Source organism: Dialister sp. i34-0019-2H8 (assembly GCF_042846925.1).
GTDB lineage: Bacteria > Bacillota > Negativicutes > Veillonellales > Dialisteraceae > Dialister.
Window position 1 is genome coordinate 1,890,344 of sequence record NZ_BAABYQ010000001.1, and the last position, 57,671, is coordinate 1,948,014.

45 protein-coding genes and 4 tRNA genes (2 of these 49 running past the window's edge) are annotated in these 57,671 nt (G+C 47.5%); 3 read left to right on the forward strand and 46 right to left on the reverse strand.

The window, feature by feature from the left end; translation table 11 throughout:
* The 15 genes from miaB to ACGG9R_RS08235 all read right to left on the reverse strand — a co-directional run.
* Nucleotides 1-1,279, reverse strand: the 5' portion of a protein-coding gene (miaB, locus tag ACGG9R_RS08165; RefSeq protein WP_390153765.1) for a tRNA (N6-isopentenyl adenosine(37)-C2)-methylthiotransferase MiaB. Its footprint begins 44 nt before the window's first position; only the first 1,279 of its 1,323 coding nucleotides appear in the window; the start codon lies at nt 1,277-1,279; its stop codon lies beyond the left edge, outside the window.
* A gap of 553 nt (nt 1,280-1,832) precedes the next feature.
* Nucleotides 1,833-2,318 (reverse strand): Cys-tRNA(Pro) deacylase, encoded by a 486-nt coding sequence (ybaK, locus tag ACGG9R_RS08170; RefSeq protein ID WP_390153767.1) that lies wholly within the window; start codon nt 2,316-2,318, stop codon nt 1,833-1,835.
* Nucleotides 2,319-2,450: 132 nt separating this feature from the next.
* Nucleotides 2,451-2,539 (reverse strand) — tRNA-Leu (locus tag ACGG9R_RS08175).
* Between the two features lie 30 nt (nt 2,540-2,569).
* Nucleotides 2,570-2,643, reverse strand: a tRNA-Cys gene (locus ACGG9R_RS08180).
* Nucleotides 2,644-2,646: 3 nt separating this feature from the next.
* A tRNA-Gly gene (locus tag ACGG9R_RS08185) sits at nt 2,647-2,721 on the reverse strand.
* A gap of 2 nt (nt 2,722-2,723) precedes the next feature.
* Nucleotides 2,724-2,800, reverse strand: a tRNA-Asp gene (locus ACGG9R_RS08190).
* Nucleotides 2,801-3,157: 357 nt separating this feature from the next.
* On the reverse strand, nt 3,158-3,955 hold the full coding sequence (locus tag ACGG9R_RS08195) for a carbon-nitrogen family hydrolase (RefSeq protein WP_390153769.1): 798 nt from the start codon (nt 3,953-3,955) through the stop codon (nt 3,158-3,160).
* Between the two features lie 188 nt (nt 3,956-4,143).
* Entirely contained in the window at nt 4,144-4,581 is a 438-nt protein-coding gene (locus ACGG9R_RS08200; protein ID WP_022106179.1) for a HutP family protein, read from the reverse strand.
* 1 nt (nt 4,582) lies between these two features.
* On the reverse strand, nt 4,583-6,490 hold the full coding sequence (gene thrS, locus ACGG9R_RS08205; protein ID WP_390153772.1) for a threonine--tRNA ligase: 1,908 nt from the start codon (nt 6,488-6,490) through the stop codon (nt 4,583-4,585).
* 447 nt (nt 6,491-6,937) lie between these two features.
* Entirely contained in the window at nt 6,938-8,161 is a 1,224-nt protein-coding gene (locus tag ACGG9R_RS08210; protein ID WP_390153774.1) for a Fic family protein, read from the reverse strand.
* A 188-nt stretch (nt 8,162-8,349) separates the two neighbouring features.
* The gene (gene rfbC / locus ACGG9R_RS08215; protein WP_390153777.1) at nt 8,350-8,958 is read right to left on the reverse strand and encodes a dTDP-4-dehydrorhamnose 3,5-epimerase; all 609 of its coding nucleotides are present in this window, start codon (nt 8,956-8,958) and stop codon (nt 8,350-8,352) included.
* 71 nt (nt 8,959-9,029) lie between these two features.
* Nucleotides 9,030-9,884 (reverse strand): dTDP-4-dehydrorhamnose reductase, encoded by an 855-nt coding sequence (gene rfbD / locus ACGG9R_RS08220; RefSeq protein WP_390153780.1) that lies wholly within the window; start codon nt 9,882-9,884, stop codon nt 9,030-9,032.
* A gap of 423 nt (nt 9,885-10,307) precedes the next feature.
* A complete protein-coding gene (rfbB, locus tag ACGG9R_RS08225; protein ID WP_390153782.1) occupies nt 10,308-11,330 on the reverse strand; it encodes a dTDP-glucose 4,6-dehydratase in 1,023 nt (340 codons plus the stop codon).
* A 14-nt stretch (nt 11,331-11,344) separates the two neighbouring features.
* Nucleotides 11,345-11,635: a hypothetical protein gene (locus tag ACGG9R_RS08230; protein WP_390153785.1), complete on the reverse strand. Its 291-nt coding sequence runs from the start codon at nt 11,633-11,635 to the stop codon at nt 11,345-11,347.
* A gap of 74 nt (nt 11,636-11,709) precedes the next feature.
* Nucleotides 11,710-12,279, reverse strand: coding sequence for an acyltransferase family protein (locus tag ACGG9R_RS08235; RefSeq protein ID WP_390153788.1), 570 nt, complete (start codon nt 12,277-12,279; stop codon nt 11,710-11,712).
* Between ACGG9R_RS08235 and ACGG9R_RS08240 the strand changes: the two genes are divergently transcribed.
* Entirely contained in the window at nt 12,265-12,426 is a 162-nt protein-coding gene (locus ACGG9R_RS08240; RefSeq protein ID WP_390153791.1) for a hypothetical protein, read from the forward strand. The genes ACGG9R_RS08235 and ACGG9R_RS08240 overlap by 15 nt on opposite strands.
* 90 nt (nt 12,427-12,516) lie before the next feature.
* On the opposite strand, the gene galU is transcribed toward ACGG9R_RS08240, so the two are convergent.
* The 22 genes from galU to wbaP form a co-directional block, all read right to left on the reverse strand.
* The gene (galU, locus tag ACGG9R_RS08245; protein ID WP_390153794.1) at nt 12,517-13,395 is read right to left on the reverse strand and encodes a UTP--glucose-1-phosphate uridylyltransferase GalU; all 879 of its coding nucleotides are present in this window, start codon (nt 13,393-13,395) and stop codon (nt 12,517-12,519) included.
* 69 nt (nt 13,396-13,464) lie between these two features.
* Nucleotides 13,465-14,772, reverse strand: coding sequence for a flippase (locus ACGG9R_RS08250; RefSeq protein ID WP_390153797.1), 1,308 nt, complete (start codon nt 14,770-14,772; stop codon nt 13,465-13,467).
* A 70-nt stretch (nt 14,773-14,842) separates the two neighbouring features.
* The gene (locus ACGG9R_RS08255; RefSeq protein WP_390153800.1) at nt 14,843-16,405 is read right to left on the reverse strand and encodes a hypothetical protein; all 1,563 of its coding nucleotides are present in this window, start codon (nt 16,403-16,405) and stop codon (nt 14,843-14,845) included.
* Nucleotides 16,406-16,531: 126 nt separating this feature from the next.
* A complete protein-coding gene (gene glf, locus ACGG9R_RS08260; protein WP_390153803.1) occupies nt 16,532-17,656 on the reverse strand; it encodes a UDP-galactopyranose mutase in 1,125 nt (374 codons plus the stop codon).
* A 155-nt stretch (nt 17,657-17,811) separates the two neighbouring features.
* A complete protein-coding gene (locus ACGG9R_RS08265; RefSeq protein WP_390153806.1) occupies nt 17,812-17,949 on the reverse strand; it encodes a hypothetical protein in 138 nt (45 codons plus the stop codon).
* 270 nt (nt 17,950-18,219) lie between these two features.
* Nucleotides 18,220-19,767 carry a BCCT family transporter gene (locus ACGG9R_RS08270; protein WP_390153809.1) on the reverse strand — a complete coding sequence of 516 codons (1,548 nt, stop codon included), beginning with the start codon at nt 19,765-19,767 and terminating at the stop codon, nt 18,220-18,222.
* Between the two features lie 11 nt (nt 19,768-19,778).
* Nucleotides 19,779-20,492 (reverse strand): sugar phosphate nucleotidyltransferase, encoded by a 714-nt coding sequence (locus ACGG9R_RS08275; protein ID WP_390153812.1) that lies wholly within the window; start codon nt 20,490-20,492, stop codon nt 19,779-19,781.
* 15 nt (nt 20,493-20,507) lie between these two features.
* Nucleotides 20,508-22,136: an NTP transferase domain-containing protein gene (locus tag ACGG9R_RS08280; RefSeq protein WP_390153815.1), complete on the reverse strand. Its 1,629-nt coding sequence runs from the start codon at nt 22,134-22,136 to the stop codon at nt 20,508-20,510.
* 803 nt (nt 22,137-22,939) lie between these two features.
* Nucleotides 22,940-23,965, reverse strand: coding sequence for a hypothetical protein (locus ACGG9R_RS08285; protein WP_390153818.1), 1,026 nt, complete (start codon nt 23,963-23,965; stop codon nt 22,940-22,942).
* A 25-nt stretch (nt 23,966-23,990) separates the two neighbouring features.
* Complete coding sequence (locus ACGG9R_RS08290; RefSeq protein ID WP_390153820.1) at nt 23,991-24,896, reverse strand: capsular polysaccharide synthesis protein; 906 nt, start codon at nt 24,894-24,896, stop codon at nt 23,991-23,993.
* Nucleotides 24,897-24,936: 40 nt separating this feature from the next.
* A complete protein-coding gene (locus ACGG9R_RS08295) occupies nt 24,937-25,755 on the reverse strand; it encodes a phosphorylcholine transferase LicD (protein ID WP_390153823.1) in 819 nt (272 codons plus the stop codon).
* A gap of 302 nt (nt 25,756-26,057) precedes the next feature.
* Nucleotides 26,058-26,546: a HEPN domain-containing protein gene (locus ACGG9R_RS08300; protein ID WP_390153826.1), complete on the reverse strand. Its 489-nt coding sequence runs from the start codon at nt 26,544-26,546 to the stop codon at nt 26,058-26,060.
* Entirely contained in the window at nt 26,543-26,896 is a 354-nt protein-coding gene (locus ACGG9R_RS08305) for a hypothetical protein (RefSeq protein WP_390153829.1), read from the reverse strand. Before ACGG9R_RS08305 ends, ACGG9R_RS08300 begins: the two co-directional genes overlap by 4 nt.
* A 65-nt stretch (nt 26,897-26,961) precedes the next feature.
* Complete coding sequence (locus tag ACGG9R_RS08310; protein ID WP_390153832.1) at nt 26,962-27,660, reverse strand: DUF262 domain-containing protein; 699 nt, start codon at nt 27,658-27,660, stop codon at nt 26,962-26,964.
* Nucleotides 27,661-27,706: 46 nt separating this feature from the next.
* The gene (locus ACGG9R_RS08315) at nt 27,707-28,105 is read right to left on the reverse strand and encodes a hypothetical protein (RefSeq protein ID WP_390153835.1); all 399 of its coding nucleotides are present in this window, start codon (nt 28,103-28,105) and stop codon (nt 27,707-27,709) included.
* Nucleotides 28,083-29,144 (reverse strand): hypothetical protein, encoded by a 1,062-nt coding sequence (locus tag ACGG9R_RS08320; protein WP_390153838.1) that lies wholly within the window; start codon nt 29,142-29,144, stop codon nt 28,083-28,085. The genes ACGG9R_RS08315 and ACGG9R_RS08320 overlap by 23 nt, the downstream gene beginning before the upstream one ends.
* Nucleotides 29,145-29,290: 146 nt before the next feature.
* Nucleotides 29,291-30,172, reverse strand: coding sequence for a glucose-1-phosphate thymidylyltransferase RfbA (rfbA, locus tag ACGG9R_RS08325; RefSeq protein WP_390153841.1), 882 nt, complete (start codon nt 30,170-30,172; stop codon nt 29,291-29,293).
* Nucleotides 30,173-30,296: 124 nt separating this feature from the next.
* On the reverse strand, nt 30,297-31,151 hold the full coding sequence (locus tag ACGG9R_RS08330; protein WP_390153844.1) for a glycosyltransferase family 2 protein: 855 nt from the start codon (nt 31,149-31,151) through the stop codon (nt 30,297-30,299).
* Nucleotides 31,120-32,508, reverse strand: coding sequence for a glycoside hydrolase family 99-like domain-containing protein (locus ACGG9R_RS08335; RefSeq protein WP_390153847.1), 1,389 nt, complete (start codon nt 32,506-32,508; stop codon nt 31,120-31,122). The genes ACGG9R_RS08330 and ACGG9R_RS08335 overlap by 32 nt, the downstream gene beginning before the upstream one ends.
* A gap of 45 nt (nt 32,509-32,553) precedes the next feature.
* A complete protein-coding gene (locus ACGG9R_RS08340; protein WP_390153850.1) occupies nt 32,554-33,657 on the reverse strand; it encodes a glycosyltransferase in 1,104 nt (367 codons plus the stop codon).
* Nucleotides 33,658-33,666: 9 nt separating this feature from the next.
* Nucleotides 33,667-34,608 carry a glycosyltransferase family 2 protein gene (locus ACGG9R_RS08345; protein ID WP_390153852.1) on the reverse strand — a complete coding sequence of 314 codons (942 nt, stop codon included), beginning with the start codon at nt 34,606-34,608 and terminating at the stop codon, nt 33,667-33,669.
* A 428-nt stretch (nt 34,609-35,036) separates the two neighbouring features.
* On the reverse strand, nt 35,037-36,458 hold the full coding sequence (gene wbaP / locus ACGG9R_RS08350) for an undecaprenyl-phosphate galactose phosphotransferase WbaP (RefSeq protein WP_390153855.1): 1,422 nt from the start codon (nt 36,456-36,458) through the stop codon (nt 35,037-35,039).
* 462 nt (nt 36,459-36,920) lie between these two features.
* Between wbaP and ACGG9R_RS08355 the strand changes: the two genes are divergently transcribed.
* Complete coding sequence (locus ACGG9R_RS08355) at nt 36,921-37,169, forward strand: type II toxin-antitoxin system Phd/YefM family antitoxin (RefSeq protein WP_390153858.1); 249 nt, start codon at nt 36,921-36,923, stop codon at nt 37,167-37,169.
* Entirely contained in the window at nt 37,162-37,425 is a 264-nt protein-coding gene (locus tag ACGG9R_RS08360) for a Txe/YoeB family addiction module toxin (RefSeq protein WP_390153861.1), read from the forward strand. The genes ACGG9R_RS08355 and ACGG9R_RS08360 overlap by 8 nt, the downstream gene beginning before the upstream one ends.
* 490 nt (nt 37,426-37,915) lie before the next feature.
* Here ACGG9R_RS08360 and ACGG9R_RS08365 read toward each other — a convergent pair whose 3' ends face one another.
* The 9 genes from ACGG9R_RS08365 to ACGG9R_RS08405 all read right to left on the reverse strand — a co-directional run.
* Complete coding sequence (locus ACGG9R_RS08365; RefSeq protein WP_390153864.1) at nt 37,916-41,434, reverse strand: SNF2-related protein; 3,519 nt, start codon at nt 41,432-41,434, stop codon at nt 37,916-37,918.
* 1,032 nt (nt 41,435-42,466) lie between these two features.
* On the reverse strand, nt 42,467-44,293 hold the full coding sequence (gene glmS, locus ACGG9R_RS08370) for a glutamine--fructose-6-phosphate transaminase (isomerizing) (protein ID WP_390153867.1): 1,827 nt from the start codon (nt 44,291-44,293) through the stop codon (nt 42,467-42,469).
* Nucleotides 44,294-44,691: 398 nt separating this feature from the next.
* Complete coding sequence (locus ACGG9R_RS08375; protein ID WP_022106142.1) at nt 44,692-45,282, reverse strand: hypothetical protein; 591 nt, start codon at nt 45,280-45,282, stop codon at nt 44,692-44,694.
* 165 nt (nt 45,283-45,447) lie between these two features.
* Nucleotides 45,448-46,398 (reverse strand): signal peptide peptidase SppA, encoded by a 951-nt coding sequence (gene sppA, locus ACGG9R_RS08380; RefSeq protein ID WP_390153871.1) that lies wholly within the window; start codon nt 46,396-46,398, stop codon nt 45,448-45,450.
* A gap of 769 nt (nt 46,399-47,167) precedes the next feature.
* Nucleotides 47,168-48,046, reverse strand: a complete 879-nt coding sequence (locus tag ACGG9R_RS08385; RefSeq protein ID WP_390153874.1) for an aminotransferase class IV — start codon at nt 48,044-48,046, stop codon at nt 47,168-47,170.
* A 366-nt stretch (nt 48,047-48,412) separates the two neighbouring features.
* Nucleotides 48,413-49,417 carry an electron transfer flavoprotein subunit alpha/FixB family protein gene (locus ACGG9R_RS08390; protein WP_390153877.1) on the reverse strand — a complete coding sequence of 335 codons (1,005 nt, stop codon included), beginning with the start codon at nt 49,415-49,417 and terminating at the stop codon, nt 48,413-48,415.
* Nucleotides 49,418-49,428: 11 nt separating this feature from the next.
* Complete coding sequence (locus tag ACGG9R_RS08395; RefSeq protein ID WP_390153880.1) at nt 49,429-50,220, reverse strand: electron transfer flavoprotein subunit beta/FixA family protein; 792 nt, start codon at nt 50,218-50,220, stop codon at nt 49,429-49,431.
* 525 nt (nt 50,221-50,745) lie between these two features.
* Entirely contained in the window at nt 50,746-54,168 is a 3,423-nt protein-coding gene (locus tag ACGG9R_RS08400) for a DNA polymerase III subunit alpha (RefSeq protein ID WP_390153883.1), read from the reverse strand.
* Nucleotides 54,169-54,919: 751 nt separating this feature from the next.
* Nucleotides 54,920-57,671: the 3' portion of an S-layer homology domain-containing protein gene (locus ACGG9R_RS08405; protein ID WP_390153886.1), read on the reverse strand. It continues 65 nt past the right edge of the window; the window shows 2,752 of its 2,817 coding nt (coding positions 66-2,817); its start codon lies beyond the right edge, outside the window — the gene reads right to left on this strand; it ends in the stop codon at nt 54,920-54,922.

Sequence of the window (57,671 nt, forward strand, 5' to 3'; positions counted from 1 at the left end):
CTTTCGCTTCGAGCGTATCACCGACCTTGACGCCTTCCTGATACGGGAAAAGGATCATCTTATTGCCTGATGTACGTCCATACCAGACATTCTCCTGCTTCGACGGGCCTTCGACGATGATGGGATAGGTCTTGCCCTCCATCGCCTGATTCAGAGAAAGGCTCACCTCATTCTCTACATCCATCAGCTCCTGCAGGCGGCGGTGCTTCGTCTCCTCATCGATCTGATCCGTCATGCGCGCTGCCGGCGTGCCATTTCTCGGCGAATAAATGAATGTATATGCCGAATCGAAACGCACCTCTTTCAAAAGCGCGAGCGTCTCCTGATGCATCTCTTCCGTTTCCCCCGGGAAGCCGGTGATGAGATCGGTCGTCAGCACGATGTCCGGCATCTTTTCACGGACGTAGGAAACAAGCTCCTTGAAATGCTCGATCGTATATCCGCGATTCATCTTCTTCAGCATTTCATTCGAGCCATGCTGCATAGGCAGATGCATATGACGCGCCACCTTCGGCGAATCCGCCATCGCATCCACCATATCGAAAGTCATATCTCTCGGATGCGACGTCATATAGCGCACGCGCTCGATGCCATCCACCTTGTCGATCGCGCGGATCAGCGTCCCGAAGTCCGTCCCGTTTCTGAAATCAAGACCATACGAATTCACATTCTGCCCGAGGAGCGTCACCTCTTTATAGCCTTCCTTCGCGAGCCCCTCTATCTCGCGCGAGATATCCTCCACGCTGCGGGACAGCTCACGGCCGCGTACATACGGCACGATGCAGTACGTGCAGAACTTGTTGCACCCCTGCATGATCGGGATCCATGCAAAGACATGGGACTTACGCACCGCACGAAGCTCGCTGTAGTCACTCACGCTGTGCGGATTTCTCTCCGTCTTCACCACATGGCCGCCGCGCGCATCCTCCTTCGAAACGATCTCCTTCAGGTCATGGATATGGTACGGCCCGATGACGAAATCAATGATCGGCATACGCTCGATGAGCTTGCCCTTATTCTCCTGTGCCATACAGCCGGCGATCCCAAGAAGCAGATGCGGATTTTTATCCTTCAGCTTCTTGATCTCCCCGATCTTGCCATAGACCTTCTCCTCCGCATTCTGACGGATGCTGCAGGTATTCATGATGATGATATCTGCCTCTTCCATCGTCTCTGCCGGCGCATATCCCAGCTCCTCCAGCTGTCCATTGATGCGCTCCGTGTCCGATTCATTCATTTGGCAGCCATAGGTCAGGGTGAAGTACTTCTTTTCCATCATAATATATTTCCTTTATATAACAACTCACACGTATCCAAAATATCACTTTATTATAGCATACGCAGCATGAAAAATAAAAAATCCCGATGTCCGGAAATGGTATCCGGTCATCGGGATCAGGTTCGTCCACGGGGCATGCTGCCCTTTGATGGCATGCCAAAGAGGTTCAGCAGGTTCTATGGGTGCAAGAGGTTCGAAGGGGTTGGTGCGGCGCATCAAGTCAGAAGCGCCGCGCAGTTTTCTATGGAAACACTGATTAAATCGTTGTCAGATTGAATCAGCGTTTCCATAATATGCGATATTCACGAAAGATGAGGCGTTTGAAAGCAGGGATGAGGAGGAGAGTGACTTGTGACTAGCGACTCTCTCGTATCATCGTTTCGAGCGCAAGCGAGAAATCTTTGTCATCCGCGGCCATGCGGTCGATGTTTAGAGATCCGAAGCAGAAAACTTTCGGGCATCGCCCTATTGATAAGGCAAAGCCGCCACCTTCATGCCTCTTATTGAGAAAAGTCCGCACGCAGCATCATGAGACCATCCAGCTTCCGCCGCTCTACTTCGCCGTCAGGTCCGCCATCTTCGCACCGATGAGGGAGATCAGATCATCCGGCGAGAGCACCACCTGACGGCCGCGCTGGCCCGCACTGATGCTGATCGCCGCATGATGATGGCAGCTCTCATCAATGAAGGTCGGGAAAGCCTTCTTCATCCCGATCGGCGAGCAGCCGCCGCGCAGATACCCTGTGAGCCCGGGAAGCTCCTTCACATGGATCATCTCTACGCTCTTGTTCCCGCTCACACGCGCCGCCGCTTTGAGATCGATCTCCTTCTCCGAAGGCAGGCAGAAGACCACAGGGCCCGTCTTATCGCCATGCGTGACGATGGTCTTGAAAACCATGTCCGGATCATAGCCGAGCTCTGCCGCCGCATGCACGCCTGAGAGATCGTCCTCATCATAATCATAGGACTTCGTCTCGTAGGAGATCTTCTCTTTGTCCAGAATGCGCATGACATTCGTTTTCTTTTCTTTCTTTGCCATAGTTTGCCTCGATTCATTGGGCAGCCTGGGACGCAGCGCCATCAGCTTCCCAATGCCTGACCGCTTCCCAGCGCACACCCATTTTCAAACAACAAAAAGCCGGAGCATCACGCTCCGGCTCATCATTCAAATTGGTGCCGAGGACCGGAATCGAACCGGTACGAATCTCACGATCCGAGGGATTTTAAGTCCCTTGCGTCTGCCAGTTCCGCCACCCCGGCAGGTCTATATGAATGTAATAGAATGTAATATGGAGGCGGCACCCAGAATCGAACTGGGGATAAAGGTTTTGCAGACCTCTGCCTTACCGCTTGGCTATGCCGCCATATGGAGCGGAAAACGGGACTCGAACCCGCGACCCCAACCTTGGCAAGGTTGTGCTCTACCACTGAGCTACTTCCGCGCTGGCGACCCGGATCAGATTTGAACTGACGATCTCCGCCGTGACAGGGCGGCATGTTAGACCACTACACCACCGGGCCGCACGTAAGTTACGCATATTAGTATATCCATCCATGGTACTTTTGTCAAGCACTTTTTGAAAAATGGTTGCCCTTGGGCGATAAGGGTGGCTGGGGACTGCGAACCCTATCGCACCGTCATTTCGAGCGCAAGCGAGAAATCTTTGTCATTCGCGGTCAAAATGGTCAATGTTTGGAAGCCTCAAACGGGAAACCGGCTCTTCAAGAAACCTTCGGGCATCGCCATGATCGATACTCCGCGGCGCTTCTGATTTTTATGCGTCGCCCACCTGAACCTCTTGAACCTCTTGAACCTCTTGAACCCGCTGAACCTCGTTCACGCGCAATCAAAGGGCGAAACGCCTTTCTCCTATTTTTCTACAGATGATACAATTCCGGTCTTCTGTCACGAAATACATTGATGCTCTCTCGGATGCCCTGCAGCACATCCGTATCGATCTCCGCCGTGGCCACCTGCTCCTTTTCTCCCAGATGGAGCAGTTCTTCCCCCAAAGGCGAGAGGAGCATCGAGTTTCCGCCGTACTGCGTGCTGCCGGCACGGCCGCATTCATTCACGGCACAGAAAAACATCTGATTCTCGATCGCTCTGGCTTTAGAAAGCGTGATCCAGTGCTCCTTCCTTACGAGCGGCCAGGCAGCAGGAAGAAAAAACAGATCCACCCCCTGCAATGCCTCTGTCCGGATCAGCTCACAAAAGCGTACGTCATAGCAGATCGCCATCGAGCAGGCGATCCCGTCCAGTGTAAAGTGGACCGTGGAAGAGCCGCCGGTATACGACTTCGTTTCTCCCATCGGGCTGAAGCCGTGGATCTTATCATAAGAGGCAACGACCTCGCCCTTGCGATCAAAGATATAGCTTCGATTGAAAACGCATCCGTTTTCCAAAACGCTGACCGAGCCCGCCACGATATTGACGCCATGCTCCTTGGCAAAGGCTCCGAATACCTTTTTCGTCTGCACGCCATCTGCATCAGAAGCGGCATAGAGTGCGCTGTCCGGCGACGGAAAGAAACCGGTGTTTACCGTTTCCGGCAGGACAAGAATGTCCGGCTTGTCTTCCAGCGCAAGCTCCATCAGCTGCACGGCTTTTTCATAATTTCTTTCCACCTGTCCCAGCTCTACATCCATTTGAATCAGACTGATCTTTTCCTTCATAAAGCCTCCACGCATCCTGTCACTCAAACGAACCATCGAATTTCATTCAATGTACCGCCTTCGGCTTTTCCTGTCAAGAAAAATGGCTCCCTCTTTCCCCCATCAAAAAAGCCGGAGGCAAACGCCCCCGGCTCTTTTCTTATGCAGGACAGGTATGAGATAGTCACTCCCTGCCCCTTATGATTTTCTCAATCAGGCAGATCATTCCGAAGGACACGATGCGCCATGCCCACCGTGACCTCATTGAAATGAAGCACACCCACGCCGACAAAGATCGCAACGCAGAGATGCTCATTCCAGCGGGCGATACCGATCTTGCCGCCGACATTCATGCCGATCGCCATCGGCTTCACCTGCTCGATGGCAGACTCCATGGCTCCGACCACAGAGCCATCCCCCACATGAGTATCAGAGATGACCTTCTGCCTTTGGGCAGCCACGATGGCCGACTCGAAGATCTTCGGCAGGATATCCAGAAATTTCCCGCCAAAGTTCACAGCGACAGCGCGGATGCCATCCTTCGCCAGCCTTTCCTTCAGCGCATTCTCATCTGCCCGCGTCTCGGTCAAAGACATGCGGAGCGCGGCCCGTGCGATATCAGCACTCTGGTATTCTTTGTAAGCCATCTCAGTTTTCCCGTTCTTTGATCTCGCGGATCAGGTTTGCAACGAACATCGGGAGAGACTGGGACCCCAGGTCGCCATTCTTTCTGCTTCTGACAGAAATGGTGTGACTCTTCATTTCCTGATCGCCCACGATGATCATGTACGGTACCTTCTCCATCTGTGCCTTGCGGATCTTGTAGCCCAGTGTTTCATTGGCCTCTTCCACTTCGACACGGATATCAGACTCGGACATAGCCGCTGCGACAGACTTCGCATATTCCAGATTCTTGTCCGTGACAGGGATGATCTTCGCCTGTACCGGAGCGATCCAAGTCGGGAAAGCCCCTGCATAGTGTTCGATCAGGATGCCGATGAAACGTTCCAGAGAGCCGTAGCCTGCGCGGTGCAGCATGACTGCTCTGTGTTTTTCTCCATCTTCACCGATATAGTTCACATCGAAGCGTTCCGGCAGCTGCATATCCATCTGGATGGTGCCGCACTGCCAGGTACGTCCCAGAGAGTCCTGTACATGGAAATCGAGCTTCGGTCCATAGAACGCACCGTCGCCTTCATTGATCTGGTACGGTACACCCGCCGTCTCGATGGCTTCACGGAGCGCATTCGTGGAGATCTCCCACAGCTCATCGCTGCCCATGGAGTTTTCCGGACGGGTAGAAAGTTCGACATGGTATTCCAGACCAAAGACACCATACATCTTCTGATACATCGCCATACACTTGATGACTTCATCCTTCATCTGTTCCTGCGTCATGAAAATGTGCGCATCATCCTGCGTGAAGCAGCGAACGCGGAAGAGGCCGTGCAGCGCGCCCTTCAGCTCATGACGATGAACGAGGCCGAATTCGCCAACACGCATCGGCAGATCTCTGTAAGAACGCTGCTGCGTCTTGAAGAACAGGATTCCGCCGGGGCAGTTCATCGGTTTGATCGCATAGTCTTCGTCATCGATCTGGGTGAAGTACATATTTTCCTTGTAATGATCCCAGTGACCAGACTGCAGCCACAGCTTCTTCGACAGGATGACCGGCGTCATGATCTCCACATAGCCGAATTCCTTGAAGAGCTCACGCTCATAGTCCATCAGTTTATTTCTGAGGATCATGCCCTTCGGATGGAAGAACGGGAAGCCCGGGCCCTCTTCATGGAAGGAGAAAAGATCGAGCTGCTTGCCGAGCTTTCTGTGATCGCGCTTCTCTGCTTCCGCACGGACGAAGAGATAGTGGTCAAGATCCTCCTTGCTGAAGAATGCCGTCGCATAGATACGCTGCAGCATCTTATTCTTGGAGTCGCCGCGCCAGTAAGCGCCAGCGACCGTCATCAGCTTGAATGTCTTCACCTTGCCGGTGGACTTCAGATGCGGGCCTGCGCAGAGATCCGTGAAGTCACCCTGTTCATAGAGAGAAATCGTTTCCTCCTCCGGCAGGTCTTCGATCAGTATAACCTTGTAGTCCTGGCCTTTATCCTTGAAATACTGGAGCGCTTCATCGCGCGGCAGCACCTTCTTCACCAGCGGGATATTTTCCTTCGCGATCTTCGACATCTCCTTCTCGATCGCTGCGAAATCCTCCTGGCTGAAAACATGGTCAGAGTCCAGATCATAGTAGAAGCCATCATCGATCGCCGGTCCGATAGCAAACTTCACGCCAGGAAACAGGTGCTGGATCGCCTGCGCCATCACATGGGACGCCGTATGACGCAGCGTGAAAAGACCTTCCGGATCCTCCTTCGTGAAGAATTCCACCTCTGCACCATCCACGATCGGATCGCGCAGATCCGTCAGCTCGCCATTCACCTTCGCCACCAACGCATTCTTGCCAAGGCTGTTGGAGATCGCCTTCGCCGCATCCGCCAGAGATACCGCGCTCTCGAACTCCTTCTCTTTTCCGTCTTTCAGACGAATCGTAATCATAGTATCTTCCTTTCTAAAAACAGACATTCACTGCTTGGGGACAGTGGCTTCCATTTTTGCTGCTTTCTGCTTGGCTCTGCCATTTCAGCCGCTTCGCAGAAAGCAACATGAAAGCAATAAAAAAACTTCCGTCCCTAAGGGACGAAAGTTGTATTCCGTGGTTCCACCCAAATCAGAGCTAAAGCTCCACTTGTCGGCCCGGTAACGAGGCCACCCGGGAAGATTTCGATCCTCCTGCTCCAGAGCGGTAATCGATCCCCCCACCATCTGCTCCCACCAGCCGCAGACTCTCTTTGCGTGTTACCAAGGATCCATCATGTCTCTATCCTCACATGTATGGTCATACTATAGACTTCTTTTTTGCGTTTGTCAAGGGGAAGGTTGGAGACTATGAGACGGAGAGACATTAGACTTCAAACTTTCCGGCCATCATAAAGCTTGAGTAAATCATTCTTTGCTTCCCAGCAGGATCTTCATATTCAGACGATAATGAAATGGCTTCTCATTTTTATCCACCAAATAATGGGCTTGCGGTATTTTACTCAGCCGGCTTTTGATCGTAACACGAGTCTTATGCGTAGCCTCCATCAGCTGATCCATCGTGATTCCAATACCAGAGAACAAAGAAGCCTGCAGCAGCAGATAATAGATCGTTTTCGTCAACGCATCCTGCCCTGCCACCTTTTCATTCAGCTGCGCGGCAAAGCGTTTCAACTGCTCCTTTTTTCGCGAAAGTAAGGAAATCGTATCATCAAACGCCAGCGATATGAACTCCATAAATTGCAGGATAAATGGCGTCAAATCGCCTCGATTCCACTGACTGCTCGTCTCCTCAAACATTTTGTAATATGCATTTTTCCGTTTGTTGATCTCCACAGATAGCCGCAATGCAATATAAGGACTAAATTCCAGTGACAGATAATACGACACAATAAATCGTCCCGTGCGGCCATTTCCATCATAAAACGGATGTATGTATTCAAAGAAATAGTGAAAAGCCGCCAGCCTGACCAAAAGCGGAATTTCTGCCGCCTGAAGAATAGACAACGCCTGATCCATCGCCTCTATAATCGCCTGCTCCGGCATAAGTCCCTCATGCTTTACCCGATTTGTCTGACTGGTAATTTCCACAGGAGCTTTTCTGAAAATAATCCCATCCGGTACATGCGCTGGATTCTCCTGTACCACCTCTGCCAAAGCAAATGAATCATAGAAATCGCGAACATCACGACAAGTAGAGAAAGAAGCCCCCTCATGATTCAAAATCCGAAGATACTGATCTACTAAGCTTGCCAAATGCCGATATGCAGCAGAGACCGGAATATTTTGGAGGATATCTTTGATTTGTTTGCGAGTACTTCTGACACCCTCGATCTCATTGGTGGCCTGTACCTCTTCGATTAGGCAAGAAACGGCATACTGCCGAAGCATCACAGGAGGACATTCCGCAAGTAACTTCATGAACTGAATATACTTCTGGTACATAGTCTGTATAAGCAGTGAGATTTCCTCATTATAGCAAAGGAAAGAAGGATACGCCTGTTTTCGATTGACCTCTTTGACGGATATCGGAAAATGCTTTGTCGTGCAGGCATAAAAGCGCTCTGCATAGACTTGCTCATACGTATCCGGCGACACGTAGTAAATTTTCCATAACGGCATATATTTCATAGCGATAGCGCACCTCCTATCCCAGTGATAAAACTCCTGCTTTTTATCATATCACATTCCCCATGTGATAAAAGCTGGTTATTTTATCACATACCTTGCTCTCCTATGATAAAATAACCGGTTTTTATCACAACCATGCAAAAGACCGTCCTGCTATCTGATGTCTACCGTCTCTTAGTCTCAACATCTCAAAACTTAAACGTCTCTTTCAGCCCCAGCCACTTCTGATCCTTATCTGACAGAGTAAGAGGCGTGCCATCGGCCATAGTATAGCCTTCTGCCGCAGGAGAGCCATGGTACCCACCCTTGAGCTCTGGCCACTCGATCCCAATATCCGGATCATTCCACGCCATGCCGCCCTCATCATTCGGATGCCAGAAATCATTCACCTTATAGCAGAATTCTGCTACATCCGACAGTACCAGAAAACCGTGGGCGAAGCCCTCCGGGATGAGGAACTGCTTCTTATTTTCTTCTGTCAGCTCGACGCCATACCATTTCCCATAGGTGACAGAATCCGCACGAAGGTCGACGGCTACATCGAAGACCCTTCCTTTGACCGCACGCACGAGCTTGCACTGCGGATAATGCTTCTGAAAATGCAGCCCACGCAGCACACCTTTCGTGCTCATGCTCTGGTTATCCTGAACGAACTGGATGTGAAATCCAGCCTCTTCCATATCTTTCTGGTTATAGGTCTCCATGAAATAGCCACGCGCATCCCCATGAACAGCCGGCTCTATGATGCAGAGGCCTTCGATGCCTCCCACATTTTTTGTGACTTTGATCTGACCCATCGTATTCTTGTCCTTTCATTGACTCCCTATCAAAAAGAGCTGCTGACTATTGCTGCCAACAGCCCGCCTTTTTATTTCTCGCCGATCTCCATCAGGTATCTTTTCAGCGCATCTCGCCAGTCCGGCAGGCGATGAAAACCTGCCGCATCCAGACTCTTCTTGCTAAGGCGGCTGTTTTTCGGCCGCTGGGCTCTGGTCGGATAGGCTTCTGTCGGGATCGGATGCACCTCACAGGAAATTTCCGCTTCCTTGAAAATCACCGCCGCAAAATCAGCCCAGCAGGTGACGCCTTCATTCGTCGCGTGATAGACGCCATACTTTTCCGTCTCGATCATATCACAGATGAGTAGCGCAAGATCCGCCGTGTAGGTCGGAGAGCCCCACTGGTCAGCGACCACATTCAGTTTCTTCCGTTCCTTGCCAAGCCTCAGCATCGTCTTGATGAAATTATTCCCATTCTTGCCGAAGACCCAGGAAATGCGGATGATGAAATACTTCCGAAGAAGCATCTGCACCGCCTGTTCGCCGAAGAGCTTTGTCATCCCATAGATATTGACCGGAAATTTTTCCGCATCTACCTCGAAGGGCAGATTTCCTTCCCCGCCGAACACATAGTCCGTGCTGATGTACACCATCTTCGCATCTATGTCTTTCGCTGCTTTCGCAATAGCCAGTGTCCCATCCGCATTGACCGCCATACATACATCTGACTCGTCTTCCGCCTTATCCACCGCGGTATATGCCGCGCAGTGGACGATCACATCCGGATGATAGGCGTGGACGACCTCCTCCACCTGCTTCGCATCCGTCAGATCCATATCCTTCGAGCCGACACCGCTATGTTCGATACCACGACCACGGCGCGCAAGCTCGGCTGCGACATCATAGCCAAGCTGCCCTGTCACACCTGTAACTAATACCTTCATACTAACCTCTATTTCTTACACTGACCATATTCCAGCAATCAAACATTAGTAATGCCATGACAACGGAGTAACCCCTTAGAAAAGGAGCGCCTCATCGGCGTTGAAGGAATCCTCATAGCGAATTGAAAACCCATATTAGACCGCACCAACCACGTAGGCCCTTGAAGAAGGGCCGCGCCAAAGACGTAGGATAGAGTGCCCCGCAGGGGCACAACTTACAGCAGCGGTATGCACACCTTCTGTTCGAAACGTTTCACCGCCCATTCAACATGTACCGCTTACAGTTCTACCGGATTCTGCCTCTGCGTGGCAGTCTATCCTCTGCCCTGCGGGCATCCCCTTCTCCAAAGGGAGACGCGTCAGCCGCTAGTCCCAGCAATCTGAGGCGCCCCTAAAAAAGAATTACACCTTACGACTTCTCTATCACATTTTTCCGCCATACATTTTTTCATAATACGTCTGGTACTCGCCGCTCACGATCTCTTCCCACCAGTCCTTATGTGTCAGATACCACTCGATCGTCTTTTTGATACCGTCTGCGAATTTTGTCTCCGGCAGCCAGCCCAGCTCCCCGTGGATCTTCGCCGGATCGATGGCATAGCGGCGGTCATGGCCTTTGCGGTCCTGTACATACGTGATGAGGCTCTCCGGTTTTCCCAGCGCTTTGCAGATGAGCTTCACGATATCGATATTTCCCATCTCATTGTGACCGCCGATATTATACACCTCACCCGCACGGCCATGCTGCAGAATGAGATCGATGGCCTTGCAGTGATCCTCTACATACAGCCAGTCACGCACATTCTTTCCATCTCCATAGACCGGAAGCGGCTTATCCGCGAGTGCATTCGCGATCATAAGCGGGATCAGCTTCTCGGGAAACTGATACGGTCCGTAGTTATTGCTGCAGCGGGAGATCGTCACCGGCAGCCCATACGTCCGGTGATACGCCCCCACCAGAAGGTCCGCGCTTGCCTTCGAGCTGCTGTACGGCGAGCTCGTATGGAGCGGCGTCTTCTCCGTGAAGAAGAGATCCGGCCTGTCCAGCGGCAGATCCCCATACACCTCATCCGTCGACACCTGATGATACCGCTCGATGCCATACTTCCGGCACGCATCCATCAGGACTGCTGTACCGATGATATTCGTCTCGAGAAAAATCTCCGGATTTGCGATCGAGCGATCCACATGCGACTCCGCCGCGAAATTCACAACCACATCCGGATGCTCCTCTTCAAAGAGCCCATAAACCGCTTCCCTGTCGCAGATATCCATCTTCACGAAGCGGAAATTCGGAAGATCCATCACGCCCTTCAGCGTCGACAGATTCCCCGCATACGTCAGCTTATCCAGACAGATGATGCGGTCTTCCGGATGCTCTTTCAGCATATGAAAAATAAAATTCGATCCAATAAATCCGGCTCCGCCGGTTACGATGATAGTCATATTTATATTTCTCCTCAGTTTTTTGCATGCCTTTCAAACACATGGCAGGCTGCATTTTTTATTTCATAAAATAAAAGCGAACAGCCAAGTACCATACCCGTACGCACTACATTTCGGATCCACATCCGATGATTCATCCAAGCGTCCACGGCTATCCAGTCTAAACAGTGCATTGAAAAAATCAGCAGCGTATGCCTTCCAATAAATACCATCAAATCCTTAATCTGTTTATTTTCTTCCAATGCCTTGCACAGACTACAGATAGCAAAAGTACCACATACAGCCTCAAGTACGCTGACAGACAAATAAGGGTAGCTTCTCCCTGCCATTTCGATATAAATACCAAGACGCAGACAATATAACCATATACAAGAAACCGCTAAAAAAATGCCCAGCTCATATCTATCAAAAACTTCTGCATGCTCTTTCCAAACCATTCCCAAATAGACGAAGAGGACTGCCACCATCGTGACATCTGCATTTTGTGGCAGCCATTTTCCTCGCCAGCCCAATAAAAGCCCCAGCATGCCAATAACCAAAAAGATAATGCCACTTCTTTTTTCGAAAAACAAAGCGAGATGGCATCCATGCATGTTTTCGCCCAAAATAAAGAAAAAAGAAACCAGACAGCACCTGCCGCCGGATGCTTCGGTAAAGAAACACCGGAAACCCAATAATACGCGTCCGCCGTAGTACGAGTGATCTGCCAAAACGCATCAAGTGAAAGATTTCCGCCTTTCAGCCACTGTGCAAGGATCGATAAGACACCTATGCACAGACATGGGCCAATCAAATGAAGCGCATTCTTACGCAAATGCTTCCTGCACTCCATCAGATCCTTCGCCAGACGAGTCGTGTATCCAGACAACATGAAAAATAATGGCATATGAAAAGAAAAAATGAAATTACGTGTAAGTCCGCCAGACTCCACGGTATGACCAACAATCACCAGAATGATAGCGATCCCCTTCGCAATATCAATCCAGTCAATACGTTCTGTCTGTCTGTCTGTCTGTCTGTCTGTCTGTCTGTCTGTCTGTCTGTCAAAAGCATACTCTGTCTCTCTTCCCTCGCGCAAGCTCTTTTTATTCTATAAAATACACCGCAGCTGAAATCTGACACCTTCCACCTTGTAGCCTACCACCTGATGTCTTAATATCTAACGTCTCCTAGTCTCCAAAGCCTCTTACATCTCTCCGACGATCTCTTTCAGATATGCACGGAAATCAGCTCCCAGATCCTCACGGCGCAGAGCAAATTCCACGACAGCCTTGAGATATCCGAGCTTATTTCCCGTATCATACCGCTGCCCCTTGAAATTATATGCATATACTTTCCCATTTCGCGCTAGTACGCGAAGCGCATCCGTCAGCTGGATTTCTCCGCCCTTCCCAGGTTTTGTCTCTTCCAAAATGGAAAAAATATCCGGAGTGATCACATACCTTCCCAAAGCAGCAAACCGACTGGGCGCTTTGGCGACAGACGGCTTCTCGATCATATCCGATACCTTCATCAGATCAGGATCCATCTCTGGTTTCCCATCGATGATACCATAAGAAGACACCTGCTCCTCCGCAACCATCTGACAGCCGACGATCGTTGTCCCCGTCTTCTCATACTGCCGAATCAACTGATGCAGTGCCGGCTCTCCTTTCCCGTTATACACGACATCATCCCCTAAAATGACGCCAAACGGCTCATCATCAACAAAATCCTTGGCACACAGGATCGCATCCCCCAGGCCACGCATATACGGCTGGCGCACATAGTGTACCTTGATACCAGAAATCTTCCGGATCTCTTCCAGCAAAGCCTCCTTCCCATGTTCCTCCAAGTGCGACTCCAGCTCAGGGGATGAATCAAAGTGGTCCTCGATTGCTCGCTTTGCATGGCCAGAAATGATCAGTATCTCCTCGATCCCACTTGCCAGGATTTCTTCAACAATGTACTGGATCGTCGGCTTATCAACGATAGGAAGCATTTCTTTAGGCATAGCCTTTGTCTCCGGCAGGAAACGCGTACCAAAGCCTGCGGCCGGAATCACAGCCTTACGAATTTTATACATGGTTCTCTCCTCCCAAAATGAAATCATTCTCAAGTGGATCAGCTTTTCTTACCACCTCAGCAGCGGTCCTTAACGGAGGAGTATCCTCTTCTTCCATAAGACCACTGCCATGATGACCGTCACCATCGTCTCCGTACAAAGCATCGCCAAGGCTGTACCTTCCGCACCTTTCCATGAAATCAGCGGACAGATGATGATCAGATTAAAAATAGAGGCTGTGATCAATACCTTGCTGTAGATCTTTTCCATTCCCAAAGGAAGCATCGTCTCATACCCCATGACATTACTCATCGCCACCACCAACGGCACGAAAGCCATGACCTGGAGCGGTCCGACCGAAGGGATATACTTTTCCCCCAGAAGCCACGGGATGCCCCAGGGACAAAGCAGATAGAGCACGGCTCCGCCCAGCACTCCTAAAACGGTATAGACCATCAGCTGCTTTTTCAGAAAATGAAGCCCCCGCTCGATAGACTCCTGCATGACTTTGCTGATATAGGGATACACCGCAGCATTCACTGCACTGACAGCCTGCTTGATACAGCCAATCAGCTTATCAGCCCCACTGTAATAGCCTACGATCGTATCATTCGTTAAAACACCGAGAATTACTATATCGCTCGTTGTATACAAGTTCACCGCCAGCGAGGAAACAAAAATCTGCCAGCCTTCTCTATACGTTGCCTGCATATCCTTCCATACGGGCTTTAACAGAATGCCAGGACAGATATCACGGATCACTTTCCAGGAAAGGATACCCGCAAAAAGCGGCGTACAAGACATCAGAAAAGCCGCCATCACATAGTCGTCCGGCGACCTTACCAAGAGAAACAGCAGCAGCATTGTGACCATACGCCCGGACAAATTAAGAATCGTGATATAGCGCATCTGCTGGATGCCTTGAAAGTACCAGATGGGGAATATCACCAGACCGATCACAGATGTATAGACCGCAAAGAATAGCGGCAGATCCAGCGTCACCGGATACACCAGCAAGAGAAGCTGGTATCCGGCAAAGAAAACGACCGACACCAGCAGCCACAAGAGAACCATCGCCCAGAAATAAGCAGAGAATAGCCGCGGAATATCCGATTCCTTCGCCTGCGCGATATCTCGCGGCGCGATCAGCGGGAAGCCGTAGTTGATGCAGAGACTGAAATAGCCGATGATCCCCTGCATAAAAGCGATCGCTCCATACTGCGCCGGCCCCAGCACGCGGAGCAGGTAGGGGACCAAAATAAATGACAGAATATATTCCATGGCACGAAGCGTCACCATGGAGAATATATTTTCAAGTAAACGAGTATTTTTCAAGATATCCTCTTGGATGTAGTAATTTGAAACGTTCGATTGGCAGACTTGGAGACGGAGAGACATTAGCTTCTAGACATCGGACTTCAAATTTCAGAGATCTGATGTCTGGCATCTGATATCGGAGCCCCATTTCCTAACCTCTATCGCTCGCCGGCTTTTCTCTAGTGTCTCTTTGGAAGCAGAGAAGAAGTGTTGTGCCTAAGGCGAGGGGATAGGTATAGAAGAAATAATTACTCAGCAGACAAGCGATTGAGCCCCCCAGGGAAACCAATACACAGACAAAACCGTAGTGTCCCAGCATTTTGGGGATTTCACGCAAAATTATTTTGCTTATAAAGAATAAAGGCATCAAGAACAATAACAAGCCACAGATGCCATACTGCATTAGCATTGTACCAAACATATTAAACGTTGGGACAGAACTATTCAAGAATCCTTCATCCCTTAGCATGACCAGCCAATGACATATCTCCTGATCATCCTGCGCAAATGCCGGAATATGATCTGCGATATAAGGACTTTCAAATCCCGTACCTATCCCAAAAACTGGATGCTCCACCCCTATATGAAAAACAGCCACCGTATTACCAATACGTGCCAAATTCGACCGTTTTGATACAGAAGCTACTGACAAAACATCTTCGCTAACATATTTTTCAAATTCTGTTGCCATTGTCATATCAGAGGCAACCTTTTCTCTCATATGCGAAATAGCTAGAAGAGCAGATAAATATACGCTCAAAGTAATAACCGTAACTGCAAAAATTTTTAGCAAAGAACCAATCCAATCTTGATACCGTCCCCATGCCGAGAAAATAGCAAGCAGTATCAGTTCCCCAAAATAAGTTGCTTGCGCAGTCCGTGCTTTTGTCATGAAAATCATATAGGTAAATAATATAAGGAGCCCTATGATTTTCTTTTCCCTTAAACCAAAAGCTCTATACCATAAAAATGGAACAATAAAAATGGAAACAATAGCAAAGAATGACGGCTCCATTGTAAAACTGCGAAGCTGTCCATTCCACAGCAAAGGCGGCCACCATTCGTGTTTAGTCTTTATATCATACAAATGCACATTGATCCACTTCAATATTTCCTCACAAAATTCATTCCCCGTCAGCAACCACGGGATCTCTATCAGAGAATACAGGCAGAGCATCGAAGCGGCCAGTACGGCAGCTCGGCTCATGGTATCCAGGATATACTCCTTCGTCTTCCCATGAAACATCACATATAGCGCGAAAGGGATCCCCAAAAGCGGCAGAAGCAGACTCCTCACTGTACCGATCAGCATCGACACGCCGTACTTCAAATGCAGCAACGTTTCATTCGTCATGATCGCCGGATAGACATGCGCGATCACCTTGACCATCGTTGTATCCCGCAGAAACTCATTTGCCTTCTCATCCCAGTAGGGAAACTGCACGGCACCGATGATCGTACAAAGGAACGGCCACAGGATACAGAGCGCCAAATACCACTTCACGCCTCTTGACCAGTTACCGAAGTCTTCCCGTCTATGCATATAATGCACCACCGCCAGTACCACCAGCAAGATCAAAAAGAAGTACGGCACATTCTTCATAAAATCCGGGATCGGATACGCCTTGGGAAGTCCATTCACCGGGATCGTCACGACCATTGCATACAACAGCCACCGCTCGATCTTATCCAAATTTTGCATTATATGATCCATACCACGCCACTTTTTCATAGATACCACACAGATAATAAAATTTATGAAACCTTGAGACTTGGAGATTCAGACTTCTGACTTCCGATATCTGATGTTTGACCTCTGACTTCTAATATCTAACGTCTCTTAGTCTCTTAGTCTCTCACCCGCACACTTCAGCGCCGAATCGATCACCGCATCCATATCATAATACTTATACTCGCCAAGGCGTCCACCGAAAATGACCTTCGTCTCCTTTTTTGCCAGCTGCTTATATTTCTGATAAAGCGCGCCATTCTTCTCATCATTGACCGGATAGTACGGCTCATCGCCCACTTTCCATTCCGAAGAGTATTCTCGGCTGATGACGGTCTTCGGCAGATCATTTCCTTTACTGTCTTTACCGAATTCAAACCACTTATGCTCGATGATCCTCGTCCATGGCGTCTCTCGATCCGTGTAGTTCACTGCTGCATTTCCCTGGAAATTCGGTTGATCCAAGACTTCTGTCTCGAAGCGCACACTGCGATATTCCAGTGTTCCAAGGTCGTAGTGGAAATAGGCATCGATCGGACCAGTGTAGATGACATGCTCCGCCATGCTATTCCACTTCTCCCTGTCTGCCAGATAGTCGACACCGAGCTTCACCTCGACGCCGCGAAGCATATTTCCCACCATCTTCGTATAGCCTCCGACAGGGATCCCCTGATAGAGTGCGTTGAAGTAATTATTATCAAAAGTCAGACGCACCGGGAGCCGCTTGATAATGAAAGCAGGAAGCTCGCTGCAGGGACGTCCCCACTGCTTTTCCGTATAACCCTTGATGAGCTTTTCATAGATGTCCGTCCCGACCAAGGAAATCGCCTGTTCTTCCAGATTCTTCGGCTCTGTGATGCCAGCCGCCCGTCTCTCTTCCTCGATCTTGGCCGCCGCCTCCTCCGGCGTCACGACACCCCACATTTTATTGAAGGTGTACATATTAAAGGGCAGGGAATAGAGTTCGCCATGATAGTTGGCTACCGGTGAATTCGTGAAGCGGTTGAATGTGGCAAACTGCTGCACATAGTCCCAGACATGCTTCAGATTTGTATGAAAGATGTGCGCTCCATACTTGTGTACATGGATCCCTTCCATGTCTTCTGTGTAAACGTTGCCGGCGATATGATCCCGTTTCTCGATAACGAGAACGCTTTTCCCAGCTTTCACTGCTTCATGCGCGAATACAGCACCGAAAAGTCCGGCACCGACAATTAGATAATCGTAATGATTCATATGTAATCTCCTTTTAGGAAAGATATTGGGAGAATGAAGCGGAGAGACTTTAGACTTCTAACGCACGACGTCTGACGCCTAATGGCAGACATCTGACATCAGGCGTCTAAAGTCTGATATCGAAAAACCATCTTCCCTACCGATATATTTCAAAATCAACGGTTCCCCGAAGCCACAAGATGCTTCAGCTGTCGCAAAGCCTTAAACCACCACGTCTTTCTCACCTTCCTGATAGCAGGCGCACGTTTCGCCGGATTTCCTGCCACATAGCGATCTATTCTAGATAAATGCAATTGGTTAATCAATGCAGGATATTTTGATTTACGTCTCCTAAAAGCTGAACAAATAATTTATCTTTTTCCGAACGCTGAATAATAAACGTATAACACCAGAAAATCATCGAGTACCTTGTATCAATAATAGAAAATAGATAAGCCTTCCTCGCAGGGCTCTCTTCTGCGGTGTGCTTTTCTTTGACATGATGATCTTCTATTTGATTCAATTATGTCAGCGATTCACACCTAAAAAGCGGGGGCGGAGAATCTATAGGCATCAATATTAAATCAACGTTTCCCTGCACCTCGGAATCCATTATCGTTTTCCATATACTTTTTAGCATCTTTCATAAAGCTCACCGCAATCATGACAATAACTACGCCAATGGGAAATGCAGCCACAATACTAACGGACTGCAGATTCGCCATGGAGCTTTCTGAAAAAAGCAATGCAATTGGAAGCAGAATCAGTAAAATACACCACATCAACTGAATCCCCTTATTAGGTTGCTTTCCTTCATCTAGCCTGTAGTAACTATAGCAGGACGCAGTCAATGCGATGGAATCAAAAGAGGTCGCATAGAACGCAATCATTGTCAGCAATACAACGACCATAACAATTGGTGCATATGGCAGCGTCCTAATAATACCTACAATCATTTCATAAAGATCTCCATTCGCCAGATACTGAGCAATAAAATCTGCTTTCCCAGTCATCTGCATTCCCATAGAATAATTGCCGAGTACAATAAAACTAATCAATGTAGATCCTACGCCGAATAAATACCCCCCAAAAATTGTCTGACGTATCGTTCTTCCTTGAGAAATACTTCCAATGAAGAATGGCGCTGCTACACACCACACCATCCAATACGCCCAATAATAAATCGTCCAATTCTGAGGAAAACTTGATGTGCGAAGCGGATCAGTAAAAGTAGATAGCACAATAAAGTTCTGAATCATTCGTCCAAATGAAGAAAAACCAGTTTCACTAATGTACCGAGTTTCTCCACCAAACAACAATATAAATACTATTAAGCCATAGAACATATAGATGCAAATATTTGCCAATTTACTAATTCCCGTGAATCCATGTAACAGAGAGCCAGTATAAACTGCACAAGTAATCAGAAGAATAATTATATCAATAACAGTACGATTGATTGAAACACCAAAAAAATCTCCAATAATCGTTGCCATTAGTGGAGTAGCAACACTGAATGTCGTAGCGGTACCAGCCAACAGCGCAAATACAGCCAACAAATCAATAAAACGGCCAATCAAACCATCTGTATATTTACCCAAAATAGGACGGCAGGCTTCGGAATATTTCTGCCGATTTTTTTTCCTTACATGGAGCATAAAGCCAAATGCAACAGCCAGCACCAGATAAAACCCCCAAGGAATAAAGCTCCAGTGAAATAGCGGGTATACGCCAGCCCAGTCCTGAACGCTCCCCATTTCAGCCAGATGGGGATCAATTGCATACATCACCCACTCCGAAAAAGAATAAAACAGAATATCTGCTGCAAGACCACAGGTGAACATCATCGATCCCCATGCAAAAAAAGAATATTTGGGCTTTTCTCCAGGCTCCCCCAAAACAATATTACCATAATTAGAACCACCAATATAAAGAGATAGAATAAAAATGCCTAGCCCAATTATAAGGTAATATTCTCCAAATGTATCCCCCAAAAAGCAGCGAATCTGGCGCAAAACCTCATTTGACTGTTCCGGTACAACAAAAAAAAGAACACATAATGTGATTACTATCACCAGTGGTACCGATGTTATCATCCAGTCAATTTTCCCCTGTTCTCTTTGTATATGCATTTTTTATTCCTTTATTCCAAATATTTCTTATAACTGTCATCCAATGCAATCAACTCGGAAAAATTATCCACCTCTATAACATCGCCCTTATTCATAGGATGGATTCCTAATTGATACTCCGTAGGATAGCAAAACATTACAACGTCATCCCAATAGATTTGCCAATTCTTCTTATATTCGAATTCAATTTCCAGATGGTGCTTTAATTTTCTCCCATCCTCCGCCGTCCAGCGGGAAATACCATAAAGCTGCCACCCTTTGTTCCCACCTTTTCTGCTACAGGACGTTACTATCCCATTCTCAACTGTTTGTAACCACTCATTCGTCTCTTCCTCTGTCCAAATGCTATTATAACCAGAACGTTCAAATTCGGGTGCAAGGATCTGTGGATTACAAATAATCTGATCTCCATCAAGAATAATAGCATTTTCAATATAATTTCTTGCTACATAGAGCGAAGAAATATTATTACAAATATCATAATATGGATTTTCAATTAGTTTAACCCCATAATACATTTTCTCCAATTCTGCAAATTTTTCTTTTAAATAGCCAACCACTATATAAATCTCATATATGCCATTACTATGCAAGCCTTCAATCGCAGTATCAATCATACGAATGCCTTTCACCTTGACCAACGGTTTCGGCGTTGTCAGCGTTATTGGACGCAGTCGATTCCCTAACCCCGCAGCCATGATAATTGCTCTTTCAACCCTGTGCATTTTATTTTCCCAACCTTAATTTATATTTTTTTGAACAATCCGATAGTATTCTTTTGCATAGCTATACTGTCGACGCGAATACTCACCAAACTCTACACCTAGATTTCGCTTATATTCGCACCAATTGCTCCACAACAAACCGCACACTGCGATATAGCAATAAATTTTGATTCGGATCGCATCATTACATCCCTCTGTAAAATAAGCCGAAATTAGTTGATCCACCTGATACTTATTGTAAAGGGCGTAAATACAGAACATTGCCACATCCACATGAGGATCCTGCATTCCTGCATACTCCCAATCAATAAGACGAATTTCTTCCATTCCATTTTTATTAATAAACAAAAAATTATCCGGTACTGCATCAATATGTGTCAAAACTTTTTCCGTGACATGCGAATCAATATAATGCCGTAAAGATAAAATTTTCTTTTTTGTTTTTTCATAATCCTTGTATATAGAAGGAGCTCCATTCCGCAATGTTTCATAGAATTCTATCTGTCCAAAAATATCGAAATCATGCGCTACTTTTAATCTCAATTCATGAAAATGCCGTAATCGTTTCATACACTTTCTAACATCTTCATAATTCAATGGATCGCATACCTTGGCATTCTTCCAAAATTCCGTTATCTTATAGCCATTGTTTGGATTGATGTACACAACATCATCACAAATCCGTCTTCCATCAATTGCTTGATATACGTCTGCTTCTTGTTCTCGATTAATAAGCTGATCCGTCCCTTCACCTGGGATACGCATAATATATTTTTTCCCTTTACAAGAAAAGACAAAAGAACGATTCGTCATACCTTTTTTCAAAACACTTATATTCGTAACTTCTTTAGGTTTTACTTTAAAAACGCTGCAAATTGTTTGAATTGCATCCGTTTTCAATTGATTGGAATTACAATCAAGTTCTCTAAGCTGCTCATAAGTATTGATCTCCACAACCTCGCTACCACGAACAACACGAGCGCTAACAATCATTCGACCTCTATAGTAAAGAGCTTCTTCCCAAAACAATCTGCTATTTTGTGGATTATTGCAAAGAGCTTCTATTCGCTCAGCAACTATATCTGCATCTTCTTTCAGCAAATAGCAGATGCCAATCATCGCATTACCGCCAGTTTTGGGCGGTATCACTTCCAATTTCATTTCCCGATTAACGCGGACATTGCTCTCATTATTCACAAGATCGCTTACCATGTACCACGAATACAATTCATGCCGTCGAAATGGATTTTTATCACACCAGATATCGCAAGGAATAATATATGCATCCCTAAGATATTGTTTTGCTAAGTTAACTGAGTATAAATTATTTTTTTCCGCATAGTCTTTATTTACAATCAGATGAACACCATATTTGCAAATCAAATAGTCATATTTTTCCTTCATAAATCCTACGACTATGTAGATTTCTTCAATCCCCACTTCATGAAGTTGCTTTATAATACGCTCAATCAACGGTTCCCCATTAATTTCTATAAGCCCTTTAGGCCTTTCGGCATTGATGGGCACCATTCGCATTCCAATTCCCGCAGCCAAGATAATAGCACGCTGTGTTTTTTTTTGCTCGAATTCAGATAAAGTCTTATCGGTAAGATGAGTGAATTTATCAACGCATTCTTCATTCATAATAATTCTCCAATTTATGATTTATAATCTCCAATGAGCCCCCGGATACTTCTGCCAAAGCTCGCTTATTCTTAAATAGTTCATGTAATAGCCTAATACTACAATGAATCAAGAAGAATTTTTAGCACTTATTAATAAGAGTTCTATAACGGTCATGATCCTTCCACAAGGGCTTCGCAGAACCATCCAGCCACATAGAACGGCTCTAGAGAGAGTTTAAACGTCGCTCTAATGTCATTGGCTTATTCCCTGATGAAGATTCGCTCGTTCGATGAATTGGAAGCGTTCTGCTTGAATTAGATGAAAACCATACACAGCGTAGAGCTATTTTTAGCCCTAAAACGCTTCAGGAAATACTGGGCCCTGAATTCCTCGTCAAATTGTAGCAAGTAGCTGTAGAGCAGCAACAGATGCAGGCATCATAAGCAGAATAAGTTAGTTGTCAGCCGGGCAGGTGTAAATCAGCCATCTGGCAGACACTTGAGTCGCATTTCAATGTTTATTTTTTATGTTGTGTGATAATAGGATTTTGAGAGAAAATTAATTTACACACTAATATGGACTTGACTCCGTTTACTATGAGATGTTTACTACGTGAGCAAGGAGCTGAAGGCGTAGATGATCTCACACCGCTGAAAACGAATCAGAGAAAAACGCCTTGATTTATTCTCAGAGGTGTGAGAAATACCAAGCTGCCACGATCTCTCCAATTTCGTCCACGTTAAGCACATTTCATTAACATGCTATGAAACACGCTTAAGGTTTCAAAACGCGGCCTTGACAACAAGCCCATTATAGCAAATTTAATCATTCTGCTCTACTAGTTTTGAAATAGCCTTATTGATATAAGTTCCTGTACACACCTGTAATTGCATTGTTTTTATATTTTTTAGATAGCAATTATATTTTTCAGGTGATAATATATGCAAATAAGTGTTAATATCTTGCAAACTTTCAACAGTAAAACCAATATTGTATTTTTCTATCAGTTTAGCTATAGCAGCTTTCTTCCAAGCAATGACAGGTAACCCAGCCGCAATATACAAGGATAGTTTGTAAGGATTGTTATATTTGGTATATTCCCCAATATCACCTGAGCACGTATCTATAGAATTACCATCCCAAACAAGACCAAACCCTCCCTCAAGTTTATAGGGAATTTCCTCCTCTGTATAGATTCCCTTAAAATCGATATTATTGGCCTTAAAAAGTTCCCGAGAATAACCGGATCCAAAAAGTATGAATTTTGCGTTAACCTTTTCTAACTCCTTATCTTGAAGAAAAACACTTTTAGACAAATTACCAGCGAAAGCAATTTGAGGAACGGGCGAATAATGTTTATTAGGTCGCTCTTTTAAAAAATAATCAAATATCTCCAAATTAATTGTTTTAGTTTTAAGACCATTTTTAACTAAATATTTGATCATACTTTCATTATGTAAAACAAGATTCTGACATGTATTAAAATACGCAATTTCCTTCGAAAAAACTCTCCCATTTAATCCTCTTATCGAATCTATATCATGAACTATAAGCGTAATCTTGTTGTGTTTCGACAAACGTACTAAAAGTTTTTCAAGTATTCTATTAGTGCAATAGGGATACTGCATAATAATATTCTTTCCATGACAGTTAAAAAGTCTTGCGAAGCCCACACAATTATCAAGAACATACTTCACCTTATCATAAAATGAAGTAAATTTTTTCCTTCTATATACGTAATATGGCTCTCCAAAGTAATGACGAAGCGCAACATCGATATCTTCTCTTGCTTTGCTCCCGCAACGATCCCCCGCTTCATCAAGTTCAGTAATAAGGTTATAATCCATAATAAAATCCCTCCCTGTTGTTATTCTATTTATTCTGTTGTGACATAATGTGCATATAATATGTTTTTCCCTTAATCTTTTGTTCGGAAAATTTGTAAGTAAGTTTTTGCATGAATGAAATCCTTTCAATCCACTTCCACGTCTTACTATTATAATCATCAAAAAGCATTGATTGAAGAATATGATTTTCTTCTGAATACATTGTAAGCATATCATGTGCTATTGCTCTGGATTTTTCATCAAGATGTATAGCAAAATAAAACAGATAATGAAATAAAAAATAGTTCCTCACTTCCGTGTTTTTTTCCCAATATTCCCATAACCCTTTTAAAACACTTCCAAGAACAATATCTCCCGCATGTGCTCGCAAAAAATGGTTCGAAAAGGAATCCCAAGGCACCAGCGAATTATCCCACCTAAAAGCAAAAAGTTTCTCTGCCCATATATCTGGAGGAATGGCGCTTGTTAAATAAATAGTTGCATCCAGCCAAAGACCTCCATGTTGATATAGTAATGTCGCTCTCAATATATCTGAAAAATGTGTCGGTGAAATAATCCCTTTGTTGTATTTGTCTAAAATGTATTCCGGTATATTTACATAATCCTCAAAATTATCATTTGTAATTACTATAATTCTATGGTTTTCTAAAGCAGTCAGTCGCTTATAACATTTTTTCACAATATCAGGAGCCTGTTCGATTCCTTGCAGCCAGCACACCCAAATCACATTCACATCATCCATAACCGGTGGAAGAGATGAATTAGTAGACTTCATTATTGGCATCACTTTATGCCTTAGGTAAACATAGGTGAAACAGCCTTTAGTCAAATCCCAAAAATCATGTACCATTCTATACAAATATCGAAATACAACATAAGTAACTTCTCCTTTTTTTAAACGCTGCCTCACAACCTCTTTAACGCTTTTCATAAGATACCACTCACCTTGATTATGTACAAACAAATACCATTCAAAGCTTTATAATTTTATACTCATGCGATGGAATACGTTTATCAGGAGTAGGTAACTCCATGTAATTTCCGTAAACTATACTTAGTATTTCATGGTATTTATCAGGTACAGCCACTTTCATTCCTTCAAATTCCATCATAATTGGGTTGCTAAACCAGTCTTTTTCAAAAATAAATAATCCCTGATCCCACACAACACATCCCACATATTTACTTTCGTTAATATCGTATGTATTCCTGAATTTTACTAATAATCTCAGCCACCTTTTCTTACCTATCGCATGACATATTCCCCAGATAAGCCTCTTGCATGCACTCTTTAGGACTCCATCATTTTTAGTATTTAACTTCTGGATTGTCGCATAGTTTAGGCAAGTTATTAAGAAAAACTTTTTTGATATAAATTTATCCATCATACTCATCGGATTATTTCCAAGGCCATCAAAGGGATAGATATCTACAAAAATACCCATACCTGCATTTTCTTCTCCATCATCACGAATCATTTCATAACGACAATCGCAAAACCTAGATATGTTAAACGGATAATTCTCATTAGTATACCGATTTATAAGTTGGTACGGCTTAAGTTCTTCCTTATGAGTATAACAATAATTCATGAAGCGTTCATACTCGGGTCTTAGCATAATAATATCAAAGTCATCATCCCAAGGAATAAAACCTTTATGCCGTACTGCGCCAATCAGGCTTCCATACATGACAAAGTATTTAATGTTCTGATCCTTACAGATATCAATAATTTTCTTTACTACACCTATCGTTACCTGATGGATTTCACTCAACTCTAAAAATTTCATATTTAGTCTCCTTTTTCACGCTGTAGCTATATATCCACTATTTTTCAAAGTAAGCAATCTTAAAGCAATTCTCTTCGCGGCAATAGCTCAAGCTCGATATCCGAAGAGTATACAATTAGAAAAATGTACAGTGATTACTTCTTTAGCCAATTGTCTACCCTCGTATGATATAATGATCCGATCGTCAATATCAACTTTTAGCAACCTGGTCATTATAGAGTGTGCACTAAAAAGCCTCGGGGCTACGCTGAAACTCTGCGATCATTGTTGTATGCCTTACTTTTTTGTTCACATTCAAAAAACTATTTTACAACAGTATTAAAAATTTCTATCAGCAATATCATATCTTGATAATAAGATTTGATATCAGAAAAGCTTGCAGCAATGGGTCTTCCATGTGCAAATGCATGCCTATTCTGAACGAGCGATTTAGCCGAAGCTTTTATTTGTTCTCCATGTTCATTCCGATTAACAGATTGTGAAAACTCAGATTTCCATGTCTCATCAAATTTCCCCAAAAGATGGTTCATATTCTCGTATGTTGCACTCATGGATCCCTGCCTAATTGCCTTGTCTAAGTATTTATCAATTTTAGCATTTCCCAAAGCTGCAAAATAATCTGCTATAATAGCTCTATAGACATATTCAGCTGTTCCTGAGGCTCTAATCAATGCATAATTGGTCAAATACTTTCTACCTCTATCAAAAGGAGATGTTCCCTTAATCCTCATAGCTATATCTTCAAGTTCTTCTTCACACTCAACCAGCATAGCTTGCAATTCAGAATTCATAAGGCATCTTCCTTAAATAAAATTCTACCAACTAGTTGTATCCTTTGCCGTATATTCTTTATATCTGTTGTTCTGCTACTAATCGCGACTTTAAAGTCGTCGTTTTCTAATAAAGCTTGGTGCTGTTCAGAAGTAATCTCTGAAATGAAGCCTTTTCTTTTTTGCCTTAAATAAAACGCAATCATTAACGCATCATAAATTGCAGGATGAAATTTTACGGTAAATTTTCCATTACCGTAATTTCTAAAAGCATTCACTCCTAGTTTTTCATAGATCAAATCAATATTAGATTTGAACTCTTTCCTAAATAAATCAATTTCACCGTTTCCGTCATTTTTGTGTGCCCCCATGAAATAATTCAATGCTTTTTTTAGTGATATCCGATTCACACTACTTTGCAAGACACACTCATCTTTCATCGCAAAAAACGTAATATATATTCCATATCTCGCATACGATTGTCAACATCTATTGTTCCAAACAATTTACGCCAATGTGGATACTCATTTAGTTCAAATAAAAGTTTATTAAAAGAGCCTTGATAAATACAGTTTCGGATTTCTTGCGTGGTAAGCGTTCTACCACTTGTATTGATCCGCTCAAAGATCTGGTACAAACTAGTATCATCATTTTCTGGCTTTTTTTGTTCAAATATAATGGCATGAATCGTGGTACTTTTTATTTTTCGCTTGTCATCTACTGATAACTCATTAAAAGATTTATTTCTCCATCTCTTGTTTATCTTTTCAGAATTTGACAATTTAAAAGCCTTCTTATCAGCAGAAAAAACGCCTTTTTTCATATAATCATATACGGTCATGATTCGCTGATAACCATCTATTATAAGCTTTTGGCTGCCTGCTTGAGCTAAAAAAATGCTAGGTACAGGTAAACCAAGTAAAATAGACTCGACAAAACGACTTGCAGTAACCTTATCCCATACATACTTTCTCTGTAATTCCGGTTTTACCAATTCTTCATCATCGTACATTGCAACAAGTTCGCGAAAAGACAAATCTGCCCCCCAAGATGAAATATTGAATAATGAATCGTCCGAGTAATCATCCTCTACTTCAGAATCAATTCTTTCAACATTGTCCATATCCTCTATCATAAAAAACTCCTTTCAAACAATATTAAGCTCTAGCCTCTATAAATACTCACAAAGAGTTCTCGAAAATGTAAAAAAATGATTGTGGTGCTTTCTTTATCTCCATTCCTACTTTTTCTGCATAGTTCTCAATAGACAATGGTTCCTCAAATTCTCTATAGTCTTCTATCTCTATAGCATAAGCAATTTTTTTTGAGCCAAAGTACTTATGAAAACGCTTTTTGCTAATTCCTGCATATGCTTCCGTCTCTTCCCAAATTTTTTTTGGTGAATCCCTGAGTATTCTATCAAAAAAAATCTCCCCAACAACTTTACCTACAGGCATAGTTTCATAAACAATGATAGAATCAGGCACGTTTTTGAAGATTATTTTCCGAAATTCGAATTTTTTTCTTCCAGTTCTGATTTTATCAACATAGCTTGGCTTAATTGATAATAATACTTTCATTGACTTTACCCAGTTTAATAATTTTAAAAAACTGATCATCGGTTAAGGGTAGGCATCCCCAATAAGCATTTCTACTTAATCCTGCTTGATTGATAAGCTCTTTTCGGATGACACGTTTTTGAAACGGTGCATTATAAAGCATCTTGATGATATAAGGATAGTTTTTTAATCGATAATAGTCGGATAACTCTTCTTGACTAAACACCGACCCTTTTTGACAATACTCAAAATACTCCTCGAAACTGGAAAAATTATCTATATGTCTGATTTCAGCAACTATACAGATAGACGTTGCCACGCTATTGTACTCGGCGCAGCCTGCAGAATTGCTCGTTCTGTATATAATCACTATATCCCCCGCCTGAAGCGATCTCACACCTGCCATCTTGCACATATAAATTTTTTCAATCGTATTTGTTACCGGCAAATCTCTACTCCCTTGATTTCGTTCAGTATATAATTTTGAATCAGGAAACATAGGAAAATGATACGCGGGATATATAGATAATAAGTACTTATGATTTTGACGGCAATGAACTAAGGGAAAATCATGGTAAATATCTCCAATCTCGCTCCAGTCTTTGTAGAGCACCATTTCATTTCGTCTATTGTTTCCCCACTCAACAAAGCCAAATTTCAAGAATAAATCTCTTAATCCACTCTGCTTATCAAACATTGTTGCATAAATATACCGACTTTCAGTAACTAACATTTTCCTAAAAGCCAAACTCAAAAAGCGCTGCCCAAGTACAGTATTATGTGCATTTACCTTAAACGTACCAATTTTAATATGTCTCTCACCAGGTAACAATGGTGTTATATCGGAGTTTACGTCGTATTCTTCTTTAAGATACAAAAAGCCATCGATCTGACCAGATTCTCCAATCAAAACATAAGCATTTTCTCCTTGATCCTTTTTGCGAGCAACCCAATTCATGAATTCAGGATAGTCCCCACGGAGAGAATTAAAAAATGTGTCATCGAAATTAATTTCATTAAATGAGAATAATTGAATGGCATCCTGGCTTTCCTTATTCATAGCTAAAACCTCCAACGCATCACTAAATCAGCATAATGAACTGGTTATCAAGAAAACCTTTTGAAATTATAGGCGCGCTGCATAGCATGCTGATACAATGCGCTTAACGTACCAGAATTTGCAGGAGTTGGAGCTACTTAGCCTCCCTACTCGATCCTTATCTTTCCCTCCACGACTTTCAGGAGATACTGTCCATACGGGCTCTTGCCATACTGCTTTGCGCTCTCTGCCAAAGCTGCCTTATCGATCCAGCCGTTCACGTAGGCGATTTCTTCCGGCATGGAGATGTGGATGCCGGCGCAGGTTTCTACGGAGCGGACAAATTCAGTGGCTTCGTAGAGGGAGTCCATCGTGCCGGTATCGAGCCAGGCGTAGCCGCGACCTAGGGTGACTACATTCAAATTTTCTTTCTCGAGATAGATCTTATTGAGATCTGTGATTTCAAGCTCGCCTCTCGCGGAGGGCTTCACCTGTTTCGCATATTCGCAGACGTTTTGGTCATAGAAATAGAGACCCGTCACAGCGTAGTTCGACTTCGGATGGGCAGGTTTCTCCTCGATGGACTTGGCACGGCCTTCTTCGTCGAAGTTAATGACGCCGAAGCGCTCCGGATCATCGACGTAGTAGCCAAAGACCGTGGCACCTTCCGTGCGGGAGGCCGCTTCTTTCAGGTACTTTGTGAGGCCTGCGCCGTAGAATATGTTATCCCCCAGTATCATGGCACAGGGCTCGCCATCGATGAATTCTTCCCCCAGAATGAAGGCCTGCGCGAGACCGTCTGGAGAGGGCTGGACCTTGTAGGAGAGATGGATGCCATAGCGCGAGCCGTCACCTAAAAGCCGCTCGAAGTTTGGCAGATCCTTCGGGGTAGAGATGATGAGAATATCCTTGATCCCCGCCAGCATGAGGGTAGAGAGGGGATAGAAGATCATCGGTTTGTCATAAATCGGAAGCAGCTGCTTCGATGTGACCATAGTCAGCGGATAGAGACGGGTGCCGCTGCCACCTGCTAAAATAATACCTTTCATCGCTTGAACCTTTCTTTATTGCGTACAACTTAGATTTTTTCATCAGGGAAACGCTGATTCAATAGCAGAATACGTTTTCCCTTATTTTTCATCATTCCAGTGCCTTCCTCTATTTTATACTATTTCATAATAACCGATACAGCCATTTCCTCATAAAAAGGCCATAGGCGATGGCTACGCGGAGAAGGAGCTTCTCAGTCATCGATATCTCTCCATACTCGGTATAGAAGAAATATTTGGAAAGAAAAAGCCGCTTCACCGCTTCATAGCGCTTCATGGACTTTCTGATGGAGACGGAGTGGTTGTGGAAATAGGAGATATCCGTGTCTACGGCCATGCGATAGCCTGCTTTCAGAAATTTTTTCCCAAGGATCTGCTCTTCATAGAAGAGGAATACGCGATCGTCCAGCCCGCCGAGTGAGCGGTAGACGTGGGCATCGATAGCGAAGAGGGATCCGGGAAGCCACTGGACGTATTGGACGCCTGCCCCAAGCCGGACGAACTCACCGCGGAAGGGGAAGAGCTTTTTCAGAAGGAGTGTACATTCGAGCGTCTCGCGGGCGCAGGAATTGATTTTCTTGTTCATGATGGGGTAGATTGCGTGCGGCGGCATCTTCATATAACCAGATGCCGCTTGGACTTGATATTTCTCCATATCTCTTACCACCTGGATCAGAAAGGTTTCGGTAAACTCCACATCTGGATTTGCAATGAGAAGAATGTCCATATGATAGTGATCCATCAGATAAAAAGCACCGAAGTTGTTTCCATAGGAGTAACCCCCATTCTTGTCACTCTGGAGAACATCGACTTTCTCGTCAGATAAGCGCTGCAACGCAGCAAAAGAGCCATCCGGCGACCGGTTATCCACGACCGCGATATGATCTATGCTGTCATAGACCCGAATTGTCTCACACAGCTTTCTCGTCGTCTCGGAATCATTATAGTTAAGTATGATGACTCCAATGTTTTTTTTCATCTATCATTAAAGTATTTCCTCTCACATTCTCGTCATCACGGCTATCCTGCTCTGCACGACAAGCCAGGATGGCGTCTTTCGTGGCTTCCAAGTATGCATATCCATAAAAGCGATCAGGTTCCAGGTAAGCTCCTTCACCCCATTCATTCCAAGCATTGATAAAAATCAAAGGATCTTCGAGCTGACAGTCATTGTGATAGTGACGAATAACATCCATCAACCACTTTTGGTACAACTGTGGAGTTGCACCATCATAGATTACGTTTCCTCTGTCATTCCTACGAGGTGTATTATCCCACATAGGCATGACTGCATTATACATCCCTTTCCCCTTAAAATTCTTAGCATATACCCGATGCTCCACGATATCTTTATAGCTATAGACTTCTCCAATGAATTTTTTATTGATAAACGGCAACTTCTGATTGATCTTCTCGCAATAAGGTAAAATTGACCCCGGCTGAAACTCTCCTGCCGCATCAAATCCTTTTTTAATCAAGTCATTTGGTACATCAGCCGTCCAACATCCTAGAATATAAATATCACCGACTCCATGTTGTAAGCAATACTCTCTCCAATAAGCCAAAGTATTTCGGCAATCAGGTACACTTTGCGGTTTATACACGATCAGAAGCTTTTTCCCTTGCACTGTGATATACCTGTCATCCTGAAGATACTTCACAGCATCCTTGATGAAATTCCTATAGCTTTCAACGGTTTCACTCTGGTTCATGATGACTTCTTTAGAACTCCCGAAAAAGCCCTTCGTCCAGCTTTCATTTGCCCAGCAGATACAAAATGGGAAATCAAGTGTTTTATCATTCACATACATATCAAGCGGTCTATCAAGCAGTCGTTTCCCATCAAACCAATAGTAATACCAGCTGAATCCATACAAACCATACATCTTAGCCAGTTCCATCTGGCGTTTCAGATTTTCTTTAAGCCGCAAATCATAGAATCCCAACTCTCCAGGAAGCCGAGGCTGATAATGCCCCACATACTGTGGAACCGCTCGTGAAACGTTATTCCACTCCGTTACTCCGCGCCCCCACCAAGCATCATTTTCAGGTGTTGGATGCATCTGTGGAAGGTAATATGCAATTAGTTTTGGATCCGTAGACTGTCTTTCAAATCTAATATCAGAAAAATCACAATACTCCTTACTCCTTGCTGACGGAACAGCCAAAATCTGCGCAATATATTTTTCAATGAGAGGTTCTGCTGCTGTTGAATCAACAGTAACCCCTTCATGTCGAATAATTTTTTTCAGTTCATAATACAACCGATCTTTTTGTTCAACCGATAGAAGCGGATTCTTCCAGAAGATATCCTTTATAATTTTCGGAATTCCCATATACGCTCCTCTTAACTACAATCAATCAACATCATAAAAACCGTATTAATCATTGATGGCTTTTATGTATTGAGAAAAACAATTTTGAATCTTTTTCTCCCAATCTTTGGTCTTACCCATATCCTGCTTTTTCATGTATATTGATTGAGGAGTAAGGCTATTTAGAAAATCACTCAACGCCTGTTTACCCTCGGATATCACAAATCCATTTCTATACTGTTTCACCATATTTCCGACCAAAGTTCCTTCTGTAGTAATAACAGGTTTATTTAAATATATGGATTCATAAAACTTATTTGGAGCTGCGTAAATATGATTTGCGTTGTCTTTGTAATACATTGCATATAAAATATCAGATTCCCTCATAATTTCCAATGCCCGGTCATATGATACTTTTCCGTAAAAATTTATATTCATATATTTTTGCGCTGCAGCTTTAATGGTATTTTCAATTATAGAATCCCCAAAACCAGCAATTTTCAAAACAAACCTATCATCGCCAGAAATGCAGTCAACAAGTTCTAATAAACCTCTAGAGTGAACAATTCCCCCTACATATGCAATTACAATAGGCCATGATACATTCTCCTTTACTATTTTAGTCGAATTAATTTGTCCCAATAATTGCGAAGGTACATTGGGTATAACAATGTAATTCTTAGGAGTACATTGTATCTGCCTAAGTCTTCCTTTTTCGCATAAGATAACCAAATTAGAATGTCTAACAGCAAATTTTTCTAATAAATTAATTGGTTTATCGATCCAACTTTTCCCTGTTTTAACTTCATCACTAAACCAATCAAAAATATCAAAAAACACTTTCTTTCCCAAAATTCTCATAACTAAAGATGGTAAAACCGTATCAAAATCACATGCGTGAATAATTTGATATTCTTTTAAATGCATGAAAAGAAATCTAAATAAGAAAAAAGTCCACCAAACACGATTAACAATGGCTTTTTCCCCTTCTTGAAAGCCTGCTCTCCTCTTATAGAAAAAAGTATTTTCTCGCTTTAAATTCAAACCTTTTCGATCCCATCCAACAATAGCATATGGTATGTTTTCCTTTTTCAAAAGACTTTCATATTTTAAAACACGACTGTCAGAAAAAATATCCTGAGACCTCAATAATATAACCTTAGTTCCCATAAATTACCTCTATTTCCAATACCTCTTCGTCATACTACACTTTCTTCTAACCGAAGCAGGAAGCCGTCGATAATTCATCCCCAGCTTATAACCGAGGAACTTACATCCATCACGCAAAAATGTCGATGGCACCAGAAACGGCTTATGCTTCATGAGATAAATCAATTCTGCCAGGACGAAACGAATGCCTTCCCCTTCCGCCTGTCCGAAGGAATCCCGAATCCACGGTTCCATGGCATGGAAAGCTCCGGTATCAAAATACCGTCGGAACTCCTGCAGAATCGTATAATTATGAGAATGATACACCTTCGCTTCCGCACAATACGCATTGTACCAGCCGGCGAGCACCATCTTCGCTGCTACATAGTTGTCTTCACCCAGTATGACGTCCGATGGGAATCCGCCTATCTGGCGCAGCGCTTCCGGGCGATAGGCTGCAAAAGTATCTGAGATAAACGGAACTTTGATCCCGAGCTGCGACACATCCTCAAGTTTCTTTACTCGGCTCTCCGCCGGATAGTTGAAAGCCCTCGCACGAGCCGCCAATACGGTGGCATCTTTGTGTGGTAGCTGCCTGCCGTAAGCACAACCCACCTTGGTGTCATCAAAGGCATCCAATAAGTTCCGGATGGTGTACTCATCAGCTGGGATAGCATCCTGGGTCATGTAAACCAGAAAGGGATAGTCAGCACAGGCTTCTGCCGCTTCTTGCCGTGTACGACCGTGATTGAATTGATCAGGTGTTGTTTTTACCATCTCATAGGACAATCCAGCTAGGTCTTTTTTATAGGTTTTCATATCGGATCCCGAATCGACAATATATACATCAAAATGAACATCTTTCTGCTTCTTGAGCATTCGTAGGCATTCATTCCATTTCCGGTCAGGGTGATAGATAGGAATAATCAAGACACAATCTGATTTTTTTGATTTTTGATAATACTCAGTCATGCACATATCTCCTATTCAGGATACAGAAAAAAGCATCTATGCTAATCCGTTCGAGAAAAAAGCACTGCTTGTGTACCCGCAACTGCCGTATCGTCTTCTGCAAAACATTTGCTCAAACGGGAAACTGGACTTTGCTGCGATCAATGTGCTCGTAGTAGTTCAAAATAACAGCTTCTACCCCGCCGCCGGCGATGACGATGACCTGAAGTATGCGAATGGGTTCTTTCATAGGATTTCTCTACTTTCTGCTTTAGTTTTGGGATTGGGTATCAGAAATGGAGACTTGGAGACTTCAGATATCAGGCTTCAGACTTTGAGACTTTAGACTTCTAACATCCGACGTCTGATTTCAGATTTCTGATATCTGGAATCTAATATCTGCCGTCTAACGTCTTCAAGTCTCAAAGTCTTATATAGTCTCAAAGCCCTCAATACGCCCCTTTATGGCTCAGGACAACCGCAATGGTGCGCCAGAGGAGCACGAGATCCAGCCAGACGCTCCAGTTATGCACGTACCAGCTGTCCATCTGTACGCGCTCGGGGTAGTCGATGTCGCTGCGTCCGCTGGTCTGCCACATACCGGTAATGCCGGGGAGGACGGAGTAGTACTCCTTGATATATTTCCCATACCGCGGGACTTCCTTCTGGATGATGGGACGGGGACCGACGAGGCTCATCTCACCTTTGAGGACATTCAGGAGCTGAGGCAGCTCATCGAGGCTGGTCTTTCTAAGGAAGGCGCCGCTCTTTGTGATGCGGGGATCATTCTTCAGTTTGAATTCTCTATCCCATTCTTCTTTCGCTGCCGGATCGGTCGCGAGGAGATGGTCTAAGACTTCCTGTGAATTCGTACACATGGAGCGGAATTTGTAGCAGTTGAATTCTTTCCCGTCTTTGCCAACACGGCGATGCTTGAAGATGACCGGTCCCGGAGAGTCGTGATAGACCCATGCTGCGATGAGGAGAAGGATTGGCGAGATCAGAAGGCCGCCGCAGATGGTGGCGGCGAGGTCGAAGAGACGCTTGGCGATCTGGTTCGATGTCCGGGCGAGATTATTCCGGATCTGCAGCACCATGATCTTCGCATCGAAGAAGGACTCTACGGTCACATTCGACATGGGGACAGCGACGAGGTTCGGCACGACGCCTACATTCCTCACGAGGGTCTGTGCCTGATAGATGAGGGAAGAGAGCTGTGTCTGCGAGATGCCGGGTGCGGCGATGATGACATGCTGGACACCGGTATCATGGATGACGCGCTCCATGTCACCAAATCCGCCAAGGATGGTGCAGGACTTGTCGTAGGGCTCATGGTCTTCGAGGAAGCCGACGATGCGGTAGCGCATGCCGGTATCATTCTGTATCTGGCGTGCCATGACTTCGCCGGTCTTTCCTGCCCCGACGATGAGGATGGGGATCTGGAAGGCTTTCGATTTCTTCATCCCTTTCGCCAGAATGACACGGAAGAGGCAGAGCAGGGCAAAGGAGATCGCGTTATAAAGGATGACGTAGAAACGGGATACGTCCCCTGCCACCTGCGCAAGGAACATGAGGATGATGGAGAAGACGGTGCCGCCCAGGGAAGCCCGGAACAATTTTTTCATCATCTGGTAGATGAGCATGCGCTTCCCATAGAGTCCCTCATAGAGGATAAAGGCCATGTAGACCAGCGGTACCCAGAAATATTGGTAGATGGGGGCGATGTGATAGGTGGTGTGGGTGATCAGGAGGTTTCGAATGGCAAGGGAAAGTATCCCTGCCAGGACGAGGGCGATGTAGTCGCCGATGAGGTAGAAAAATGCGGCGCCGGATGCGCAGGAAATGGAATGGTGGTGTTTAGGGTTGTTCATGTGGTGGTATTCTTTCTTGTATATGAGACTTGGAGACGTTAGACTTCGAGACTTTAGACCCGAAGACTGCGAGACTGAAAAAATCACCCTGCTATCTGATGTCTTCAAGTCTTTTAGTCTCCTAGCCTAAAAAGGGGGCGAGGCATTGTTACCCCCCCCCGAAATTTTTTCGCTTACGATACTTCCGTAGAAATCACTCGGTTTCTACTTTTTTCTTTGCCATTTTTACGTTCACATTATATCATATTTCGTTATAAAACGCGAAAAAAATCGCCAGTCTGCATATATTTGTCAATGAACGGCGTAGAAAAGTCAGACTGCTGACCTCTGATGTCTGATGTCTAATGTCTAACATCTCTCAGTCTCCTAGTCTCTTAGTCCCTCTGCTTGCTAAAAATCTGATTTCTTTCTATAATAAGTACAGAAAATGGTACAAGAAAGGATGGGATTGACATGATTGCCATGAATTACTCCACGCTCCGCAGCCATATGAAATATGCTTTCGATGCTTGCTGCGATGATATGGAAACGCTTATTGTCACACGCAAGGACAACCGGAATGTGGTCGTACTGTCAGAGGAGTCGTATAACAATCTGATTGAAAACCTGTATGTGCGGGCTTCGAAGAAAAACTACGACAGGCTTCTCACCAGTATCGCACAAGCCAAGGCGGGGCAGTGTAAAAAGAGAGACTTGATCGAAGATGAATAAAGCATTCACGGATATTGGCTGGGAAGACTACCTGTACTGGCAGACGGAGGACCGGAAGACGCTGCGTAAAATCAATACGCTTTTGAAAGATATCGAGAGAAATGGTAATGAGGGCATCGGAAAGCCCGAACCGCTGACAGGGGATTTATCTGGTTTCTGGAGCCGCCGGATCAATCAAAAGGACCGGTTAATCTATGCTTTGGAAATGGATCAGATCATCATCATTGCCTGCCGGTATCATTATGATGATACATAAAAAGAGCATGCTGCATTTAGTCGGCATGCTCTTTTTGTTTATGTGGGACTTAAAGACTTGGAGACATTAGACATCAGACCTTAGACTTCTGACGCCTGATCTCTGATGTCTAACGTCTTTCAGTCTCTTGGTTTCCTAGTATTGCGTATTTCGATCAAGAGGACTTTCAATCGAAATACAAATGTAGTCAGAATTAGCATCGTAGCAACTTGCTTCCCTCTTCGGGGGAAGCGGCTAAAGCAATATGTGCAAGCGAACTGGATTTTTAGGAGCGTAGCGACGCTAAAATCCAGTGAGACGCCATTTCGAGCGCAGCGGAATGGGGCATGCCAACGGCCATCGAACAATGCCCAATATACCGTAGTGCTGCCCCCTCAGCCCTCCGGGCAGCTCCCCCGATGGGGAGCCAAGACATTCCGCTACTTCTCACTAAGTCCAGAAGTTTACAAATCGCTATACTAGTCTCCTAGTCTCTTAGACTCTCTGCCTCTCACCGGAATATCTTGGAAAGCTTATCATCCGTCATATTTCCTATCCAGCTTTCGCCGACGGAGACGGTCATGTCGGCGAGGGATCTTTTCTTTTGGATGATCTCATTGATCTTTTCTTCGAAGGTATTCTTGGTGATGAAACGGTGGACGAGGACGTTGTTCTTCTGGCCGATGCGGTAGGCGCGGTCTGTCGCCTGAGACTCTACGGCGGGATTCCACCAAAGGTCGTAGTGGATGACATGGGAGGCGGCGGTGAGGTTGAGGCCGGTGCCGGCGGCTTTCAGGGAGAGGATGAAGAATCTCGCCTTCGGGTCTGTCTGGAAGCGGTCCACCATGTCTTTTCTCTCCCGGAGGGAGCAGCCGCCGTGAAGGAACAGCGGACGTTCACCCAGCCTGCTCTCGAGGAGATCTGCCAGCTTGTCGCCCATGCTCTTGAACTGGGTGAAGATCAGGGCCTTTTCACGGCTGGCCTGGATGCTTTCTGCGAGATCGAGGAGGCGCTCGGCTTTGCCGGAGAGGGCGGGATCCCAGTTGTCCTCTTTGGTGAAGAGGGCGGGGTGGTTGCAGATCTCCTTCAGAGCAAGGATCATCTGCAGGACGAGGCCCTGGCGCTTGAAGAGGGAGTCTTTATCTCCGTCCTTCTGCTCGCTGATGACGCGGAGGCTCTCTTCTACAGTCTGGTGATACAGAGCGGCCTGCGCGGGGGTGAGGAGGGTGTACTCGTCCTGCTCGAGCTTATCCGGAAGGTCGCTGATGATGGTCTTGTCTGTCTTGAGGCGGCGCAGGAGCATGGGCGCAGTGATACGTTTGAAGCGTTCAGCTGCTTTTCTGTCCTGCTCGTACTGGATGGGATTCGCATAGCGCATCTGGAAGGTCTTCGCACTGCCGAGGTAGCCTTTGTTCGTAAATTCCATGATGGACCAGAATTCTTTGAGGCTGTTCTCGACGGGGGTGCCGGAGATGGCGATGCGGATGGCTGCTTTCATGCTGCGGACGGCCCGGCTCTGGGCGGTATCGGGGTTCTTGATGTTCTGCGCTTCGTCGATAATGAAGACTTCCCATTTCTTCTTTTTGAGAAGCTCCTGGTCGCTTCGAAGGAGTCCATAGGTGGTAAGAAGGATGTCCCCATGGAAATCAGCGAGGTCGCGCTTGGCGCCGTAGTAGAGGAAAACGGTGAGGAGAGGTGCGAAGCGGGCGATCTCTTCCTGCCAGTTGGAGAGAAGGCTCGTCGGCACGACGATGAGTGCTTTCTTTTTGGCAAGGCGTCCTTCTTCGCGGAGCTTTTCGAGGAAGGTGATGACCTGAAGGGTCTTCCCAAGGCCCATATCATCGGCTAGGATGCTGCCGAAGCCGAGGCGGCTGTTGTTGTAAAGCCACGCATAGCCGCGCTTCTGGTAGGGGCGAAGTGTCGCACATACATTTTCCGGCAGCGCGACGGGCTCGCCCTCTTTCATGGAGGAGAGCAGTCGCTTCACCTCGCTCGTCATGGTGATCTCCGCGCCTTCATAGCTGCCCTCGAGAGCGATGCAGAGGAGCTCTTCCCTCTTGAGGGAAGCAGGACGCTGCCACATTTTTTCGAGCTTTTTCAGATCTGCCTCAGTCACGTAGAGGTATTGCCCCTTGAATGCGATGAGAGAGCCTGCTTTGACGGATAGTTTTTCGAAATCTTCCGGGGAGATCCGCTCGTCCCCTAGGGCGATCTGCCAGTCGAAGTCAAGCATGTCTTCCAAAGAGAGGAGGGACGGTGCATGCGCCGCTCCCTCTTCTTTCTTTTTGAGACGAAGTGTCTTCTTCGGACGGATGAGGTGCTGCAAGGACTTCGGCAGGATGACGCGCGCGCCCAGAAGACGCATGGCCGGGATGGCTTCCAAAAGGAAGGGGGCAAAGGTTTCCGCCGTGAAGGAGATCGGTGTCCTTCCTTCGCTGTCCATGTAGTCTTCCATACCGGTCACAAGGGAGGAGAGCAGGTCGATATCCTTTAAGATCTGGTAGCGGCAGGCATCATAATCTTTCTTTGTAAAAACATCTGCGAGCGGCAGCGCGTCCCCTTCGCTGTCCTCACTGTCTACGACGGAGAGGTCCAGGCGGAAGGCTTTTGTTTTCGGATCATCTGACACGAGAAGCACAGGCTGCCAGCGGGCGGCGCTCAGGTGGAAATAGGACAGCCAGGATGCGATGCCGTCAGCCTCGGGATGCGGCCTTCCTTCCCGCGCCATCAGGGGCTCCCCCATGAAGAAAAGATCATAGATGGGATCGTCTGCGAAATTTTTCTTCGCCATGTTTTGCATCAAGTGCGTGAGGAAAAGTGAAAGTGCCGCCTCGGCAGGCTCTCTGGCAAAGCATCTCTTCTCTCTGTATCGCGCGATCTCTGCCATGGAAGGGGTCACCCATTTCGAGAGGATCCCCATGGCTTCCGCCGTGCCTGCGTCCTGCTCGGTCGGCATCCAGCGGATGGCTAGGGCATTCTCATCCACACGCACGAGCTCAGGGATGGCATTCCCTGTACGGAGAAGGTGTATAGCGAGCAGCACCACCTCGCGGAAGGCGCGCACGGTGTAAGAGCTGTCCTGCGCTTCCTCTTCCGTCATATCGAGAAGAGCCGCAAGGAAACGGCTCATCGGCCACCAGTCGCCGCGATCTGTATAGAGCTTCCCCTCGGAGAGCCCTTCGATCACGAGATGCACGGAAGAAACGGAGGCAAGCTCCAGGCTGTCTTTCCCGCCGCCCACGACGTAAACGGCTGATGAATCAAAGAGTGCTTTCTCTGCGGTCTTTCTGACACCCATCATGGTCTTTTCATAGACGCGGCCAAAGCTGCCGCGCCCATAGAAGGCGGGCGAAGCGGGAAGCACACGCATCCATAGGGAAAAGAGGCTTTTGATCTTCGTGAAATCAGGAATTTCCGCCGTTTCCTCTGCCATGGGAAGTGCCATATCCTTGACCAATTCCCCTTTCACAAGGTCATCCCAGCGCGGGATCTTGGCAGACATCTCATTTGCGATCGTCACATGCCGCTTCTTTAGCTCGCTCACAAGCGACACGCCATGCTGGGAAAAGACTTGGAAAGGATCATTGTCGATGGCACGGCTCACCTCATAGATGACGGCCGCGATGTGCTTGCAGAGGTGCGCCCAGTCGGGACAGCTGCAATGCATCTCGATATCATTCATTGAAGAAGGGAATAGGGAAAGCCCTGCCTTTTCTGCAAGCTCCATGACAGCAGGTGACAGCTCCCGATGCAGGAGCTTCGTCACGATCGAAGGATGGCGCGATACATCATCCAGAAAGGCCTGGACTTTGTTTTCCGGAAAAGGAGGGAGCGTCAGCGTGACTTTGTAGGGCGTGCGCCGCGTCCCCTGCACCTTCGCAGTCAGCGTCTTCCCCTCACGGTGCATGGAAATGACTGCGCCGCCTCGCGCATACACCCGCCCGCGCGGCAGACGGTTCGCATGGTCCGCCTCCTCGAGCGCTTTCAGCCACTCGCTTCCCCACCAGGTATTACCATATTGCAGTTTCATCGTCTTTTCCTCACTTCTGTACGTTTTTCTTTATTATATGAAATCGTCACGGTGCAGGCAATGGGCGTAACAGTCTCCGCCGCTTCGGCGCATCCGTCTGCATGAAACGACGTGATCCCCAGTCGTTTGGAGTGCAGCGCTTCCCGTTATCCACTTTCCTCCCATTTTTCCTGACCACGAACGAAAAAGATTTCTCGCTTGCGCTCGAAATGACGATATAGGGAAAGCGGCATTCTCGTATCTCCCTCCTTCCTCTGGAAGGAGGGAGATACGAAGGGGGTGGAGGTTGGCTCACAGCGGAGTAAAAAGGAATGGGAAAAGACGTTTCCTCGTTTCGTCATCCCGAGCGCAGCCGAGGGATCTTTTTCGTTTCCCGTTTCTGTTTTCCTTCGTAAAGCTGTCTGCATGAAGCACCGTGCTCCCCAGTCGCATGAAGCACGGTGTTTCCCGTTATCCGATTTCCTCCCATTTTTCCCTGACCGCGAACGAAAAAGATTTCTCGCGTTCGCTCGAAATGACAATATGGGGAAAGCGGCATTCTCGTATCCCCCTCCTTCCTCTGGAAGGAGGGGCCTCGAAGGGGCGGAGGTTGGCTCTCGCAGCGGGATGAAAGGAAATGTACGATAGTCCGTCCTCTCGTTTCGTCATCCCGAGCGCAGCCGAGGGATCTTTCTTGCAGGCAGGAAAACCATACATATGAGGAAGTCCGTCATTCCAAGTCGTATGAAGTACGGTGTTTACCGCTCCCCTCACATTTTTTATCTGACCGGTGTGCAAGGAAGATTTCTCGCTTCGCTCGAAATGACAATACAGGGAAAGGCAGTACTTTCATTTTCCGCCCTTGAGGCGCTTTTTTCCCCCTCTCTTTCATACCGCCAGTACCCTATCCGGCTCGCTCCGCTCACCACCTTCCCCATGCGGGGAAGGCTTTGTGTCGGGGACAGCGGCACTCTCACAAATGCCGTGCTTCCATTCTGCGCAAACAAAAACCGCTCTGCGAGGACGGGCTTTGCAGAGCGGTTTCTGGTTCTATTATTCTACGGTCACGGATTTTGCGAGATTTCTCGGCTTATCCACATCATTTCCTCTCTTGATAGAGGTGTAGTAAGCGAGGAGCTGCATCGGGATGACGGCGAGGATCGGTGCGATGAAGGGATCCACTCTCGGGATACGGACGGTCTCGGTCGTGTACTTCGCGATCTCTGTATCATCGACGAAGCCGATGCCGAGGACTTCGGCGCCGCGAGCGCGGACTTCCTGGATATTGCTGTACATCTTTGCGCTGACATCGTCCTGTGTCGCTACGGCGATGACCGGGGTCTCCGGCGAGATGAGGGCGAGGGTGCCATGCTTCAGTTCACCGGCCGCGTAGGACTCCGCATGGATGTAGGAGACTTCTTTCAGCTTCAGTGCGCCTTCCATGGCGATCGCATAGTCGATGGAGCGGCCAAGGTAGAAAATATCATTCGCCTTGATGAGCTTTTCAGCGACGTCTGCCATGTGTTCTTTTTCATCAAGCACGGTGTCGATCTGATCCGGCAGATCTCTCAGTGCGGTGGTGATCTTCTGGATGAGTGCGGGCTTCAGTGTGCCTTTCAGCTGGCCCATGTAGAGGGCAAGAAGCAGGAGCGCCACGAGCTGGGTGGTATAGGCTTTCGTAGATGCGACGGCGATCTCCGGGCCTGCCAGGGTGTAGACGACGCTGTCAGCTTCACGCGCAATGGAGGATCCGATGGAATTCGTCACGGCGAGACTCTTCGCGCCGAGACGTTTCGCTTCTTTGAGCGCCGCCAGGGTGTCGATGGTCTCGCCGGACTGGCTGACTACGATGCAGAGAGTCTTATCGGTCGTGAGCGGACGGCTGTATCTATATTCGGAAGCGATCTCTACAGATACGGGGATCTTGACGAAGCGTTCGATGTAGTGCTTCGCAACGAGGCCGGCATGGTACGCCGTGCCGCAGGCGGTGATCAGGATGTGATCGATGCCGGAGAAACATTCTTTCGTCCAGCCGAGATCGTCGAAATTGACAGAGCCGTCTTTATTGAGATGGATCTGTACGGTATCGTGGACAGCCTTTGGCTGTTCATAGATCTCCTTCAGCATGAAATGCGGGTAGCCGCCTTTTTCAGCAGCTTCTGCGCTCCACTTGACTTCCTGGATCTCCTTTTTGATCGGTTTGCCTTCGGCATCGAAGAGGGAAACGCCATCCTTCTTCACGATGGCCAGCTCGCAGTCGTCCAGAATATAGATCTTTCTGGTATGGTTGATGACGGCCGGGATGTCGGAGGCGATGAAATTCTCGCCATCGCCAAGGCCGATGATGAGCGGATTGTCTTTCTTCGTGCAGATGATGGTGTCCGGCACCGCCTTATCCATGATGACGAGGCTGTAGGAGCCTTCGATCACGGAAAGGACCTTGCGGACTGTGGAGAAGAAGTCTCCGTCATCCATCTTTTCGAGAAGGTGTGCCACGACTTCGGTGTCGGTATCCGACTTGAAGACATGGCCTTCGTCGATCAGCTGCTTCTTGAGCGTCATGTAGTTTTCGATGATGCCATTGTGTACGATGACGAAATGATTATGGCAGTCGCCATGCGGATGGGCATTCCGATCCGATGGCTGTCCGTGCGTCGCCCAGCGGGTATGCCCGATGCCGATGTGTCCGGTGAGCGGATGCTCCTTCAATGCGGCTTCCAGATTTGCCAGACGACCTTTTTTCTTTTCGATAGAGATCGTACCTTTGTCATAGACGGCGATGCCAGCCGAATCATAGCCGCGATATTCGAGGCGTCTCAGCCCATCGATCAAAAAACGGGACGCTTCGCCGCTGCCCACATAACCTACAATACCACACATACGGTATTCCTCCTTGCGTATTTCTTTGGAATGCTCTGCCGCTCCGGGCCGCCCCTTGCCATCAGGGCTGTCTTTGAAAGAAGGCTGTACGCCTTGCTTTCTCTGCTCATGGGCCAGAGGATCTTATTCTTATTATTAGTAAGAGAAATGCGATTCGATCGCAGAATCAGATATTATAGAAATGCGGACATCGCCCGCAGGTATTCATACAGAGTTTATTATATCACATGTCATAAAAATATGATATTTCCCTGTGGCACACAGAAAAAGGAGCTGTAACTTACGTTAAGCTCCTTCGCTACGTTTTTCACATTATAGCATAGCTTGGAAGAGAAGGAAAGGCATCAGACTTGGAGGCTTTAGATTTCAGACTTCTGTCCTCCGATGTCATTTCTCATTTAGATCGATCCCAATACCGATCCGAGCTCCTGCATCTCTTCCATTTCCGAAAGACCTGCCACGGCGGCGAAGACGCCGATCATAGCAAGAAGCAGCAGGAAAAGAAGGAGCATCACGTAGGGTGCGATGGCGATCAGGACAGATTTCCCGGTGGAGAAGAAATAGTTCTCGCGGATCGCAAGGACATCAAGGACGAAGGTCCACACGCAGATCGCAAAGGAACCGATGCCGGAGAGGAAGGAAAACCCGATGCTTTCTGCCAGTGTGAAGAAGACGGAGAAGGCAAGCGGCAGCGATGCCGCCATGAATCCGGCGGTGATGCCCTTCGCGCTCCCTTGCCCGCCGAGAAGTCCGGAGAGGTAGTCGGTCACGGCGCTGTGGACAAGGAGGGAAAGCCCCAGAAAGAGAAGCACGGCCAGAAACTCGACAAGAAGCCCCGGTCCTTCTGAGAAGGCGGATACCGCCGTCAAGAAAAGTGTAAAGAGCCAGAGAATCCCCGCTTCGCGAAGGCGTTCGCCGCGGGTGATGTCATAGAGCGCCGCCCGCGGTGTCACGATCAGCGAGTAGACAAGATCAAGAAAGGTATTCATGGAGTTGCTCCTTTGGAATGAATGTATGATATGGGGAAGTCTTGGAGAGTCAGATACATCAGACTTGGAGACGTTAGACGTTAGACATAGAGACTTGAAAACGTAAGACGTTAGACTTCAGACCTCTGACTTCTGATATCCCTTAGTCTCCTAGTCTAATACTCCTCACTTTATCGTGGGATTTTCCCCTTCTACCAATGCCTTTTTCATGCTCCCTGCCATGGATTCTCCCATGACATTCGAGAGCCGGGCGGCTTCGCCGCGAAGGAGAGAGCGGAGTGTCACTGCGCTATTCGTATACGAGCGGATCTCTATATGATCCACATCGAGCCCGCCGCTCGAGGCAGCGTAATTCAGCGCATCATAATAATTGCCCATAGCATCGACAAGACCGAGATCCTGTGCCTGGCGGCCGGTCAGGATACGCCCATCGGCGATGCTCTTTACTTTCTCTTCATCCATATGGCGTCCATCCGCCACTGTCTGGACGAACTGGTGGTAAATATCATCGACCATGGCCTGCAGCATCTCTCTCTCTTCGCCTGTCATCGGGCGGTACATGGAGAGGATATCCTTGTGCGCGCCGCTCTTGATCTTATCATTCTTGACGCCGACCTTATCCATCAGGTCTTCGATATTGGTATAGTCCATGTAGACGCCGATGCTGCCCGTCATGGTGGCCGGAGAGGCGAAAATGTAATTTCCCTTGCTCGCCAGCCAGTAGCCTGCCGAGGCGCACATATCGCCCATGGAGATCACGATGGGCTTCTTGCTGCTGCGGATCTTATCCATTTCTTCTGCGATCTCCTGGGTCGCTCCTGTCGAGCCGCCCGGGCTGTTGATGCGGATCAGGATGGCTTTTGCCTGCGGATCCTTTCTGGCTTCCTGAAGCTCTCGCATGATCTCCTCGGAGGAGGAGCCGGAAGAGCCACTCAGCATCGAGTCTGTCTCCGGCCCGCCGTAGATCGCGCCGTCGATGCGCACGACGGCCACATAGCCCTCTCCCCGCTTTTCTTTTTCTGCTTTCCAAAGAGATGTGCTGCCCACCGAGAGCGCCGCCGCAAGGAGCAGGACTGCGAGAAGCAGGATCCATTTTCTTTTCGTCTGTATCGTCATTAGAAATCGTCCTTTCATATGTATTGGCTGATAATTTCATTATAGCACAGGAGAGAAGGGGTTCAGTGGTCAGGATCGAATCAGTGGTCAGGAATAGGGAGCCTTTATTGACTTGTGTCTTCCATGCTGCTTTCGGGCATCACTCTTTAAAAAAATCGGCGCTCGCCTGCTGCCGTAAATCGCCTGCTTGAAACGCATATCCCCACTCTCTTTTATGCCGCTAGTACCCTATCCGGCTCACTTCGCTCGCCACCTTCCCCTCGAGGGGAAGGCTTTGTGTCGGGGATATTGTTTTTCCACACATGCATGTATTCGCTCTGATGATATGGGGATAGCGGTACTCTCGTATCGTAGCCTTCCCCATTGGGGAAGGGGGACCGCGCAGCGGTGGATAGGGTGCTCTCGTAAACGACGCACTTGAGACGATCTTTCCCGCTCTTTTTCATACCGCTTTTCCCAGCCAACCTCCGCCCCTTCGGGGCACCTCCTTCCATAGGAAGGAGGGAGTGTCCACGCGAGCCCCTTCCCTTGGAAGGGGCTGCCGAGCGCAGCGAGGCGGGGTTGGCTTCCTTTTGGGGCGGCGAAGCCGCCACGAGAGCCCTGAACCTTGAACCTTGAACCTTGAACCCTGAACCTTGAACCCTGAACCTTGAACCCTGAACCTTGAACCCTGAACCTTGAACCAAATGAAAGCAAAGTAAAACGGGGCTGTGAAGAAATGAATCTTCATTTCTTCACAGCCCCGTTTTTTATAGTATGTATTGACCTGTTACGGCAAACCGTCGCTCATGAGATGCGCATAGTGCTGCTGGATCTTACGGGTGACAGGGCCGACTTCTCCATTGCCGATCGGCTTTCCGTCGATGGAGAGGACCGGGATGATGCCGTCCTGAGAATTTGTGAGGAAGACTTCTTCCGCATTCATCATATCTTCGAAGCGGACCGGATCTGCCGCATCATCGATGGAGGTGACACCGGCAGTCGGAGCGACGCGGGAAAGGACGAGGGAGCGTGTGATGCCGCGGGTCATGAATTCATTCGTGCCCGGGGTCCAGATGACGCCCGCCTTGACGATGAGGACATTCGAGTGGGTGGCTTCGGTCAGAAGGCTGTCTCGGATGAAAATGCCGTCGTAACAGCCCTGCTTCAGTGCGTCCTGACGCGCGAGAAGGTTATCCACCTGAGAGAGAGAAAGAATGTCGCAGTGGTGTCCGCGATCATCTTTCATCGTGATGCACTTCACGCCATCCTGCACTTTGGCAATAGCATCCAGACTGATCGGTTTGGCGTAGACCAGGACATTCGGGCGCAGCTGATTTCTGGCAGGGATCAGGAAATCATGATCGCCCTGTCCACGGGTGACGATGATCTTCACATAGCCTTCTTCGATGCCGCTTTCTTCGACGACGGTTTCCACGATCTCGGTGAATTCATCCGGCGCTGTCACCGGACGAATGCCCAGAAGGCGCATGGAGCGGTACAGACGGTCGGTGTGATAGGAAAGAGCAAACGGATGGCCTTTGTAGACGCGGATCCATTCATAGCATCCGTCACCAAACTGGAGTCCTCTGTCATCTGCCGCGATGATCTGGGAGAAATCATAATAGAAATTGTGATTGTAGTATATGGTAGTTTTTCTTTCTGCCATACGTCTCACCTCCGTAACAAATTGTTATTATTATGGCTTATGAGGGATATTACCACTGGGGCGTTCTGCCTCTTGATTGCCTGCGAAAGAGGTTCAGCGGGTTCTATAGGTTCAAGAGGTTCAAAGGGGGTTGGTGCGGCGCATAAAAACATAGAAGTGCCGCAGAGTATGGATGTGGCGATGCCCGAAGGTTTCTTAAAAAGCAGGTTTCCCGTTTGAGCTTTTCTGACAGGATTCGTTTGACCGCGAACAACAAAGATTTCTCGCTTCGCTCGAAATGACGATACGAGAAAAGATTTTTCTAATCCAGTCACCAGTCACTAGTCACTCGAGACTCCCAGTCCCCAATTCCTGACCATTCATCCCTCACTTGCTTTTCAGTGCTTTGATCTTTTCAATGAGGAGCGGGAGGAAATCCTTCAGATCCGCTTCGACAGCGTAGTCTGCCATTTCCATGATCGGCGCCTTCGGGTCCTTATTGACCGCGATGACGATGTCCGCATTGACTGCACACATGTGCTGCATCGCGCCTGAGATGCCGAGTGCGAAATAGATCTTCGGCGCTACGCCCTTGCCGGTCTGGCCGATCTGGTGTCTATGCGGCTCCCAGCCGAGCTCTGCGATCGGACGGCTGCAGCCGACAGCTGCCCCCAGAAGATCAGCGAGCTCATGGAGCTTCGCCCATTCTTCCTCCGTACGGATGCCGCGGCCGCCTGCGACGACGACCTTCGCATTTTCGACCGGATGGCTGTCCTTCTCACCGGCAATGATCTCCTTCAGCACCGTGCCGAGATCCTTCTCTTCAAGGGAAACGGAGAGGGAGATGACCTCGCCCGTGCGGGAAGCATCGGCTTGCGGGTACTTGAAGATGCCCGGGCGGACCGTGCCGACCTGAGGACGATAGTCCGGAGACACGATGTCTGCCATGATATTCCCATCCATCGCCGGACGCGACCAGATGACCAGCCCCTTCTCGGTATCTGCCGAAAGCTCCGTCACATCTGCCGTGACGCCGCAGACGAGCTCTGCCGCCAGACGCGGGGCGAGATCACGGCCGAATGGCGTCGCACCAAAGATGATGGTATCCGGCTTCTTCTCCAAGAGGAACGGCGCCAGTGCTTTCTGGTACGCTTTCCCATCATAGTGGGAAAGGAGCGGATGATCGATCACATAGACCTTATCTGCGCCGAGGGGGATCAGCGAGGATGCCGGATCCTTGAGATCGGCACCGATGAGGACGACTGCGACCTCTTCCCCCAGCTGGTCAGCCAGTACACGGGCTTCGCCGGTCAGTTCACCGGTGACCTTCTGGATCTTGCCATTCGCAAGCGCTCCGATGACATAAACACCTTTGTGTTCAGAAAAATCCATTTCGCCCCTCCTTAGATGACCTTCAGTTTCTGCATAGCCGAGAGGAAGAGATCTGCCGCTTCTTCCGTCGTCTTTCCTTCGATGCGGAGATTTTCTTTTTTCGGCGGCACGACCGGACGGACCTGACGGACCTGCGTCGGAGAGCCCTTCATGCCGATGCGCGCCGGATCGACCGGCAGATCGGCTGCCGTGAGATTTCCGATCTCCACTTCATCCTTCTTGAGGAGACCCTTGATGCTCGGGTATCTCGCATGGTTCAGCACTTCTGTCGCAGTGACGACCGCCGGAAGAGCAAGCTCGAGCACCTCGATATTCCCACCGATCTGGCGCTTCACGGTCAGGAAGCCTTCCTTCTCATAGGAAATGCCTACGGCTGCACTTACATCCGCGATGCCGAGCGTCGCAGCGATCTCCGGGCCGATCTGCGCCGTATTGCTGTCGATGGACTCCTGCCCGCAGAAAATGAGATCGAATGTTCCCAGCTTCTCGATCGCCTTAGCCAGCGTGTAGCTCGTCGCAAGAGTATCCGCACCGCCAAATGCGCGGTCCGTCACGAGGTATACTTCATCAGCGCCCATAGCGACCGCATCCTTCAGGACAGCGGCTGCCTGCGGGGGACCCATGGTGATGACTGTCACCGTGCCGCCCACTTCATCACGCAGCGAAAATGCCGCTTCCAGCGCATGGAGATCCAGCGGATTCATGATGCTGTTCGCATTATTTCTTTTCAGTCTTCCTGTGGTCGGATCGACTTCCATCTTCGAGGTGTCGACGACCTGTTTGATACAAACCAGAAACTTCATAGTGTCTCCCTTCTGTGAGGTCGAAATCATATGCCACGCAGCACGAACGCCGCGCCACAGGGTAAACGGGGCTTATAGAGAAATAAGGCTTCGCCCACTGTCCCCATTATCCATATTTGTTTAAAGTATAGCATAAGTGAAACGTTTTTGCGTGAGAAAGTTCATAAACTTTGAGGCTTTTCCGTCTGTCCGCCATCAAAAAAGGCGATGTGAAATAACGATCATCTCATTTTCGCGTTCAATCTGTCGCAGGGGACTTGTAGCTCTCATAGGAGTGACTGGGAAACCTTATCCCAGCTGTCTTTCATGCCATAGTCACCCTATCCGCCCCTGCGGGGCACCTTCCCCTAGAGGGGAAGGCTGCGATACGAGAATACCATCTTCTAAAAAAAGGCGGCGAAGCCGCCACCTGAACCTTGAACCCGGAACCCTGAACCAAATGAAAGCAAAGTAAAACGGGGCTGTAAAGAAATGAGGATTCATTTCTTCACAGCCCCGTTTTGATTCTACTCTGTTTGCATGCGACTAATTTTTTCTCCCCTCGACTGCCGCATTGCCGAGGAGCCCTTTCAGCGCTTCTTCGGCTTCTTCGGAAAAGTCGACATAGAATTTTGGCACCATGCGGATTTCCTGCCTTGAGGAGATGAGGTGGAGGATGACGGGTGTGCCGCCATGGTATTTCGCAAGGACTCTGGCGAGGGCCGCACTGACCTTGTCTGTCTCATGGCGGGGATCGACGTAGAGGTGGACTTCATCGACCGGCATGCGAACGGTCTTTTGGAACTGGGCCATCGGTATGATGCTGTCGGCTAAGATCTTGACTTCTCGCTCGTTCGACTGGACGCGGCCGCGGATACAAATGGGCGCGTCTTCGGTGAGGAAGGGACGCGCGGCTTCCCAGACGGAGGGGAAGAGGACGGATTCGATCTCACTTTCATAGTCTTCGATGGTAACGTAACCCATGGGTGCGCCCTTCTTGGTGACCATGCCCTTCACACGGGTGACAGTGCCGCCCAAGGTGACTGTCTTCCCGTCGTAGCGGCTGCCTTCGGTCTCGAGCTGGTAGATGGGCGTGCAGGCGGCCATCTGCTTCTTGTACTTTTCGAGCGGATGACCGCTGACGTAGAAGCCTAAGAGCTTCCTTTCCCAGTCGATCTTTTCAGCCGCATCCATGTCTTCGAGATCGGGATAGACGACGGAGCTTTTCATCTCGTCCCCGCCGAAGAGAGACATCTGTCCGCTCTCCCGGTCGCTCTTCGCAGCGGCGACATCACTCATGACCTGCGGGAGTGCGGCGAGGAGCTGAGAGCGGTTGTAGCCGAAGCCGTCCATCGCGCCGCAGCGGATGAGGCTTTCACACGCACGGCTATTGAGGCCTTTGCCTTCGACCCGCTCTAAGAAATCCGACATGGACGTGAAGGGGCCGCCCTTCTGTCGTGCCCGGATGATGGCTTCGACGGCGTTCTCTCCGACATTCTGGATGGCATCAAGTCCGAAGAGGATCTTATTTCCGCTGACAGAAAAATAGGCTTCTGAAAGATTGACATCCGGTGCGGCGATCTCCACACCGGCTCTTCTGGTATCTGAAATGTAGCGGCTGACCTTGTTCTTGTCGCCATTGTAGCAGGTCATCATGGCAGCCATGAATTCAGCGCGGTAGTGCGCCTTGAGATAGGCGGTCTGCCAGGCGATCCATCCGTAGCAGACGCTGTGAGATTTATTGAAGCCGTAACCGGCAAAGTGGACCATGAGGTCGAAGACGTAATTCGCCGTCTTTTCATCGACGCCATTCTTCACGGCGCCTGTGACAAAGGTATCCCGGTTCTTCTGCAGGATCTCCGGCTCCTTGTGTCCCATGGCGCGGCGGAGCATGTCGGACTGGCCGAGGGAGAAGCCGCCCATGACAGAGGCGATCTGCATGACCTGTTCCTGATAGAGGATGACGCCGTAGGTTTCCTTCAGGATGGGAGCCAGGGAGGGATGCGGGTACTCGATGGGGATCTCTCCATGTTTTCTCTTGATGAAATCTTCCGCCATGCCGCTGCCCAAAGGACCCGGACGGTAGAGGGCGACCATCGGGATGAGGTCTTCGAAGCGGTCCGGGTGGAGCTTCATCAGAAGATTCGTAAAGCCGGAGGACTCGGACTGGAAAACGCCTGTGGTATCGCCCGCGCAGAGCATCTCGCACGTCTTCTCGTCGACAGAAGGAATGCGGTCGATGTCGATGGTGACACCGCGGTTCGCCCGGATCATCTCGACCGCATCATGGATGACGGTGAGGTTTCTAAGCCCCAAAAGATCCATCTTGAGAAGGCCGAGCTGCTCGACCTGATCTTTTTCGTACTGCGTCTGGATGAAATCATCCGCAGTGAGCTGGATCGGCACATACTCATCGACGGGCTTCGAGCAGATGACGACGCCGGCGGCGTGCGTGCCGGAATTTCTGGAAAGCCCTTCCAGGTCGAGGCAGTGATCGATCAGGGTGTGTACCGTCGCATTCGACTCGTAGAGGTCTTTGAATTCCTTCGAGCCGTCCAGCGTCTTCTTCAGCGTGACGCCCGGGCCGCTCGGCACCATCTTTGCGATCTTGTCCACTTCGCGAAGGGGCAGATTCATGACACGGCCGACATCACGGATGACGGCACGCGCCGCGAGCGTACCAAAGGTGATGATCTGCGCCACCTGCTCGGCGCCGTACTTTTCTGCGAGATAGGCGATGACCTGCCCGCGTCCGCGATAGCAGAGGTCGGTATCGATATCCGGCATGGAGACTCGCTCCGGATTCAGGAAGCGTTCAAAGAGAAGGTCGAAACGCAGTGGATCGATTTCCGTGATGTGCAGGAGGTAGGCGACGATGCTTCCTGCCGCGCTCCCACGCCCCGGCCCGATCGGGATGCCATGTGTCTTCGCATAGCGGATGAAGTCCATGACGATCAGGAAGTAATCCGAGAATCCCATCTGATTGATGACACCGAGTTCATAATCCAGACGCTCCTGCTCTTTTCCCATGGACTCCGGATAGCGCTCCGGGATCGCCGCCTCGCAGAGCTTTCGCAGGTATGACTTGGACGTCTCGCCTTCCGGCACATCAAAGGACGGGAGCTTATGGTCGCCAAAGGTGAAGGTCACATGACAGCGCTCTGCGATCTTTGCCGTATTCTCGATAGCGCCCGGATACTCGCCTAAGATCGCCTGCATCTCCTCCCCGCTCTTGCAGTAGAATTCGTCATTCGGAAAATGGAAATGATAGGGATCATCCAGTGTCTTTCCCGTGGAGATGCAGAGCTTGATCTCCTGGCTCTTCGCATCCTCTTTTTTCGTATAGTGGAAATCATTCGTCGCGACTAGCCCCAGCCCATACTCTTTTGCCAAAGACGCCAGTACCGGACGCACATCCGCTTCTTCCGGGATGCCATGATTCTGCAGCTCGAGGAAATAGTTCTCCTTCCCGAACGTATCGATGTAGTAGCGGATCACCTTTCTGGCTTCATCCATGTCGCGGTTTAAGATCGCCTGCGGAAGCTCGCCGGCAACACAGGCCGACAACGCAATGAGCCCTTTGTGATACTTGGACAGAAGCTCATGATCCACCCGCGGCTTATGAAAATAGCCCTCCGTCCACGCCTTCGAGCAGATCTTGATGAGATTCTGATAGCCCTCATTCGTTTCTGCCAAAAGGATCAGATGCCCCAGCTTCTCCTTCTCGCCCTTCGCCCGCTCGAAGCGGCTCTTCCTCGTGACGTAGACCTCGCATCCGATGATCGGCTTGATGCCCTGCGCGATACACTCTTTATATAAATAGACCGCACCGTACATGACACCATGGTCCGTGATCGCGACCGCCGTCTGCCCGAGCGACTTGACATAAGAGACAAGTTCCTTGATGCGGCATGTGCCGTCGAAAAGACTGTACTCGGTGTGGACGTGGAGATGAACAAATGGATCCAAGCGGAAACGCCTCCTTCACTCCTTTTTCTTTCGAATTTTAAAAATACTTTTTTCTTATTGTATCATATTTAGTGGTTGGTCATTCATCCGCTCCTGCTGAAAAAGTGCGAAGTGGGGAGCGTAGCCAGAGATCAGCGGGTTCTATGGGTTCTATTGGTTCAGTGGGTTCAACGGGGGCGGTGCGGCGCAATTCGTCATCCTGAGCGGAGAAAAGCGTCGTATGTTAGAAAATGGCTAATCTGGAATATGAGAACTGAGTCGAAGGATCTAGGGAAACGCTGATTAAATCGCAGAGTCAGATTCTACAAGAATTTTTATACATAGCTTCGTCATAACCTTCCTTAAATAGCCCGCTATTCGCGTCAGGCTATTCCTCGCTATGCATAAAAATTCAAGAGTAAAATCTGGCAACGATTTAATCAGTGTTTCCCTAAGCGCCGCAAAGTTTTAACCGCGAAAGATGAAAAACCTGTGAACCGGTTGAACCTTCAGAACCCGCTCCCCTCTTTCGCACGCAATCAAGGGGCAGCACGCCCCAAAGGCTGCCCCTGAGTAACATGAGCCATAAAAAACTGGTGACCCGTCATCGGGAGAACCTCCCAGCCACAAGTCACCAGTTTTTTAATCGATGTTTCTCTACCTCTCCCAAAAACAAAATTCCCTCTGTAGAAATATCAATCATTTCTTCAGAGGGAATTTCCTTTGGCTATTTTACAAATTAGTGATTAGGATTCACAGCCAGCAACGAATACTATTTCTCTGCCTTTACCGTACGAACTCTTTCTACAGTAGGCTTGCCATCTTTGTCCTGATGCACTGTATCCACAGTGAAACGTTCCAGTTCTGGTGCAAATTCTTTCAGAATCTTATCAGACAGAGTAGCCCCTTCCAGCATGGCTTTGTAGAGCATGGTAGCGAATTCATAACGAGTCATTGGACGATCCCCTTTGAATTCTCCATCGGGGTAACCAGTGAGCACACCATTGCCTTTCAAAGTAGATACATATTCATAAGCCCAGTGATTCTTCGGTACATCTGGGAAGAGCTGGAGCTTAGACGTATCCAGTTTCTTTCCTGCATTCGCATCCAACAGAGCCGATTTCAGACCTTCCAGTTCTTTTCTGAGGTCTTTGATTTCCTTCGCCATAGCTACCTTGGAAGTAGAAACATGGTTGCCCTGGCCCAGTTTCAAGCTGACACCCGCATTCACCATATTTTCACCATTACCGAAGCTGCCGCCTACAGAGAACATGGTATCTTCATTCGGACGATAGTAAGCGCCGATAGCGGCTGCATTTTCGCCATTGTAATTGCCATAGCCTGCTGCGATATCCCACTTATCATCTGGATCGAAGTCCAACGGATGGAGCGCTGCCAAAGCGGCTGCACCAGCACCGACTTTGTTGATGCGGTTGCCCAGCTTACTGATACTCTGGGCATTCTGCACTACCTGCTGGTTGGTTGCAAAGAGCTGGCTGCCATTGACAGCGTCAGTAGATTTTTCAGAAATATCCCCAGCAGCTACGCCACTTACTTTTCCATCCTGGTTCACGGATACTTTGCCATTAATAGTAACAGTTCCTTCTTTATCCAGTTTTACAGATGACTGACCATTAGAGATGGTATCTCCAGTAATATCAATATCTGCCAGTTTAGCCCCCTTATCTGCATAGATTTTATCTTTTGTTGCAATAGAGCCAGTCGTTTCAATGGTGCCATTGGTTCCGCTAATGCTTACATTCTTGCCAGTGATATCACCAAGAAGAAGATCCTTATTCAGGCCTACTTTATAAGTCTTCTGCCCGTCTTGATCTGTTTCTTCTACGGTAACATTGCTACCATTGACTACTTTTGTATGCTTTCCTGCTTCCTGTTCTACTTTTGTGACACGATCTCCCAGATTCTTCACATCACCTTTAATATTGGTAATATCAGATTTGATGTTTGTAATATCCCCTTTAATCTCGGTAATATTCCCTTCTACCTGAGATACTCGATCATTGGTTGCTTTCAGCTGACTACCATTCACTGCATCGGTAGAGGTACTAGAAATTTCACCAGCGGCCACACCACTAATTTTGCCGCTCTGATCAATGGTAACCCTATTGTTGATTGTTACAGTGCCTTCCTTGTCAAGTTTTACAGAGGACTTGTCATTAGAAATAGTATCTCCAGTGACATTCACATCTGCCAGTTTAGCCCCCTTATCTGCATAGATTTTATCTTTTGTCGCAATAAAGCCAGTCGTTTCAATAGTGCCATTGGTTCCGCTAATGCTTACATTCTTGCCAGTGATATCACCAAGAAGAAGATCCTTATTCAGGCCTACTTTATAAGTCTTCTGCCCGTCTTGATCTGTTTCTTCTACGGTAATATTGCTACCATTGACTACTTTTGTATGTTTCCCGGCTTCCTGTTGTACAGCATGGAGCTGGCTGCCATTGACAGCATCTGTAGAGGTACTAGAAATTTCACCAGCAGCTACACCACTAATTTTGCCGCTCTGATCAATGGTAACCCTATTGTTGATTGTTACAGTGCCTTCCTTGTCAAGTTTTACAGAGGACTTGTCATTAGAAATAGTATCTCCAGTGACATTCACATCTGCCAGTTTAGCCCCCTTATCTGCATAGATTTTATCTTTTGTTGTAATAGAGCCAGTCGTTTCAATGGTGCCATTGGTTCCGCTAATGCTTACATTCTTGCCAGTGATATCACCAAGAAGAAGATCCTTCTTCAGACCTACTTTATAAGTCTTCTGCCCATCTTGATCTGTTTCTTCTACGGTAATATTGCTACCATTGACTACTTTTGTATGTTTCCCAGCTTCCTGTTGTACAGCATGGAGCTGGCTGCCATTGACAGCATCTGTAGAGGTACTAGAAATTTCACCAGCAGCCACACCACTAATTTTGCCGCTCTGATCAATGGTAACCTTTTTGTTGATTGTTACAGTGCCACCATTTCCCATGCGGATAGAAGATGAACCATTGGTCATAGATTCAATACCGGTCAAATCTTTATTCAGATTGACTTTATAATCGGTATGTCCATCTTCTGCTACTGTAGTAGGGGTAACAGTGGTATTGGTTCCATCAGAAACAGTTGTCTTGGATGCTGCCGTCTGACTAGCGACTTGTTTTAATTGTGCCACATTAACAGCATCGGTGGGCTTACTTCCAGCTGCTACATTGGTAATCTGGCGAGTAGTTTTTCCCTCCTCACCCACAGAAAAAGCTCCTTTTGTGGAAATCCAAGTGGATTTTTCTGCCTTCGGGATGTTAGCCGGTGCAAAAGCTCCTTTGCTGCCAGCTACTCGATCCGCTACAGAACCTGCTCCGATAGCTACTCCGCTCTCTGCTGTTACCTTCGTACCATTCCCAATAGCCACCGCATCATCTGCCATAACAGTATTTTTATTTCCCAAAGAAATCACATTTTTTCGACCCTCTAATGTATTGTGATCCCCCATGACGATAGTTGATTGGATATTCGTGGCTGTG

Excerpts from the sequence above, each read along its gene's own strand:
- wbaP (WP_390153855.1), bottom strand. The coding sequence starts at position 36,458 with ATGAACAACCCTAAACACCACCATTCCATTTCCTGCGCATCCGGCGCC.
- ACGG9R_RS08355 (WP_390153858.1), top strand. The coding sequence starts at position 36,921 with ATGAATTACTCCACGCTCCGCAGCCATATGAAATATGCTTTCGATGCT.
- glf (WP_390153803.1), bottom strand. The coding sequence starts at position 17,656 with ATGAATCATTACGATTATCTAATTGTCGGTGCCGGACTTTTCGGTGCT.
- thrS (WP_390153772.1), bottom strand. The coding sequence starts at position 6,490 with ATGATTACGATTCGTCTGAAAGACGGAAAAGAGAAGGAGTTCGAGAGC.
- ACGG9R_RS08270 (WP_390153809.1), bottom strand. The coding sequence starts at position 19,767 with ATGCATATACAAAGAGAACAGGGGAAAATTGACTGGATGATAACATCG.
- ACGG9R_RS08335 (WP_390153847.1), bottom strand. The coding sequence starts at position 32,508 with ATGGGAATTCCGAAAATTATAAAGGATATCTTCTGGAAGAATCCGCTT.
- ACGG9R_RS08320 (WP_390153838.1), bottom strand. The coding sequence starts at position 29,144 with ATGAATAAGGAAAGCCAGGATGCCATTCAATTATTCTCATTTAATGAA.
- ACGG9R_RS08330 (WP_390153844.1), bottom strand. The coding sequence starts at position 31,151 with ATGAAAAAAAACATTGGAGTCATCATACTTAACTATAATGATTCCGAG.
- ACGG9R_RS08360 (WP_390153861.1), top strand. The coding sequence starts at position 37,162 with ATGAATAAAGCATTCACGGATATTGGCTGGGAAGACTACCTGTACTGG.
- ACGG9R_RS08255 (WP_390153800.1), bottom strand. The coding sequence starts at position 16,405 with ATGGATCATATAATGCAAAATTTGGATAAGATCGAGCGGTGGCTGTTG.
- ACGG9R_RS08365 (WP_390153864.1), bottom strand. The coding sequence starts at position 41,434 with ATGAAACTGCAATATGGTAATACCTGGTGGGGAAGCGAGTGGCTGAAA.
- sppA (WP_390153871.1), bottom strand. The coding sequence starts at position 46,398 with ATGACGATACAGACGAAAAGAAAATGGATCCTGCTTCTCGCAGTCCTG.
- ACGG9R_RS08240 (WP_390153791.1), top strand. The coding sequence starts at position 12,265 with ATGACCAACAATCACCAGAATGATAGCGATCCCCTTCGCAATATCAAT.
- ACGG9R_RS08375 (WP_022106142.1), bottom strand. The coding sequence starts at position 45,282 with ATGAATACCTTTCTTGATCTTGTCTACTCGCTGATCGTGACACCGCGG.
- ACGG9R_RS08390 (WP_390153877.1), bottom strand. The coding sequence starts at position 49,417 with ATGGATTTTTCTGAACACAAAGGTGTTTATGTCATCGGAGCGCTTGCG.
- ACGG9R_RS08305 (WP_390153829.1), bottom strand. The coding sequence starts at position 26,896 with ATGGGGGCACACAAAAATGACGGAAACGGTGAAATTGATTTATTTAGG.
- ACGG9R_RS08385 (WP_390153874.1), bottom strand. The coding sequence starts at position 48,046 with ATGGCAGAAAGAAAAACTACCATATACTACAATCACAATTTCTATTAT.
- ACGG9R_RS08210 (WP_390153774.1), bottom strand. The coding sequence starts at position 8,161 with ATGAAATATATGCCGTTATGGAAAATTTACTACGTGTCGCCGGATACG.
- ACGG9R_RS08295 (WP_390153823.1), bottom strand. The coding sequence starts at position 25,755 with ATGAAATTTTTAGAGTTGAGTGAAATCCATCAGGTAACGATAGGTGTA.
- rfbD (WP_390153780.1), bottom strand. The coding sequence starts at position 9,884 with ATGAAGGTATTAGTTACAGGTGTGACAGGGCAGCTTGGCTATGATGTC.
- ACGG9R_RS08200 (WP_022106179.1), bottom strand. The coding sequence starts at position 4,581 with ATGGCTTACAAAGAATACCAGAGTGCTGATATCGCACGGGCCGCGCTC.
- rfbC (WP_390153777.1), bottom strand. The coding sequence starts at position 8,958 with ATGGGTCAGATCAAAGTCACAAAAAATGTGGGAGGCATCGAAGGCCTC.
- ACGG9R_RS08280 (WP_390153815.1), bottom strand. The coding sequence starts at position 22,136 with ATGAATGAAGAATGCGTTGATAAATTCACTCATCTTACCGATAAGACT.
- rfbB (WP_390153782.1), bottom strand. The coding sequence starts at position 11,330 with ATGACTATCATCGTAACCGGCGGAGCCGGATTTATTGGATCGAATTTT.
- rfbA (WP_390153841.1), bottom strand. The coding sequence starts at position 30,172 with ATGAAAGGTATTATTTTAGCAGGTGGCAGCGGCACCCGTCTCTATCCG.
- ACGG9R_RS08275 (WP_390153812.1), bottom strand. The coding sequence starts at position 20,492 with ATGCACAGGGTTGAAAGAGCAATTATCATGGCTGCGGGGTTAGGGAAT.
- ACGG9R_RS08340 (WP_390153850.1), bottom strand. The coding sequence starts at position 33,657 with ATGGGAACTAAGGTTATATTATTGAGGTCTCAGGATATTTTTTCTGAC.
- ACGG9R_RS08290 (WP_390153820.1), bottom strand. The coding sequence starts at position 24,896 with ATGAAAAGCGTTAAAGAGGTTGTGAGGCAGCGTTTAAAAAAAGGAGAA.
- glmS (WP_390153867.1), bottom strand. The coding sequence starts at position 44,293 with ATGTGTGGTATTGTAGGTTATGTGGGCAGCGGCGAAGCGTCCCGTTTT.
- galU (WP_390153794.1), bottom strand. The coding sequence starts at position 13,395 with ATGTATAAAATTCGTAAGGCTGTGATTCCGGCCGCAGGCTTTGGTACG.
- ACGG9R_RS08395 (WP_390153880.1), bottom strand. The coding sequence starts at position 50,220 with ATGAAGTTTCTGGTTTGTATCAAACAGGTCGTCGACACCTCGAAGATG.
- ACGG9R_RS08300 (WP_390153826.1), bottom strand. The coding sequence starts at position 26,546 with ATGAATTCTGAATTGCAAGCTATGCTGGTTGAGTGTGAAGAAGAACTT.
- ACGG9R_RS08310 (WP_390153832.1), bottom strand. The coding sequence starts at position 27,660 with ATGATAGAGGATATGGACAATGTTGAAAGAATTGATTCTGAAGTAGAG.
- ACGG9R_RS08315 (WP_390153835.1), bottom strand. The coding sequence starts at position 28,105 with ATGAAAGTATTATTATCAATTAAGCCAAGCTATGTTGATAAAATCAGA.
- ybaK (WP_390153767.1), bottom strand. The coding sequence starts at position 2,318 with ATGGCAAAGAAAGAAAAGAAAACGAATGTCATGCGCATTCTGGACAAA.
- ACGG9R_RS08345 (WP_390153852.1), bottom strand. The coding sequence starts at position 34,608 with ATGACTGAGTATTATCAAAAATCAAAAAAATCAGATTGTGTCTTGATT.
- ACGG9R_RS08285 (WP_390153818.1), bottom strand. The coding sequence starts at position 23,965 with ATGGATTATAACCTTATTACTGAACTTGATGAAGCGGGGGATCGTTGC.
- ACGG9R_RS08250 (WP_390153797.1), bottom strand. The coding sequence starts at position 14,772 with ATGTCTCTCCGTCTCCAAGTCTGCCAATCGAACGTTTCAAATTACTAC.
- ACGG9R_RS08195 (WP_390153769.1), bottom strand. The coding sequence starts at position 3,955 with ATGAAGGAAAAGATCAGTCTGATTCAAATGGATGTAGAGCTGGGACAG.